The following is a 57,671-nucleotide window of genomic DNA, read 5'->3' as shown; positions in this document are numbered from 1 at the left end:
CGTATACATTGATGAAGCTTTTGAAAATGTAGGTGACAAAGCTCAGTTCCAGTACGGACTTCTTGATCTGTGGGAATTTTTCTGCGAACTTATAGAAGTTATCGAAGAAACAAAAGGTGTTAATTATCCAATTACAGTATATAGATTTGGAAATGTTCCATTGAAGGCACCAAGTAAAAGCGGAAACACAGGATCCAAAAAGAAATCAGCAACCCCTTTAATGGATGATGATTTTGGATTTGAAGATGATTTCGGAACAGGTGGTAATTTTTCAGATGAAGATGACAGCTTTGATGATGAGGAAGAAGAGGACTACAATGATGACGCTTTTGATGATGAAGATGACGATGACAACGAAAGATAGGAGATAAACAATACAATATAGGCCCTGGATTTGATCCGGGGCTTTTTGATGGAAGAGAAGTGGAAAAAATACGTAATATGCCACGTTTGAAATGTTAAGACTTATTCACATTCATTTGGCGCAAAACTGACCCATGAGTTCAATTGTCAATATTTCCAATAACTTTTCCACGGTTTTGCCTCCTGTTCCTTTTACTTTCCAAAATCATTACTTTTGTTAAAAATAGATTAATGAAAAAATTAATTTTCTTAACCTTAATTGGTCTGGGAATTGTTTCCTGTACCTCTCAGAAAAATACCCGGAAAATGACAGAGCTGCCAAAAAATTGGAAATATAACACCAATATCTACGAAGTAAACGTAAGACAATATACTAAAGAGGGAACTTTCAAAGCGTTTGCCAAAGAGATGCCCCGCCTGAAAGCAATGGGTATAAAAACACTTTGGATGATGCCTGTTACCCCAATTGCCCAGCAGAATAAGAAAGGAAGTTTGGGAAGCCCTTATGCCGCCGCCGACTATACTTCAGTGAATCCGGAATTCGGAACACTTGAGGATTTTAAAGATATGGTAAATGAAGCCCATAGATTAGGGTTCAAGGTAATCATAGACTGGGTGGCTAACCATACGGGCTGGGACCATGTATGGACCAAAACGCACCCTGAATTCTATTTAAAAGATCCTGACGGAGAATTTCATAGGGCCTCTGGAATGGATGATATTATCGAACTGGATTACAAAAATCAGGAAATGCGCCAGGAGATGATTGAGGCTATGAAATTTTGGGTAAGAGAAACAAATATTGACGGGTTCAGATGTGATCTTGCTTCGTGGGTAGAAGTAGATTTTTGGGAACAGGCCCGCCCGGAAGTTGAAAAACTAAAGCCTCTTTTTTGGCTGGGAGAATTTGATGAACTGGAAAGCCCCGAATATGGGAAAGTTTTTGATGCCAGCTATTCATGGAAATGGATGCATAAGTCAGCCGATTATTATAAGAAAAACGAACCACTTCAGGAACTGAAAGATTTATTGATTCAATATTCCAATATAGGAGACCAGTCTATGAGGGCTTGGTTTACGACCAATCATGATGAAAATTCATGGAATGGAACGGAGTATGAAAAATATGGTGTCATTACAAAACCTATGGCTGTATTTTCAGCCACATGGAATGGTATACCCTTATTATACTCAGGTCAGGAACTTCCCAATATGAAAAGGCTTGAGTTTTTTGAAAAAGATGCTATCAAATGGACCAATACTTACCAGGCTGCAGATTTTTATAAAACATTATTGGATTTAAAATCTTCCAATCCTGCTTTAAGAGGAGGAGATGCGAATGTGACCACTTATTTTCTGAATACAACAGCAAATGATAAGATTCTTGCGTATATAAGAAAAAATGGAAAAGATGAGGTGCTGGTAGTACTGAATATGTCAAAAGAACCTGTAGATTTTACCGTTGAAGACGATCATTTATCGGGAATCTTCAAAAACGTTTTTGATAAGACAAAAAGAGATTTCAGTAACGGCAAAGATTTCATTTTCAAAGTTTCAGATTATGCTGTTTTTGAAAAATAAATACTGAAGCCATTACAATTCTGGCTGAGATTGTGAAACCTTGAACATTAGTTTTCAAAGATACCGAGTTCCCTTCCGTTGGAGGTATCAAAATCAAAGATTTTGACGGGATAGTCTTACTCATCCATCATAAAAATAACCTGAATTACAATAATGAACAAACAGGAAATAATAAATACAATCAATACAAAAATTGCAGGAAAAATCCGGAATTTTGAAACCTTGATTGCTGAAACCCGGGCTTCCAATAATGATACAAAAAGCTCAATGGGTGATAAATATGAAACCGGACGTGAAATGCTTCAGCAGGAAATCAATAACCTTCAGAGACAGCTTAACGAAACCTTAAATCAACAGGCTGTTCTGCAGAAAATAACTTCCGATCCCTCTGAAAAAGTTCAGAACGGAGCTTTGGTAAAAACCGACAAAGGGCTTTTTTATATTGCAGCTTCGATAGGGGAAATTACCGTTGAAAATCAGAAAGTAATGACGGTTTCAGCAGAATCACCATTGGTAAAAGCCATGTTTGGCAAGAAAATGGGTGATGTATTTGCAATCAATACCATGAATCAGGTCATTGAAAATATCTGGTAAATAACTTATGAAATTAAAATATTTATTTTTCTTTACTTTTTTATGGAGCAGTATGGCTCTGGAAGCCCAAATCCGTGCTAACATCTCAGGAAAAACCTATGATCTGGAATCTGTAAACCTTAAAGTGGACGGTTTTATTATTACAATTGATGCTCAGGGAGAGATTACTGATTTTCATAATTCTGATTTGAATGGAGAACTTACCTATTATGATGATCAATATTTTGACCAGTACAAATATGGCAAGCTTAAAAGCATGGGTGATGTCAAAATAGACTACTGGGATGATTTAAATAAAGACAGTGCCCGGTATGGTAAACTGAAAAACATTGGAAATATTGATGTAGACTACTGGGACGACTCCATTTTTAATAAAGAAAAATGGGGCAAAATAAAGAAAATAGGAAACTTTACCATCGACTACTGGCCAAATGATGTCATTGATAACAGCAGAATGGGAAAATTGAAATCGGTAGGAGATATCTCTGTTGATTATGGAATAAAAGATATTATTGACGAAAGTAAATACCGGAAGCTTATAAAATTCGGGCCGGTAAGCCTGGAATACTGGAATGACAAATTCATTGAAAAAAATAAATACGGCCGGCTGAAATCAATGAAAGGAAACAGCGATGATATAAGTGTTTTTATTCTGTAGTTAATTAAAATAATTAATTTACAGAGATCAGATATACAGTTCTTTAATAGAAAACGAGTATCTGTCTTATAAAAAGCATTCATAAAAAGGGATGTTTTTTTTGATCATTTTTAGTAAATTTGAACCATAAAATTCCTTTTAAAATGCAAAACTACCTAGATCTTTTACAACATATTTTAGATAACGGAACAGATAAAACTGATCGAACAGGTACCGGAACAAGAAGCGTATTCGGGTATCAGCTAAGATATGACCTGTCGAAAGGTTTTCCTTTGGTAACCACTAAAAAGGTGCATTTGAAATCAATAATTTACGAATTACTCTGGTTTTTGAAAGGAGATACGAATGTGAAGTACCTTAATGATAACGGAGTGAGCATCTGGGACGAGTGGGCCGATGAAAATGGTGACCTTGGGCCGGTGTATGGTGCACAATGGAGAAGCTGGAACGGTGCCGACGGAAAAATTGTAGACCAGATCACAGAAGTAATTGATCAGATTAAAAAAAATCCGGATTCCAGAAGACTGATTGTCTCCGCATGGAATGTTGCGGAAATCCCTAATATGGCATTGGCACCTTGCCATGCTTTATTCCAGTTTTATGTAGCGGATGGAAAATTATCCCTGCAACTTTACCAGAGAAGTGCTGATGTATTTCTTGGAGTGCCGTTCAATATTGCCAGCTATGCTCTTTTATTAATGATGGTAGCGCAGGTTTGTGATCTGGAAGTAGGAGATTATGTGCACAGTTTCGGTGATGTTCACATTTATAACAATCATTTCGAACAGGTAAACAGACAGCTTTCAAGAGAAACAAGATCTCTTCCTACCATGAGGCTAAACCCGGAAATCAAAGATATTTTCGATTTTAATTTTGAAGATTTTACGCTTGAAAATTATGATCCGCATCCGGGAATCAAAGCTCCTGTAGCGGTATAATACTATTCTCCCGTATTTTTGTCATTGCCTTTACGTTTGTTATTCTCTTCAGCTGTACTATAGAAATAATGCAGTTGCTCTATGCAGCCGTAGGACTCTTAGAAATAAACCCTCAGTATATTACAGCGGTTTTTCAAAAAATTCCTCAATAGGAAAAGGAAGGTTCATACCCAGAACGGATGTATCATTGACTATGAATACCTTGCCGACAGTAGAATCATATTTCAGCTGGAAAATAACGGGATCTATCCTACAGCGTATTAAATATCTTCTCTCTTGCATCAGAAAGGTATGCCAATTCATCTTTTCAGAATCCTTCATTTCATTCTTAGATTTTTTTCAAGTGTAATAATAAATCCAGGTATCATTGTAACAAACTCCTGTTCCCATGAACTTATCATGCAGTGTCCGTAGGCTGCCCCAAAAGAAATTTGTAATTTTAAAGGAAATTATCTCTCATGAAATATTTAAAAGTAGATCTTGAAAAAACTGCTGATATAGAAATACTGAAAAATACATTACTTCAATTGAAAGGAGTGGCTTCCGTAGATATCATCGATGATGAAAATCCGGAAAGTGAGCTGAAAAAAGCTTTTGCCAAAACAAAAGAACAGTTGAAAACAGGTGACTACGAAACACTTGTTAATGATATTTTTGATATAATAATAAAAAAATAATTCTAAAAATAATAATAAAATAGAAGAATGAAAAAGGCCATTTTATCCATTGCAATACTTGGGATTTTATTTTCCGCTAATGTATCGGCACAAACTGAGGCTTCAGGAAGAGAAAAGGTGTACAGAGCCACTCATACTAAAGTAACGGAGCTTAAACATACTAAGCTGAAAGTAAACTTTGATTATCAGAAAGAACAGATGAACGGGGAGGAATGGCTTACTGCTTCACCCTATTTTTATCCTACCAATGAATTGTCTCTGGATGCTAAAGGAATGTTGATTCATGAAGTTGCCCTTGAGGCTAATGGCAAGAAATCTCCTTTGAAATACGAATACAAAGACGAAACACTAAAGGTTACGCTGGATAAAACGTATCAGAAGAACCAGGATTATACCATTTATATCAAATATACAGCCCGTCCGAATGAAGTAAAACAAAAAGGAAGCATGGCTATTAACGATGCAAAGGGGCTTTACTTTATTAATGCACAGGGAACAGAACCTGATATGCCTACACAGATCTGGACACAGGGAGAAACCGAATCATCTTCTGCATGGTTCCCAACAATTGATAAACCGAATCAAAAAACTACCCAGGAAATCTATATGACGGTTCCGGATAAATATGTAACTCTTTCAAATGGTATTCTAAAAGATTCTCAGAAAGAATCCAATAACCTGAGAACAGATCACTGGGTAATGGATAAAAGACATTCTACCTACCTTTTCTTTATGGGAGTAGGAGAATATGCTGTAGTTAAAGACAAATGGAAAAATATTGCGGTTGATTATTATATTGAGAAAGAATATGAACCTTATGTAAAACAGATCTATGGAAATACTCCGGAGATGATCGAGTTTTTCTCCAAAAAGATGAACTATGATTATCCATGGGCAAAATATGCACAGATTTCCGGAAGAAAATATGTAAGTGGGGCTATGGAGAATACTACGGCAACCCTTCACGGAAGTGATATCCTTCAAAAACCGGGGCAGCTGATTGATGAAAATAAATGGGAAGATACTATTGCCCACGAATTATTCCATCATTGGTTTGGAGATCTTGTGACCGCAGAAAGCTGGAGCAACCTTACCGTGAACGAATCCTTCGCCAATTATTCCGAATATCTCTGGAATGAATACAAGTATGGGAAAGATCAGGCAGATTATCACCAGATGAAGGATGTGAATATGTACATTCATAACCCTGCAGACTTTAAGAAAAACCTGGTAAGATTCAATTATGAATCCCGTGAAGATGTTTTTGACCTGGTAACCTACCAGAAAGGAGGTGGAATCCTTCATATGCTAAGAAATTATCTTGGGGATGATGCCTTTTTTGCCGGTATGAATGATTACCTGAAAACCAATGAATATCAGAATGCTGAAGCCCATCAGCTAAGGCTTTCTTTTGAAAAGGTTTCAGGGAAAGACCTGAACTGGTTCTTTAACCAATGGTATTTTGGAAGCGGAAACCCAAAATTGAATTATTCATTTACTTTTGAACCTGTAAAAAAGCAGATTGCTGTAACAGTTAATCAGACTCAGGATCAATTATTCGAGTTTCCTTTGGCTATTGATGTGTATGATAATGGTAAACCCAAAAGATACAATGTTTGGGTTAATGCTGAAAACAGGAATACATTTAATTTTGACGTATCCAAAACACCGGATCTTGTCAATATCAATGCAGACGGAATACTGGTAGCTGATATCACGGATACCAAAACACCGGAGCAGAACCTGCTGCAGTTTACCAATTCTAAAGAATTCAAAAGCAGATATACAGCGTTAGCCGGAATTAAAGATCAGACAGGAAAAAGTCCTGCGGCTATAAAATTATTGGCTGCCGCATTAAAAGATCCATTCTTTAGAATAAGAATTAAGGCGTTGGAATTAATGGATCTTACCAATTCCGATCAGATGAAATCCCTGGGAGCAGAAGTTGAAAAAATCGCTTCAAATGATCCTAAAACATTGGCTCAGGCTGCGGCTATTGGTGCGTTGGCTAAAATAAAAGATAAAAAATACCTGCCGATATTTGAAAAAGGGGTGAATGCAGTTTCCAATGCAGTTAAAGGAAACTCTTTAAGTGCTGTTCTTACCATTGATCCGTCACGGGCCAATGCTTTAGCTGATAAAATTGAGCTGGATGGTGCTTCAGATGAGTTGCTGGCCCTTTTGCTTCCGGTTATTGTGAAGAATAAGATAAGTTCTCAAATGGAACATATCGCTCCACTTGCTGCATTTTATCCGTTTGTGAAATTCCAGAATCCGGAATTGGGTAAAACAGCAGAAGAAGGATATAACTGGATCATGAACTCTGACAACCTAAAAGCAGTGGAAAACATCACAAAAATGTTGGATTATGCAAAAAGCGATATGGGAAATAACCCACAGGCTAAGATGATGATTGTTCAAATGCTGAAAGACGGACTAAGCAAAAAAATGGAATTGCTGAAAAAAAATCCGCAAAAATCCACAAGTATCAATAAACAGATCGACGCTCTGAATAAAGCTATTGAAAATTTTAGATAGACTCAACAGATCTGATTGAAAAAGCAGTATTACATTTTTGTGATGCTGCTTTTTTGTAATTGATAGTCAGAAATAAAAAGTTAAATTATAAATAATTAGTAAAAAGTCATGATATATTGACAGGTTATTCAGGTTACATTTTCTAAATTCGTATAAAAATTAGAATAAAATGACTTTTGGAATTGAAGCGGCGAGCTACTATATACCCGGTTTATATTTGGAAATTAAGGATTTAGCTGAAAAAAGAGGAATTGAACCTGCAAAGCTGGAAAAAGGATTGGGACTTCATAAAATGGGGCTTCCCGATGTTCACGAAGATGCAGCAACATTTGCGGCAGAAGCATTATTCAAACTTATTAATGATTATACCATTGATCCCAGAGAGATCTCAAGAGTTTACTTGGGTACGGAAAGTGCTCTGGATGCTGCAAAGCCTACTGCGTCATATGCAGTACAGATGGTAGAAAAAGTGCTGGAGGAGAAATACGGAACAAGAGCCTTCAAAAATTGTGATATTGTAGACATGACCTTTGCATGTGTGGGAGGGGTAGACGCCCTGCATAATGCCCTTGATTTTGTAAGGGTGAATCCCAATAAAAAAGCAGTGGTTATTGCCAGCGATTATGCAAAATATGAATTGGCTTCTTCAGGAGAATATACCCAGGGAGGGGGAGCCGTTGCTTTACTGATTTCTTCTAAGCCAGATCTGCTTGAAATAGAAAATAACTGGGGAGTAGCATCAGAAAGTGTTTTTGACTTTTTCAAACCAAGAAGACAATATAAAAAAGAAGACTTACATAATGCACCCGAAATGTTCCCGGATACCATTGAAATATTCACGGATGAACCTGTCTTTGACGGTCAGTATTCTAATCAGTGCTATCAGGACAGAATAAGAGAAGCCTATCAGCATTATAAAGAAGTTGCAGGACAGGAAAAGCCTTATGAAAACTGGAAATATATTATTTTTCATCTTCCTTATGCTTTTCATGGTAAAAGGGTATTTACAGAAATCTATAGTCTTGAAAACGGACTTCCTTATACCAATCCTGAGGAGCAAAAAGCAGTGGCGAAATCTGAAAATTATCTGAATTTAATCAGTGATAAAATAGAGAAAACACAGCGGGCTTCTTCTGAAATCGGAAATATGTATACCGCTTCTGTTTTCATGGCGTTCCTTTCTGCTTTACAGACTTCCTTTGATGAAAATGAAGAATTGTCAGGAACAGAGATCGGTTTCTTTGGCTATGGAAGCGGGTCAAAATCAAAAGTTTTTGTAGGTAAAGTTTCTGAAAACTGGAAAAAAGTGGTGGAAAAATGGAACGTATTTGAAAACCTGAACACCAGAACTCCTATTGATTTTGAAACCTATGAGAAACTGCATAGAAAACAATTACATCAATCTATACGCTCTGATTATAAGGGATTTGGACTTACCTCAATCGAATCAGAGGATCCTGTTCTTATGGGAGCAAGATATTATATGTATCAGAAATAAGATTATTTACTTAAAATTATATAAAGCATTTCAATTATTTGGAATGCTTTGCTTTTTTATAAGTTTTTGGCAATTCTTTTTATTCATTTTGTGCAGTTTTGTTGATTTTAATAAGAATATGTAATAATTGTTTTTTGGATTTTTTATGTTGAAACCTGTATTTGTATTAATTTTTTTTACTGTTTTTTATAATTAAGTGTAAGCTGGCAATATATTTAGTGGTTGTTAAAATTCTGTTAATGTACTCTTGTGCTAAAATTTTTTTATCATTTTTTATAATTCACTATTTTTTTTAATACTATCATTTGTTTATAATGAAATAAATATATAATAACACGTTGTTTTTCAGTGTTTTATAAGTTGATACTGTTAATGTTTATTGGGATATTTGTTTCTGAAAAATATTAAAATGTGTTAAATATGAATGTTAAACTAAGTGTATTGAGTGCAGGAGTTTTGTTCTTCTTGGGACAAACGGCTTTTGCGCAGAGAACAAAGAATGATACTGTTCCAAAAGAAAATAAGATTGAAGAGGTAGTAGTTACTGGTTCTTATGGTATTAAGCAAACGCCGGAACAAATTACTGGTTCAGTTGGGGTTATCAAAGGACAGATTTTAGAAAAGCCAACTGCTGTTTCATTAGATAATTTATTGCAAGGACAGTCGCCTGGCTTAATGTCAACAGCAAGTAGTGGGCAACCTGGTGCGAGTGCTATTACATTAATTAGAGGACTCACATCTCTTACGGGAGATAACAATCCTTTATATGTTATTGACGGTGTACCAATTCCATCAGGTGATATTTCCGGATTACTAGCTTCTCAAAATGCTTTATCAATGATCAATCCAAGTGATATTGCTGACATTAAAGTGTTGAAAGATGCAGTTGCAACAGCATTATATGGATCAAGAGGGGCTAATGGTGTAATTCTAATTACAACTAAATCCGGAAAAAAAGGGAGATCTCAGATAAACTATACCAGTGAGGTAGGAGGATCTGACGTAGCTTTTGAAAAAATGAAGATGCTGAATGCAGAAGAAAGTACTAAATTGTTCGGATTATCACTCTATAATTCTGGAGATGCTTCCTCACTTGCAGAAGGATATGATATAGCAAAATCAGAATTTGGATGGGATGGAAAATCAGATACAGACTGGAATAGTTTAGTAAGACGTAAAAATCCATTTTATACCAGACACAATTTAAGTTATACTGGTGGCTCTGAAAGTTTCAATATTTTTGCATCATTAGGATATTTGAAACAACAAGGCGTTGCCAGAGATGCATCATTTGATAGATATACAGGAAGCTTAAGAGCAGATTGGAAGGCAAATGATAAATTAAACCTTAAATTTAGTTCGACCTTTGGTAGGACAGTACAGAAAGGCCCAGCAGATGGGTCATCTTTTTCAAATCCAGTATTTGCAGGACGTATTATGTCTCCAACTCAAAATGCATTTAATGAAGATGGATCATATAAGGTATCTGATTTGTATTTTACAAATCCTACATTTAACCCTGCTGCACTTCAAGATGCAAATGTGAATAAAGGTACCTTCAATAAGGTATTATCTAGTGTTGACCTGGATTATAAATTCTTACCGAACTTTAGATTTAATTCAAATATTGGTATAGACTATACCACTTCTTCAGAAGTCACTTTCTGGAATCCTGACTTTGGAGATGGATTGAATACGGGAGATCCAAATGGAAATGGGAATTTATATAATTCCGTTCGAAATAGGTTAACTTGGAACTGGTATAACTTTGTACACTATAATAATGTTTTTGCAGAGAAACATGATATCAACTTATCAGTGGGGACAGAAAGTACACATAGAAATTATGAATTTATAGATATGGGGACTCAAGGTTTTGCCAGCGGTGTTCGTCTACCATACGCTGACTCTGGTGTAAACCCAGTATCAACAAGTTCTCGTGCGACAAATACTGCATTAACTGGATATATTGCAAGAGCGAGCTATACTTATGATAAATTCGTAACAGTATCTGGATCGCTTAGACGTGATGGTTATTCTGGTTTTACAAAAGAATGGGGAACATTTTATGGTGTGGGGGCAAGTGTAGATGTATCTAAGTTTTTAGGTAAAAGTATTGTTAAAAAACTTTCTATAAGAGGAAGTTATGGAGAAAATGGAAATCCGGCAGCTGGAGCTTATGACAAATTTCCCCAAGCAGCACTAAGTGGAGCATATTTATCTGCAAATGGCAGCTATTTATACAATGCAGTAGGAAAGGAAGGTGTAAATTGGGAAAAATCAGTTAAGAGCGATATAGGATTAGAATTTACATTAGGTGAAAAAAGTTTCTTAAGAGGTACTCTTGATATTTATAAAAATGAAAATAAAGATCTTGTGTATAGTGTCCCACTTCCAGGGAGTAATGGAACACCTAGTTATGTGTCAAATATTGCAAGTTTAGTTTCAAAAGGAGTTGAAGCATCATTAACCGCAAGAATTTTGAATAATGAAAGCTTAAACTGGAGTGTCACTGGTAACTATAGCTATAATGAAGGGGAAATTTCGAATTTGAACTCAAATTCTGTTATTCAGCCAGGTGGCCTAAAAGGATGGGCTGTTGGTCATAATGCTACAGAGTACTATACAAGATTGTGGGCAGGAGTTGACCCTTCAAATGGTGATCCACTATGGTATACTGATGAGACTAAGACTGCAACTACAAATAATTCTGGTCTTGCTAAACTTGTTTTTACAGATAAAAGAGCTCTTCCGAAACATATGGCAAGTTTTATAAATGATTTCAGTTATAAGAATTTTAAATTATCATTTATGTTTACTTATCAGGGGAATTACTATGTGTATGATAACTGGGCTTTTGTATATAACAGTGACGGGGCATATGCCTATTTGAATCAATTTAACAGCGCATTGTACGATTCTTGGACACCTGAAAATACAGACGCTTCCAGACCAAAATATATATATGGAGGAAATAAAAATTCAACGGCTGCATCCACCCGAGATTTATTTAAGGGAGATCATATTAGACTTAAAAGTGTAGAAGTTGGTTATAGATTTGACAGGGACTTTTTAGATATAAAAGGACTTAATGGTATATATATATATGCCAGAGGAGTGAATTTATGGACTTATGCATTTGATAAGAAATTATATTTTGATCCTGAATCAAACTCAAATGCGAATTCAAGTGTTGCTGCTAATTTGGGTATTTATGACCAGACGCAGCCAAACTTGAGACAATATATTTTCGGTATATCAGTAGACTTTTAAAAAATAAAAAATGAAAAACTTTAAAATAAAAATAGCTTTAGTGGGATGTGTTCTCTTTTTCACCTCGTGTAGCAATGAATTCTTAGATGAAAAGCCTACAACAACTCTTCCTTTAGATGTGGCTATTACTAATGAGCTTACACTTAAGACTGCTATTAATGGATTATATAATATGATGCAGACTACAGGAGCTTTGGATCTAAATGTTCCAGCTGATCCTATACAGACATCTTATGGGGGTGTTATCTTAACTTTTAATGAATTATTAGCTGATAATGCATTTGTAGGATTGAAAAACTCAAACAGATTTGCAACAACAAGAAATAAAGATCTTTCTTTTTATGTAGCAACAAATACAGACATTGGGAGTTTATGGAATTCATTATATAGAATTATTGCTAATGCAAATTTAGTTATTGCAAATGAAGGAAAGATTGCAGATGATTTGAACACTTCAATAAAGCCAGAAAATTACTTTGCACAAGCTCATGCTATTAGAGCCTTAGCATATCTTCAATTAGCTTCGTTTTTTTGTGATAATTATGGGGAAACAAATCAACAGCTAGGTTTGCCATTGACAGATCAATTTGATATTCAGGTGAAAAAAAATAGATCTACAGTACCACAAACATATGATTTTATCTTGGCTGACTTAACAAAAGCAGAACAAAATATTTTATCTACATATTCTGGGGATGAAAGAACAAAAAACATGACACTGCACGCTGTAAATATGATTTTTGCCAGATATTATTTGGCTATTAAAGATTATGCACAAGCTCAGCAATATGCAGATAAGGTGTTAAATGTATTTACTGGTTTATCTAAAAACGATGCAGCAAATTATTTTGAAGTAAGCTCTGAAGGAGAAACAGCAGAAACAATATTTCAGCTTGATAATAATTCCAAAGATTTGCCAAGTTCTAATGATGGTTTATTAGCTACTTGGTCATCACAAGGAACATACAAACATAATTTTGCAACAAGAGCTTTTTATAATAAGCTATCTAATACTGATGTCAGAAAAAATACATGGTATCAAAGTAATGCATTTGTACTTGCATTAGGAGATAATCCCAAGCCTATAGATGTTTTAAAATATAAATCTTTTGAAAGAGATATTGTTGTATTTAGAAGAAGTGAAGCTGTATTTATCAGATTAGAGTCTCTTTATCATACTAATCCTGCTCTTGCTCTTAGTGAACTTAATACTTGGGTTAGCACAAACAGAGATACTGCTTATAATTTTGCCGGCTCTGGTGCAGATTTGTTAAATGAAATCCTTTTCCAGAAAAATGCTGAATTATTTTTAGAAGGAACAAGAAGAAGTGATCTGAAAAGAAATAATATTGGATTTACAAATTCACAAACACAAGTTGTTTTAACTCCAGATAAAAGAGAATTTAGATTTTTACCAATTCCTCAAGGAGAGTTGAATAATAATCCTAATATAGTCCAAAATACTGGATATTAATCCATAAATTTTAATTTAATCCGAAGAGGTTGCTTTTTAAAGTAGCCTCTTTTATTTTTTCAGATAGCTAGTTTTAATCAAGAAAATACCATATCCTATCTCGAAAATGTAATCTTATTCTGATAATTCTTGGGAGTAGTGCCTTCGAGTTGTTTGAATACTCTTGTAAAGTAATTGGTGTCTGAGAATCCCGTCTGATAGGCGGTTTCTTTAATGCTGTTCTGATCTGCCAGTAATTCTTTAGCCCTGTTGATTCTCTCTTGCAAAATAAATTCATTGGGAGAAGTCCCCAGCTCATCTTTGAACATTCTAAAGAAATTGGATTTGCTTACATAAGCCAATCTTGCAATACTGTCAATAGAAAGTTTCTGATGGAGGTTTTTCTTAATATAATCTACCACGAAGCCTATCCTTGATTTATTTTTTACCATATTTTTTACCACCATGCTTCTTGCCTGGGTTTGCATAAGCCTGATCAGCAGTTCTTTCAGGGCAAAATCAGCCATGATGTCTTTTTGAGAATTATTATCCATAGCAATTCTCATAATATTATTGGTTGCTGAGGCCAGGGCCTGATTATTAAAAAGGAAATACTCATCCAGCTGAATGTTCCACTGTGAGGTTTCATCCACTTTTGGGAGACTATAGTTCAGGTAATTCAGCGAGTCCTCTATAAACTCGGGATTTAAGCTTAAAGAAATACATTGGGTAGGCGTTTCATCAGCTTCAGGAAAATCAATGACCATAGTTTCTCCCGGAGCAACCAGGATGCTTTCACCGGGGAAATAATCAAAATAGTTGGTCTTATTATCCAGTTTCATATGTTTTTTGCCTCTCAGCATTGCTGTAAATGCTATATTATCGAAGTGAAGTTTTACATCAAAAGCCGCTTTATGCGTTTCATAGATACTGAATTCACAATTGTTTAGATTGAATTTTGTCTGGTTTTCAACAATGTTCAATAGCTTATTTTCCTTGATTAATTCAGGAGTGTCTAATAAATATTTATTATTGTTATTCATTTCTAAACATTTTAAAGGCGCAGGTAACTCAAATATAGAGAATTTGCCTGTACGTTGCTGTTAATAAAATGATAAAATTGAACATCTGCACTATTCTGCACTTTTTTTATACGATTGTGCTATATGTTTTTATGGTTGTACATGTAATTTGGCATTACAGAAAAATGTAAAACATACTAATATGAGCACTATTACAGAACCAAGATCAGCGACTCTTTTACAGCGTCCTGAATTTAAAAACAGATATGATAATTATATTGACGGAAAATTTACACCCCCTGTTAACGGGCAGTATTTTGATGTAGTTTCTCCTGTAGACGGTAAAAATTTCACTCAGGTGGCCCATTCCTCTAAAGAAGATCTGGAACTGGCAGTAAATGCTGCAGACAAGGCTTTTCAGTCCTGGAAAAACACCTCATCTACAGAGAGAAGTATCATCCTGAATAAAATTGCAGACAGAATAGAACAAAACCTTGAATACCTTGCTATTGTAGAAACCATTGATAATGGAAAAGCAGTAAGGGAAACGTTGGCAGCAGATTTACCGCTGGCAATAGATCACTTCAGATATTTTGCTTCTGTGATCCGTGCAGAAGAAGGATCCCATAACGAATTGGATAAAGATACCGTATCCCTTATCGTACACGAACCTCTTGGTGTTATTGCCCAGATTATCCCATGGAACTTTCCTATACTGATGGCGGTATGGAAGCTGGCTCCGGCATTGGCCGCCGGAAACTGCGTGGTTTTAAAACCTGCAGAAAGCACTCCGGTTTCTATTATGGTCATGATGGAGCTTATCGGTGACCTTCTGCCTGCAGGAGTAATTAATATTGTGAATGGATTCGGAGCAGAATTGGGAAGAGCTTTAGTAACCCATCCTAAGGTTTCTAAGGCGGCCTTTACAGGTTCTACAGCTACAGGACGTCTGGTGATGCAGTACGCTACAGAGAACATTATTCCTGTCACGTTGGAGTTGGGAGGAAAATCACCCAACGTTTTCTTCAGTTCAGTAATGGATGCAGATGATGCATTTTTGGATAAAGCTATTGAGGGAGCTGTTCTTTTTGCCCTTAATCAGGGAGAAATCTGTACATGCCCTTCAAGGCTGCTGGTTCAGGAAGATATTGCAGATGCTTTCATCGAAAAGGTGATCGAGAGGGTAAAAGCAATCAAAGTGGGAAATCCATTGGATAAAACCGTGATGATGGGAGCTCAGGCCTCGCAGATTCAAAAAGATAAAATACTTTCCTATATCCAGTTAGGAAAAGAGGAGGGAGCAGAAGTACTGGTAGGAGGTCATGTTAATGATTTGGGAGAAGATCTTGAAAACGGATTTTATATTCAGCCAACCATTTTCAAAGGAAACAACAGGATGAGAATATTCCAGGAAGAGATTTTTGGTCCTGTTCTGGCGTTTACAACTTTTAAAGATGAAGAAGAAGCGGTAAAAATTGCTAATGATACTATTTACGGCCTTGGAGCCGGAGTTTGGACCAGGGATGCACACCAGCTGTACAATATTCCACGTCAGATTGAAGCAGGAAGAGTTTGGGTAAACCAATACCACTCTTATCCGGCAGGAGCACCTTTTGGGGGATATAAGCAGTCGGGAATCGGAAGGGAGAACCATAAAATGATGCTTGATCATTATCGTCAGACTAAAAACATGCTTATTTCTTATAACAAAAATAAGTTAGGCTTCTTTTAATATTTAAATTTAGGACGTGCCCGATTGCCTTGGCTTTTCCAGGGCAAAACGGTCGGGCTATCCAGGGCTTTACTTCGTTTCGGTGCTTCATTACATTCCGCACCGGCTCGTACCTCGCCGCCCTTACTATCCTTCACGCGGAGAAATAGGGTGTGTACCGGACTAGCAGTCTATTTATTCAGAAAATATAATAACCTCAAAGAAAACAATTCAAAACATAAAATATGATTCCAAAAACAATGAAAGCCGCCGTAGTTCAAGGCTACGGACAGCCACTGAAGATTGAAGAAGTGCCCGTAAGAGAACCCGGCAGATATGAAGTTCTGGTAAAGGTGATAGCCTGTGGAGTCTGTCATACAGATTTACATGCTGTAGATGGTGATTGGCCGGCAAAGCCTAAGATGCCGCTTATTCCGGGACATGAAGGAGTAGGAATTGTAGTAGCCTGCGGACCGGAAGCTTTTGTAAAAGAAGGAGATGCGGTAGGTGTTCCCTGGCTGTATAGTGCCTGTGGCTGCTGCGATTATTGTATAACGGGATGGGAAACACTTTGTGAAGCCCAGAAAAACGGAGGATACAGTGTAGATGGAGGCTTTGCAGAATATGTAATTGCAGATTCCAGGTATGTAGGACATTTAAAATCCAATGTTAACTTTCTGGAAATAGCGCCAATTTTATGTGCAGGAGTAACAGTTTATAAAGGATTAAAAGAAACAGAAACAAAGCCCGGAGAATGGGTAGCCATCTCAGGAATCGGAGGATTGGGACATGTAGCGGTTCAGTATGCTAAAGCAATGGGAATGCACGTTGCCGCCATTGATGTAGCAGATGATAAACTCGACCTGGCAAAAAAATTAGGGGCTGATCTGGTAGTCAATGCCAAGAATACGGACCCTGGAGAATATTTGCATAAAGAAGTTGGCGGGATGCACGGTGCATTGATTACAGCAGTATCTCCAATTGCCTTCAAACAGGGAATAGATGTTTTACGGAGAAAAGGGACTATTGCGCTTAACGGACTTCCTCCCGGATCTTTTGAACTTCCGATTTTTGAAACTGTTTTAAAGAGAATAACCGTGAGAGGCTCTATCGTGGGAACCAGAAAGGATATGCAGGAGGCACTGGATTTTGCCAATGAGGGGCTTGTAAAAGCTACAGTAACCCCCGCAAAGCTCGAAGATATTAATGATGTTTTTGATAAAATGAAGAAAGGGCAGATTGATGGCAGAGTCGTATTAGACATTGCCGGCTCAAATTAAAACATGATGAGTATTTTATGTCCGGCAGACTAATCTGCCGGACTTTTTTCAATATAAAAATAAAAAAATGGAAGGAAAAATAGCAAGACTTTCAGCAACGGAAAAGGCACTTGACGTCATTCGGGAGCTTGAAAATAAGTATGGTGCCCTGATGTTTTATCAGGCTGGAGGATGCTGTGAAGGAACGCAGCCCCAATGTTTTGAGAAAGGAGGGTTTTTCCCCAGAATGAACGATGCTATGATTGGAACCATCAATGGATATGAATTCTGGATAGACCGGGATTTATTCGAATATTGGAAATATTCGCACTTTACCCTCGATGTGGCAGAGGGCTTTGGACCGGGAGGTTTCTCTCTCGAAACACCTTTGGGGAAAACATTTAAAGTTCAGTACAGGCTTTTTACTCCCGAAGAATATGAAAACCTGGAGCCGGTAAAACGCAGTGAATAGAATCCTGATAGATATAGATTCATACAGAATGTAATGCTTTCAGTGCACTACAGAAGAATATTCTTGACTTATAGAGCTCAGCTCTCTTTCAAAATCGTATTTTCCTTTTATGATCTCTCTTTTTAATACGAAATATTGAGTTCCCGTCATGAGTGAAGAAACTGCAATAAAAGAAAGATGCTGACCTCCATTTTTTACATTGACAGCAACTGCAGCTATGAAGAAACATAACAAAAGTATAAAGGTGAAAATCTGAAAAGGGGAAGGAATATATGTTAAAGAAACAGTGGTTATAGTATTCTGATCATACAGACTTCCTTTAATCACCGGATAATTCAGGTTGATATCAAATAAATGTCTTCTCCTCTTAATAGTAAAGTTTTTTTCATTAACTATTCCCCGGTATTCAAATCTTGTGGGAATTGTTGAATCTGAAATCAAGGATATAAAAGTAGTATTGGTTGTATAAGTAATTTTCCTTAGTCCTTTATTAAGTTCAGCTATATTGATGTTAATTTCAATGTTTTTACTGGTGTATAAACCGATACTTTGAAAAAATGAATTCATGGAAAATAAATCTTAATCGGTTATTATAGAAGTTTTTATGTGGAAATTGATCGAAGGTCATTCTACAATCAGGTCTTCACAAACCGGTTTACAAACATTGCTGCAACTATATCACCTACAGCGTTCAGAACAGTGGCTAACGGGTCTACCAATGTTCCGATAATCATCACAGCAGGAATAGCTTCCTGGGGTAATTTATACACCGAAATCATCAGCATTTCACCGATATATCCACCATTGGGAATACCTCCGGCTACAATACTTACAAAAACAGTAATTCCCAGTGCCAGCAACAGATTCGCCGGATCAAAAAAATCTTTTCCAATAATTAAAAAAGCAACATAGATTTTTATAATGGAAGACATGGAAGATCCGTTTTTATGGAGTGTTGTCCCAATAGGAATAACCAGGTTGGCAATAGAGTTAGGTATTCCAATTTTAGAGGCTGCCTGTAAGTTGGCAGGCATGGTAGCAAAACTGCTGCAGGTACTTATGGCAGTAAGGCTGGGATAAATGGCGTTGGTCCAGAAATTTCTAACTCCTTTTTGCCCATTGGCCATAAAAGCATACATTGAAAAAAAGACAAAGAAATAAATAATTCCGGCAATATAGTACAAGCCTAAAGGCTTAGCATAAAATCCAAAGAGCTGAGGCCCTAAAGTAGCCACCTGAAAAGCAAAATAAGCTCCAAGACCAATAGGGGCCAGATTCATGATCAATAAAAGTAGCTCTTTCATGACTTCATATCCTGAAGCAATAAAAACTCTGAAAGGTTCTCCCTTTTCTCCTGCTTTCCGGGCAGCAAAACCCGTCATAAAAGCAAATATAAGAAGGGCCAGCATATTCTGCCTTGAAAAAAGAGCTGTAAATTCCCCTACGGTAAAAAATCCAACAATCCTGTCACCCCATGTATCATTATTAGCGGCCTCTGTAATAGCTTCAGAGCTTCCCGAAACCCCGGAAACAGGGAAGAGATAGACTGCACAGATGGTAAAAACGGCAGCCGTCAGGATGAAGAATAAAAAGGTAAGAGCCATAATAAGAATAATCTTTCCAAATTTTGACTGCTGCTCCAAAGAAGCAATAGAATTGGAAACAGCAAAGAATACCAGAGGTACTACACTTACAAAAAGAAGGTTAAGAAAAATATCTCCCAAAGGTTTTATATACCCTACAATACCGGGAGCAGCTATTCCTATAATGCTTCCAACACTAATTCCTAAGAGTAATAATATAATTCCGGAGTAGTTTTTTAGTACCTCTTTCATGTGAAGTTTTTTTTCAAATATAAGTCTTTTCCAAGTGTAAGCAGAAAATAGATCTATTATTTTAAAATCTGTTTTATCACCCAATTTTGAAATATTATTTAAAATTGGACTGCTTGTATTGTTAATCATGAAATTTTATACTACAAATATTTTAATTAATAAAATTATTTAAATTACATTTAATGTAATTATTTTTACATAATTACATTTTATTGTTAATTATTATTAGATTTTATTATTAAAAATGTTTTAAAATTAAATAATTATAATATATTTGTGAACTGTTTAATTTAAAAAACATTACAAATATGATGAGAAGTAACAAAATTTCGTTATTGCTGATTGCTGTAGCAATCACTGTAAGTTGTAACTCTGATAGACTCAGTGATACACCTGAATCTAATCCCAATTCGAATGCTGCTGTGAATTCTGATGAAGTAGCTTCTGCTGATTCCAAGCCTATTCCTGGACAGTACATTGTTGTTTTGAATGATGGTGTTCTTGATAAAAGTGGCCTTGCTGTTTCTAAAGGTGCACTCCAGAATAGAGAGGCTTATTTAAGACAAACAGGATCACTGTTGAATAAATTAAAAAGCAAAGATAATGGATTGAATTTGAGTATTAATAGTCAAAAGATTTCTAATGCTTTTGGATATGCCCTTGAAGGTTTTGTTGCAAAAAACCTTACTGATGCTGAGGTAGAAGCACTTAGGAAAGATTCTAAAATCAAAAGTGTTGAACAGGATTATCAGGTTTCGTTAGGGAAAACAACCGGGATCATTGCTAAAGCTTCTTCAACACAGGAGATTCCTTGGGGGATTACAAGAGTTGGAGGTGCAGGAGATGGAACTGGAAAAACAGCTTGGGTTATTGATTCCGGAATTGATTTGGATCATCCGGATCTTAATGTAGATACACAAAGAAGTGTTTCCTTTGCCGGAGATAACAATCCTGATGATGGAAACGGGCATGGAACCCATGTTGCCGGAACTATTGCTGCTATTAATAATAGTATTGGAGTTGTTGGAGTTGCTGCCGGAGCTAAAGTTGTCGCACTGAAAGTTTTAAAGAGTGATGGAACAGGAGATTTTTCATGGACTGTTTCTGCTTTAGATTACGTATATGCAAATGCCTCAGCAGAGGATGTTGTCAATATGAGTTTAGGTCCTAATTCACGATATAGAGATTCAGCTACAGAACAAGCTGTTTTAAAAGTAGCGGAAAAGGGTATTAGACTAGCAATAGCAGCAGGTAATTCTTATGATGATGCCAGTTATTATTCACCGGCTGCTGCTAATGCTACTAATGTTTATACTATTTCTGCTTCGGCTGAAGGAGATTATTGGGCTTATTTTTCTAATTATGGATCTCCTGTAGATTATGCAGCTCCGGGATTCCAGGTAAAATCAACATGGTTAAACGGCGGCTACAATACCATTAGCGGAACATCCATGGCATCTCCTCATGCTGCCGGAGTTCTTTTATTAGGTGCTCCAAGCACAGATGGTGCTACTCCAAAACCGGCTTATTGGGAATATTATAATGGATTTAGGAGTGATTTTACATATGGTCCAATTTTTACCGGAAGATATAGTCCTACAAATATTTATACGAAAGCTGACTACCGTTATGATAAAGACGGTGTGGCAGATAAAATTATTCATAGATAATTTATTTATAATTCTAATAAAAAGGGATGAGATTACTCATCTCTTTTTTTGTCTATAAGAATTTTTAATATTTTTTTTCATGTTTTTAAGGGTTTTCTTATGGGGTTTTCAAAGATAAATTTCATAAATTTGAGTAAACATCATTTCTATGGCTTATATAGATTACTATAAAATTTTAGGCGTAGATAAAAACGCAACACAGGATGATATCAAGAAAGCCTATCGAAAGCTGGCCAGAAAACTACATCCTGATCTTAATCCCGACGATAAAGAGGCAGAAAAAAAATTCAAAGAACTGAATGAAGCCAATGAAGTGCTCAGTAATACTGAAAACCGTGCTAAGTATGATAAATACGGAGAACATTGGAAACATGGTGAAGAATACGAAAAAGCCCAGCAACAGCAAAAACAATATCAACAGCAGCAGAATTATAGCAGAGGATATTCCGGAGCCGATTTTGGTGAAGAGGAAGATTTTTCAGATTTCTTCCAAAGTATGTTTGGCGGAGCTGGCGGCTTTAGTAAAAGCTCACGGGGAAGTGCCTCCGGAAAATTTAAAGGGAAGGATATTCAGGCAGAGCTTAATCTGAATTTAAGAGATGCCGCTACCACCCATGCGCAGACTTTTGAAATCAATGGTAAAAAAGTAAGAATTACTATTCCCGCAGGGGTTTACGACGGACAGCAGATTAAGTTGAAAGGACATGGAAATCCCGGTTTTAACGGTGGCCCTCACGGAGATCTGTATATTACATTTAATATCCCTGCTGATCCGGATTTTGAGAGAATAGGGGATGATCTGAAAACTAAGGTCGTTATCGATATGTACACCGCTGTTTTGGGAGGAGGCATAAAAGTAAATACCCTCGACAGCAGCGTCAATCTTAAAGTGAAACCGGAGACTCAAAACGGAACGACGGTAAGACTTAAAGGAAAAGGCTTTCCTGTTTACAAAAAAGAAGGTCAGTATGGTGATCTTTTTGTAACCTATGAAGTGAAATTGCCGGTAAACCTTACCGAAAAGCAGAAAGAACTTTTTGAACAACTAAAAAATTCCTAGGCTATGAGTGAAAGAATATCACGGGAGGAACTCGTAAAAATCTATAATATAGAAATCACTTTTTTTGATGATCTTGTAGAATATGGTTTGTTAAACATTCATATTGAAAATGATATCCATTATCTGATGTATGAAGACCTGCCGGAACTTGAAAAATTTTCCAACTGGCATTATGATCTTGAAATCAATCTTCCCGGTCTGGAAGTGATCCATAATATGCTGAAGAAACTGAATGCCTTAAAAAACAGAAACCGGGAACTGATGAACAAACTTAATGCTATAAGTGATCAATATGAAGATATTTAGCTAGCTTTGCAGCTTTATAAAGCAAACTATATATTTATATTATGAGTGAAGAAAAGGTGATCGTACTAAGGCCTGACAGAAAGACGTTTGAAGACATTTATTTTAGCGGAAACCAGGGAAATTTACTTTTCTCACCTACTACCAGAAGTAAGACCATCACAACAATTGTAGCTGCTGCTATTCTATTTATTGCATTTCTTTTGAAAGACAGCTTGAGTAAGGATAGCCGGGGAGTCTTATATTTTTTAAGTTTTATATTTCTCCTTTGTACGGTTTTTCTGTCTGTAAGCATTAATAAAGTGTCCAGATGGAAGAAACAGGTGAATCATTATCTGGGAGTACTTGAAAAATGTAAGCTTTACGAAATAAGATGTGATTCTCTTTTTTTTACGGTAAATATAGATGGAGAGAAAGAAACCAGTGAATGGAAAGACTTTGAATATTTTGATGCTAATAATGAATTTATTGCTCTGGAAGGTAAGTACAGTTATATGTTTCCAAAGAAGTCAATGACTGAAAGGGAGTATAATCTACTCAAAAAAATACTTAAAGAAAATATTAATAAAGAATAAAAAAAATCAGAACAATTGCTCTGATTTTTGTTTTATCGTGAAGTGATCGTTTATTAATCAAGCCAGCCCATTTCCTTCATCCATTCGTCATTGTAAATTTTTCCTACATATCTTGAACCGTGGTCATGAAGTAAAACAACAATGATATCATCTTTGGTGAACTGATCTTTCATCTGAATCAGGGAGGCAATAGCACTTCCTGCAGAATACCCACAGAAAATACCTTCTTCTTTAGCCAGCTTTCTAGCATAGATGGCCCCGTCTTTATCGGTTACTTTTTCAAAATGATCAATGACAGACATATCATAGTTCTCAGGAATGATATCTTCTCCAATTCCTTCTGTAATGTAAGTATAGGCATGGTCATAGTGAAGTTCTCCGGTTTCATGGAATTCTTTCAGGATAGAGCCATACGTATCTACTCCGATTATTTTAATGTCCTGGTTTTTTTCTTTGAAGAATGTTCCACATCCTGTAATCGTACCTCCTGTTCCTGCACCGGCTACAAAGTGAGTCAGCTTTCCTTCTGTCTGCTCCCAGATTTCAGGCGCTGTAGACTCATAATGAGCTGTTCTGTTTGATAAATTGTCATATTGGTTCACATACCATCCGTTCTCCGTTTCTTTGGCCAGTCTTTTGGAAACTGAATAATAAGAACGCGGGTCAGTAGGCTTTACATCAGTAGGACATACAATAACCTCAGCGCCTACAGCACGAAGAATGTCACATTTTTCTTTGGATTGTTTGGAATTCGTTACAAAGATACATTTGTATCCTTTGATGATAGCTGCAAGCGCTAATCCCATTCCTGTATTTCCTGAAGTTCCCTCAATGATGGTTCCTCCAGGTTTTAATCTGCCGTCTTTCTCAGCGTCTTCTATCATTTTAAGAGCCATTCTGTCCTTTACTGAATTTCCGGGATTGAAAGTCTCTACTTTTGCTAAAACTAATGCCGGAAAGTCTTCTCCTAATACATTGTTAAGTTTTACCAGCGGTGTATTACCTATAGTTTCAAGAATATTTTTTGCGTATTTCATAAATGTTTTATATGCGTGACAAAGATAAGGCTTTTAAATTATTTTTGTTGTGGATAAAATGTGGATAACGTGTGAGCAACATCGATATTCACATCCAAAAATGGTATCAGCTGCTTATGCTTCTTTCCGTTACTAATTATATTTAATTGCTTTTACCGGTGAAATTTTACTGATCAGATAACTTGGGATAATCAAAGCAAGCCCTGAGATGATTAAAATTCCCACTGAAATAGAAATAATGGCAATAGGATTAAGATCTACCGGAACGGTGCTTACGTAATAATTTTCAGGATTAAGTTTAATAATTCCGAAGAATTTTTGAATCAGAATAAGACCTAATCCAATGGCATTTCCATATAAAAGCCCGGGAATCATAATAATAAGTGTATAGTTGATAAAAGTGGCCCGGATCTGGGAATTGCTGGCTCCTAATGTTTTAAGAAGACCTATGGAATTGGTTCTTTCGATGATAAGGATCAGAAGAACCATAATAATATTAATAACCACTACAATGAGCATAATAATAATGATTAAAGCAATATTCGTATCGAAAATGCTTATCCAGTCATTGATTTGCGGAAACTTTTCTGTCGCTTTTTCTGCGTAATTTTTATATCCTATCAGTTTCTCAATATCGGGAAAATCTTTATCTATATCGTTGACATTTTTAAGGAAGATATCCAGTCCTCCGGCTTCATCGGGCTTCATATCCAGAATTCTTCTTACATGATTGATCCCTCCAAGAACGAATTGATCATCAATCATCTTAATATCGGTTCTATAAATTCCAAGTACACGGAACTTACGATAAATTGGCTTTTGATCTGCCTTTAAAAAAACAGTGACAATACTATCGTTGAGCTTTAGGTGAAGATCGTTAGCCACTTTCTGTGAAATGGCTACATCGTTGTTGAAGCCTACTTCTGTGACGTTGGGAGTAGTACCGGCAATTAAGAATTTCTTAAACCTGAGGCTGTCAAAATCTTTTCCAACTCCCTTAAATGTAATGCCTGCAAAGCTATGCTCATTCCGCATAATACCGGTAACTGTGGCATATTTCTGGATGCTTTCCACATCGGGAAGTTCTTTGATCTTAGGAATATTGAGCCCCTGGTTATCAAGGACTGAAGTATTATAGGAAGAATTGGAACGTGTAGACCTTACGGTAATATGTCCGCTGAAATCTGCCAGTCTTTCTTTAATAGCTTTTTTAGAACCAAAGCCTGTGGCCACGGTAATTAAGGAAACAATGATTCCCAAAGCCACAGAAAGTCTGCCAATGAAGATGATAACTCTTGAAAGGTTATTTTTGTTATCTTTGGAAAATGCTATTTTTCTAGAGAAATATAAAGGAAATTTCAAGCTTATGAATTTAGATTTCAAAATTAAAAATTTACTTCTTATTTGCCTAATTTTTTTAGGAGTATTCAACCAATATTATTCTCAGGCTCAAGTTCAACCGGATTTTAAAACCGGAGCCGATCAGCCTGAATTGTATTTACCCCTGTTAAAAAACAAAACGATTGGCATTGTGACCAATCAAACCGGGCTGATGAGTGATAAGAATCATCTGGTAGATTTTTTAGTAAAAAATAAGATTAACATTAAAGCTATTTTTGCTCCGGAACATGGGTTCAGAGGAGATGCTGATGCCGGTGCGAAAGTGAAAAATGGAGTAGATGTAAAAACAGGGTTGCCCATTGTTTCATTATATGGCAATAATAAAAAACCAAAACCTGAACAGCTAAAAGGTATTGACATTGTTCTTTTTGATATCCAGGATGTAGGCGTGAGGTTTTATACCTATATCTCTACATTAACTTATTTAATGGAAGCCGGTGCTGAAAATAATGTTGAAATCATGGTTCTTGACCGCCCGAATCCACATGACGGTTATACTGACGGCCCTGTTTTAAGAAAAAAATGGGCAAGCTTTGTAGGCATGCATGAAGTTCCTGTAGTATATGGGCTGACAATTGGAGAATATGGAAAAATGGTAAACGGAGAAAAGTGGCTGAAAAATGGTGTTCAGGCTAAATATACCCTTATTCCAATGAAAAATTACCATAAAAAACAACGGTATCCAATTTTAGATAAACCTTCTCCCAACTTACCGAATGATAAAGCCATTAATCTTTATCCTAGCTTATGCTTTTTTGAAGGAACTCAGGTTTCTGTAGGAAGAGGAACAGATATCCCTTTCCAGGTTTATGGTTCTCCGTGGACAGAGAAACTGCCATATGAGTTTACTCCCAAACCAAGCTATGGGGCTAAAGATCCTTTTCTGAACGGAAAGCTCTGCCATGGTGAAAATCTTTCGAAATACCCAAAAGATTTAAGAGAACTTAACCTTGAATGGGTTATAAAAGCATATCAGAATTATAAAAACCCCCAGCTGGATTTCTTCCTGAAGAATCTATGGTTTGATACATTATCCGGAACCGATGAATTCAGAAAGCAGATTATTGCCGGTAAAACCATTCCGGAAATTAAAGCTTCGTGGAAAAAAGACCTGGCTGATTTTGAAAAGATCAGAACCAGGTATGTGGTTTATGAAGACTGATTAATCAAAATGCTGAGGTGGGTTTTTGTCATTTTTACCTTTGTTTAAGATAAATAAACCCACAGTTAACCCAACAACTCCTGCAAAAGCAGTGAGCAAAGCTCTTTGTAATTTATCAGGAAGATCATTCCCAAGGTAGTTCATTAAAAAAAGGATCACAAAAGTGATCACTGAAATGATAATATGATTTCTTCCGAATGGTTTCATTGTATTATTTAAATTTGTAAGAGATCATGACTCCTCCTCTGTATGGGATAAATTCGCCACTTTTATTAAGACCGCTTGCCTGATCATATCTTTTTCCTGTTGTTTTATCATACCCTTTATAAAAACTCTGGGATGTTCCAACAGTACCATAGATGTCAAGATTCCAACGGTCAGATAACTGAAACTGATAGCCGGCAGTTAGCCCCAGCATAATAGAAAATCCTTTTTGGTAAAGATTGGAGTTGATATAAGTATCACCATTTTCCCTGACAATAACCCTATCATTCCAATAGTTCCATTTTTGAACATTATAGGCTGCAAAAGCAAGATTCGCTCCCAGATACCAGTGTTTAAAAGCCTCTTTGAAATAATACCTGCCTTCTACAGAAGCAGAATAATATTGAAGCTTATGTCCGGCAAAAGATTTCCATGGGGAAATAAAAACATCTCCCTGAATGGTATATTTAGGGCTTATCTGCTTTTCTACACCGGCGTTGATGATTCCTATGGGTAGAAAAAGAGCGTTCCCCTTTATGTATAAACTTTTATCCTGTCCTTGTTCCTGTTCCTGAGCGTTTAAAGTACCTATTGCTAGGAAGGCTAAAGCGCCTGTCAATAATTTATAATTCATCGGTGTGTTATTGTATTTGATTTAATAGCTCTTCGGCCAGTTTTGAATCTTTATGGGTTTGAGTGGCTATATTTTTAGACATTTCTGCATAATTCTTTGCCATTTCTTTATTGCCTGTAAGAAAATACAGCTTGGCGAGAATATAAGTGTTTTCAGAGGTTTCACTTCTCATCACAGACTTTTCTGCCCATTCTGTGGCCTTCTTTAATGAGGCTGGTGTTTTGATATGATCACTGAATATCCATGCAGCCCTTAATAGTTCATTGGGTTCAAAAGCATCAGCATTTTTATAATAGTCTAACGCAGCTTTCTCAAATTCCGGAAAATTAGCGTTCTGCTCGTAATAGCTAAGTTTGGTCTGATTAAGCTTTGTGATGGCTGCCTCTTTACCTACCAAAGGCTCGGCTGCTTTCATAAAGGTATCGTCATTGATTCTTTTATTTTTATCATCAATGGACTGTTCTACTATTTTGGATAATTTCAGCTGAGCATCAAATTCTTTATAGGTATCTTCAGGTAAAAACTTAATAATTTCAGCTTTTCTTGAAGTGAAAACAGTATAATTACGGTCTTCTGTTGACTTTACGAAATAGAGCAGGAGGCCGATTTCTTCTTTTGAAAGCTCTTCAGTCTTTTTTTTGTTTTCAAAATATCTTTCCGAAGCTTTTTTAGCGAAATCAAAATCACTGCTGGAGTTCAGTTTCATGACATTGATCAGAAATTCGGGATCTTTTTCACCATTGGCAAAACGTTCTTTCAAAGAACCTTTTTTATTGCCCGGAGAATTGATGTCCTGTGCCATAGTCACAAACATACCTGCCTCCATATATCCGGAGTTTTGAGAAACAAGTTCACCTTCGCCATTTAAAAAAAGATAGGTAGGATAAGACCGTACTCCATATTTAGCTGCAATTTCACGTCCTTCACCTTTTTCCATGTCGAATCTTGCATTAATGAAGCTGGTATTGAAATAATCTCCAACGGATTTTTGAGTGAAAACATTTTTTTCCATCATCTTACATGGGCCGCACCAGGAAGCATAGGCATCTAGAAAAACCAATTTCTTTTCCTTTTTTGCCTTTGCGATAATATCCTTGAATGGTAATTCCTGGAACTGGATAGACTCTTGAGCTGAGATAATGATAGAACAAAAAATAGATATCCCGGAGATGATCTTCTTCATTTTCAAATTAGATTTGTAGGCGAAGATAATTAATTTTCAAAACATAAAGAGCTGATTCCGCTTCCTGATAGAGTATATTAACTAATTTTAAGATTTATGACTGCTTTGGTTAACAGATCATATGAAAATAACAACCGGAATTTAAACTTACAGATTTTGAAAGCTAACTTCAATGTCACTTCACATTGGGGTGTACTTATTAAATATTAGTTTAAGCCGCTCATACTTTCAAAAATAGGGTAAAGCCTACAACAATCAATTACTAAATTTTCCGCTTATAGTTGATTTTTTAATAGGATGATCCATTATTTTGTTTATCATTTTTATGCTCCTTACCCCAGATTTCCAATTCATTCAGTATGGGAATTAATCTTTTACCAATCTCGGATAATTCATATTCTACTCTCGGAGGAACTTCTGCATAAATATTTTTGATAATCAAATTTTCATGTTCCATTTTTTTCAGCTGAAGGGTAAGCATTCTTTCGGAAATATTGGGAATATTGTTCTTTAATTCATAGAACCTCAGCTTTCCTTGTCTAAGATGATAACAAATAGAGAGGATCCAGCGCCCGCTGATCAGATTAACGGCATATATTTCTGAACAGCTGTGTTCCAGTGTTTTTTTATTTTCATTATTGGTGGATGATTCTTTAATACTCATACTTACATTTTTGTTCGTTTCATACAATCTAATACATACTTGGACAGCATATTACATGTAAGTTAAATTTACAAATAAAAAACAGCAAATATCTTCTTTGCAGATTTCATTTGTATTAAAAATATAACAGCATGGACTTTAACAGAATTGATGAAGATTTAAGAATAAGTATAGAGAATACTCCCTATTCATTAGAAATTGATGAAGATGTATTTTTAAATAATCCTGAGCTAATCCAGAAGGAAAGAAAAGAATTTATAAAAGCGCATCCTTTTAAGCATTCCGATTATATCCTTATAAAAGATATTTTTATAGAAAGTTCAGTGGATAGATATGAAATCAGGTTACATATTTATCAGCCTGAAAAATATAACATGGATAAAACGCTCTTATATTTTCATGGAGGAGGATATGTTTTCGGTTTACCCGAACAGGTGGACAATCAGATGTTCGAAATTGCAGATAAGCTCAATGCAACTATTGTGTCGGTAGATTACCGATTATCTCCTCAGTATCGGTTTCCAGTTCCAATTCTGGATGGTTTTGATGCTTTACAATGGGTGATTAGTGAAGGGGAAGCTCAGTTGGGAATTAATCCTGCTCATATCACGGTTTTAGGAGCCAGCGCTGGAGGTCACCTGGCAGCAGCAGTTACCCAGATGGCTGTAGATCATCATATTGAAAATATAAAGCATCAGTTTTTATTGTATCCGGTAATTCATAACCGGTTAGACACTTCTTCAATGGAAGAGTTTACAGATGCTCTTTTATGGAACAGGATATATGCTCAAACGGCATGGCTTCATTTTTTGGGGGAAGAGAATGTAAATAAACGTATCAGATATGCAGATTTAACTCATTACGATAATTTTACTAAGCTGCCTCCAACAACCATTGTTGCCTGTGAACTGGATCCTTTAAGGGATGAAGATATAGAATTTGCACAGTTGCTGTATAAGGCTGGTGTCAAGACTGAACTATGGGTTATTCCAGGTGCCTTACATGTTTTTGATCTGTTTGATTCTCCCATGAACAATCAATATAAAAAGTTTATGATGGGCAGGCTTTTTTGTAAAACAAATAAAAGGAAAAAATAATATTCAAAAACGTCTTCATGAAGATGGTTTTGAATATTATGAGATGATTTTTCTACGTATTCTGATTATATATATAATTCACTTTTTGGTCCTGAAATCTTTGTTATAATTTTGCAAACGAATAATTTACCTGTAGGAGGAAACAAGAATTTAGAATACATTGAATATTAATTTTAAACGTGCACTGTCTCAGAAATCTGTTTTTATAGCTGCTTTATCTGTTTCTTTAATTGCAGTTGTAGCACTTGCTATTTTGAGCTTTTTAATTACCCGTGACAGCCAGAAAAATACCGAAGATTTCGCAAGGAAAACTTTTGTCCGTAAATATGAATCCGTTGAAAAAGAATTTAGAAATATTGAGGATTATCAATATTTGCTTCGTGCCCTGATCCAAAAAGACGGGTTGAAAAACTATAAAGATTATTCTTCCGTTTTAAATAACCTGAACAAAAAACGTAATCTTTTAGCTTACAGCTGGTATTACTATTATAATGACGCCTCCGGAAAAACCGAGAGTAATACCCCATTGTCTGATGTTTTCAAAAAAACAGGGAATATAGAAAAGTCTGTCACCTTAAAAAATAATGCAGCCGGACATTTCAAAGACCTTCTAATTACCCGTAAAGACAGCTTGTATTGGGTGAGCTATGATTCTTTGCTGCTGCCGGATAAAAATAAACTGTATTATGGTTCTGCTGTAAGTCTGGATGACCTTCATCAATATTTTATCAATGTAGATAAAAGCTCTAATACCTACGCCTATGTTTTTACCAAAGAAGGTATTTGTATTACCCATCCTGAAAAGAAATACCTTGGTAAAAATATTTTTGATTTTACAGATATTAAGCCTAAAGATACATTGAGTAGTAAAACAAAATCAGGATATACCGAAGGCATTGCAATCTCTGAGTATCTGGGAGTTGAAGTCACCCGGTTCATAAAACCCTTAAAAACGGATAATTTTGAAGGATATACCGTGGTTAACCACGTCAATTTTATTATCGATGAAAATGTATACAAAGTAAAAACGTATACCACCTATATTTTTCTGGCAGCATTGTTTCTTATTGTAACGGTCTTTATATTGTTTCAGAGATCTGCTCATATTGCCTATAAGGAAAAAGAAAAAATACAGTCTGAAAAGAACTTATTGTTGGTAGAGAACGAAAAGATGCACAAAGCAGAAGTCATCAACCAGCTTCAGCAGCTTAAAAATAATATCAATCCGCATTTTCTGTTCAATTCTCTGAATTCCCTATATATGCTGATCGGGATTAATAAAGACAATGCGCAAAAGTTTACCATGAATCTTTCAAAGATCTACCGCTATCTTATTGTACCTCCCAAGGAAAATATTGTTTCCGTTGCCCAGGAGATTAATTTTATACAGCAGTATATGGAACTTTTGAAAAGCAGGTTTGATGAAGAGCTGAAGTTTAAATTAGTGATTAATAATCAGGAGAGTTTGGAAAATAAGATTCCTTATCTGTCTCTTCAAATCGTAACGGAAAATGCGATAAAACATAATATAGCAACCATAGATCAGCCTCTGGAAATTATCATTACCATTGAAAAAGAAGGGATCATTGTAAAAAATACCTGGCAGCTCAAAACAGAACCCGTACAGGGAGAGAAATTCGGAATTGATTATTTGAATCAAGTTTATGGATATTTTAAACATAATTTTGTTAATATTTCTGTAGATGGTGAATATTTCATATGTTTTTTGCCATTAATGAAGTGAAAATAAAAATCCATTCACTCCCGAAATATCCCCTCTCACTCCCTAACACTATATATATGATTCTCTTTACCTATAGCTTTGCCCGCTGAAACTAAGATATTTACTATTTGGAATGAATCGGACTATTTTAATGAAGAATTACAGGCTGGCACTGTATTTAGGACTTGCTGTGGCTTCGCCGGCAGTGCTGGCACAGAAAAAAGATTCTGTAAAAACGACTAAAGAAAAAACTGAAAAAGCTGACGTTTCTTCGAAGAAAACAAAAAAAATTGAAGACCTGATCAAAAAAGGAACTTATAAAAAAGGACTTTTTAATACGATCCAGGTAAAAACGGATGTTTATTTTGAAATTCCTGACAGCCTGATGGGACGTCAGTTTTTGGTGGTTAATAAACTGTCTCAGGTACCTATGCAGGTAAATGAAGCTGGTTTAAACAAAGGAATGAACTATGAAAATAAAATCATTTCATTTCACCGTGATACCGTAGCTAAAAAAGTTTGGGTCAGAACTTCAGAAGCGAAAGTTTCTTCCCCTAAAAATGATGCTATTACAAAATCTGTAAAAGATAATTTCTCAGAATCTATTATTGAAGTTTTTGATATTGAAGCTCAAAATTCAGATTCTACGGCGGTAGCCATTAAGGTAAACAAAGTTTTTGATGGAAATCAGAAAAGCTTTAATGATGTTTTGGCTAATGTAGGATTGGGGGGATCAGTGAAATCAAGCCTTTCTTACATTGAAGGCGTGAAGACATTTCCTCAGAACCTTGTGGTGAAATCCCAGTTGTCAACATCCGTGAATGAAGGAGGTGTTGATTTGCCGGTAACACTTGGTGTAACCACTAATCTTGTACTGCTTTCTAAAACTCCTATGAAACCCAGAGTTTCTGATCCAAGAGTGGGGTTTTTTACAGAAAAACACTGGGCATTTAATGATGGCCAACAGAAAATGGATGAGAAATTCTTTATTACCAAATGGAATTTGGAACCTAAAGATGAAGATAAAGAAAGGTATTTGAAAGGAGAATTGGTAGAACCTAAAAAACCGATTGTATATTATATTGATCCATCCACCCCAAAGCAGTGGCGTGAGAAAATTATTGCAGGAGTTCATGACTGGCAAGTGGCTTTTGAGCAGGCTGGTTTCAAAAATGCGGTCATTGCAAAAATGCCGGATGAGAAAGATGAGGATTTTGATATTGATGATGTAAGATATTCGGTGATTACCTATGCAGCTTCTCCTAAATCTAATGCAATGGGGCCTTCGGTAGTGGATCCTAGAAGTGGTGAGATTATAGAGGCGGATATTATCTGGTGGCATAATGTAATGACTTCGCTTCAGGAATGGATGAGAATTCAGATAGGGCCTATAGACCCTAAAGCCAGAGGAAATAAATTCAGTGATGAATATATGGGAGAAGCTATCCGGTTCGTTTCGTCCCATGAAGTAGGACATACTTTCGGATTGAAACATAATATGGGATCTTCCTTCGCCTTTCCTGTAGAGTCACTCCGTTCCAAAGAGTTTACCGATAAGATGGGCGGTACAGCACCTTCTATCATGGATTATGCCCGTTACAATTATGTAGCTCAGCCGCAAGATGGTGTTACTGCTATTACTCCAAAAATTGGAATTTACGATAAATATGCTATCGAATGGGGCTACCGTTGGTATCCTGAAGAATTTTCTGAGAAAAAAGCATTGAGAAATTTAATAGAGAAACATGAGGACGACCCTCTGTATTTTTATGGAGAACAGCAAAGTTATCTGGAAACTATAGATCCGCGTTCACAATCTGAAGATCTGGGTGATGATGCTATGAAGGCCAGTGAATACGGGATGAAAAACCTGAAAATTGTTGTAGATAATCTTTTAAAATGGAGCTATGCAGATGGTAAAGATTATACGGATGCAGGGAAATTGTATTTAGGGGCTATTGGGCAATGGGATCTGTATACCGGTCATGTCATGGCGAATGTAGGAGGAATTTATCTGAACCATACGAATTTCGGAAATAAGAAAAAAGCTTACGAAGCAGTACCTGCAGAAACCCAGAGAAGAGCTGTTGATTATCTTGTTAAGAATGCCATCAACCTTCCGGAATGGTTATTTTTCAATCCGATCTCAGAGAAAACATATCCTGTTAAAAATTCTCCAATGGGACCGTTTGAACAGACTCCTTATACGCTGGTAAGAGGAATGCAGTATGCAAATATTTATTCCCTGTTGATGGATGACAGACTGTTGAGATTATTGGAAAATGAGCTAAAGCATGAGGTTTCGGGGTCAAAAGGGGAAATATATACTGTTGAGAATTTATTTGATCAGATAAGAACTGCTATTTTCAATAAAAGAGGAAGTCTGACGATCCTTGAAAAGATGACGCAGAAGAACTATGTGGACGCTTTAATTGTTTCTGTGAATAAATTATTTGAAAAGACTGCGGTAAAGGCACTGAAGGTAGACAATACCCTGAAAATGCCAATGATCTGTACTTTCCATGAAGATGATAAGGAGCTTAGAAACATTAATTATTCCTCCATGAAAAGAGTATCTGAAGTAACTACCTATAAAAGGGCAGAACTACACAAGGTACTGGATTTACTGAACAGAACCAGATATAAAGGAGATGACGCTTCAAGAGCTCATTACACAGACTTAATTATTCGAATTGAAGAGGCTTTAAATAAATAATCGGCTATGAAAAAAACTCTAATACTTTTACCTCTTTTAGCAGCTAATATCGCGTTAGCGCAACAAAAGAAAACCATCACCGGAAAAATAGAAGATGGAAACACATCTCAAATAATTAGCGGTGCATCTATAAAAATAGAAACACAATCTGTTTCTACAAAAACCGAGCTGGAAGGAGTTATTGAAAGTGTATCTGTAGGTACAGTAACCGATAAGGACGGAAAATTCATATTAGAAATCCCGGCAGACACTAAGTCTGTATCCGTAAGTTATCCTGGCTATGAATCCAGGATTGTTCAGATCAATGAAGGACAGACTCATTATACAATAAGATTGGTCCCTGAGCTTTCTGACAAGAATAAAATACAGGAAGTCATCATTACAGGATATCAGAAAATTGAAAAACGCAAACAGACCTCAGCGGTTTCAACGGTTAAGATGGATAATATTAACCAGGCTGGTGTGGCAAGTATAGATCAGATGTTATCAGGACAAATTGCCGGAGTAGCTGTTACTCCGGAAACAGGAGCTCCGGGAAGTCCGGCAAAGATCAGAATCCGTGGAACAGCTTCACTTTCTGGTCCGCAGGATCCGCTATGGGTGATTGATGGTCTTCCATTGGAAGGAAATGATGTACCTAACTTCACCGATAAGGATAATATCGATCAGCTCCAGAACTTCTCTATTGCAGGGCTGAACCCGAATGATATTGAAGATATTACCATTTTAAAAGATGCTGCGGCTACCGCTATTTATGGAGCAAGAGCAGCTAACGGGGTAATTTCCATTACTACGAAAAAAGGAAAAAAAGGAACCATGAGAGTGAATTTTTCAGCGGATACCTTTATTACATCCCGTCCGGACTTTGGTAAACTTAATCTTTTAAATGCCTCTGAGAAAGTTGATCTTGAACTGATGCTTGCTCAGCGTGCCGATCTAACATATCGTGCTGATAAAGGAGAGGTAATGAGGATTTTAACCAAAAACGGGCAGCTTGATGCTTTCAGAAACGGCGGTTTAGATGCGTTGAATGCACTGACGATTCAGCAGATTAACGGCTTAAGGAACAGTAATACCGATTGGGGGAAATTACTATATAGAAATGCGATCAACAGACAGTATGGAGTAAGTATTTCCGGAGGTAGCGACCGTTCAGATTATTATTTTTCCCTGGGATATTATGACGAGCAGGGAACAACTATTGGTACAGGCTTTAAGCGTTATAACCTGACGTTAAAAAATAACTATAAATTAAGTGACAAATTAAATGCAGGAATCTCTATTTTCGGTACACAGAGTGAGCGTGAATCATTCATTACAGATGCTGATGCCAATATCAGCCCTGTCAACTATTCAAGAAATGCCAATCCTTATCTGACACCTTACAACGCAGATGGAAGCTACAGGTATGACAGGGATATCGATGGTTTTGATGACAGGTATATTCCTTTCAACTTCCTTGAAGAAAGAGAAAATACAAGTTACAACCTAAAAAACCATTCCCTAAAAGCGATATTGGATTTAGAGTATAAAGTATCCAAAAGCCTGAAATTTACTTCGCAGTTGGGAATTCAGTACGATACCAATGAAACGGAAAAATATGCAGCCCAGAATACTTACTTTACCAGAAAGATGAAAGAAGGAACCCGTTATTATAAAGATGGGGCATACCGTTATTTCTTGCCCGACGGAGCAGTAAAGCAAAACTGGGATAATGACTTTTTCCAATACAACTGGAAACTGCAGGGATCTTACAGCACGAAAATTAATTCCGTACATGAAATTGACTTGATGGCCGGAACGGAACTTCGCAAAACAGAAGATAATACAACCATTACAAGAGCATTTGGTTATGATCCTACCACAAGAAGAGCAACGGCAATTGTATTCCCAAGCTCCAGTTTCGCGGCAGAGAGAAAGTACGAAACCTATCGTGAAATGCCACCTGTAGAGAATGCTTATGCTTCAATGTTTGCTACAGCTTCATATACCTATGACCAGAAATATACTTTCTTTGGAAGTGTAAGATACGACGGTACCAACTTATTCGGGGTTAATAAAAAGTATAAATACCTTCCGATATGGGCTGTTTCAGGTTCATGGTTGGTATCAAAGGAGAACTTCATGAAGAATGTTAATGCCATCTCTAACTTCAGACTGAGAGCTTCCTATGGTCTGCAGGGAAATATTGACCGTAACACATCACCATTCTTTATTGGAGAATACAGTGATGCAACAATTCTTCCCGGATCAAAAGAAAATATCATAAATGTAATCAGTCCTCCGAATGATAAGCTTCGTTGGGAAAAAACAACCAATGTTAACTTCGGGCTTGATTTGGGCTTGTTCAAAAACCGTATCAACCTTACTGCTGATGTTTACAGCAGAAAAGGAACAGATATGATCAGTATGAAAGAAACACCGCTGGAAACAGGGTTCGAATATACGATGATGAACTGGGGAAGTCTGACGAATAAAGGTTTTGAATTGGCGCTATCTACCAGAAATATCGACAAAGAAAATTTCAAATGGAGTACCACGATTAACTTTGCCCACAACAAGAGCAGGGTACTGAGTGAGCAGCCTCGTGATAACGCTTTGCTTCCTTCAAGAGAAGGTCTTCCGGTGAATGCCGTTTTTGCTTTGAAAACAGCAGGAATGGATGAACAAGGAAACCCAATGTTCTGGAAAGGCAATGAAAAAATATCAGCTGCAGACTTCTTTAAATTATACGATGTCTACGCGGATTTCCTTCCGGGTCAGCTTGTAGATACCAAACTTTCCAATGCGGAATTAAGAAGTATGTTTACTTATATCGGAGACAGGGATCCGAAATTTACAGGAGGTATTATCAACACATTTAAAGTACATAATTTTGATCTTACTGTTTCTGCAACATTTAACCTGAAGCAGACCGTAATGAGAACGCCTTCTTACCGTGGATCTGAGTTTGACAGAGGTAGAAATTATACCAGAGATATCTATGAAGCAGGAGGTTCACTTCCGGGAATTACAAGCCCTGATATGGAGGCTAATCCGAATGGATGGATGGCAAATAAATGGTTTACCGGTAACCGTTCCAATGCGTACAGTTTATTGGATGTATGGGCAAAAGAAATCAGCTATATAAGAATCAGCAGCATCCGTTTGGGATATACACTTCCTAAAGAGTTTACAGCTCCTATGGGAATCAGTGCATTGAGGCTGAGTGTTGAAGGGCGTAATTTATTTGTATTCAGTAACGGATATAAGGGATATTTTGATCCGGAAACCTATGGGAATATTTATGCACAGCCTATTACAAAGTCAGTTACAGTAGGATTTAATGTTTCTTTTTAAAACTTGAAAAAAATGAGAAAAATAACAACATTTATAGCACTGGCGGTAATCAGTTTTACCAGTATCGGGTGTGATAGATTTTTAGATATTCAGCCGGAAGGAAAAGTAATTCCAACCACAGTTGATGATTACAGGAAAGTACTTACGTCAGCCTATTCAAAATACCCTTCTCACAGAGCTCTTACAGCACTCCGCACCGATGAGGTGAATATTGATGAGAATACCAGCGATTTCATCTCTTACCGTGAGATTGCTATGTGGAAGGACTCCAATACAGATCAGGCAACTACTGAGTTTCCATGGGTGAGTTTTTATTCCGTGGTATTTTACCTGAATCAGATCATCAATGAAGGGAGCAAGACTATGGCGGAGTCTCCTGAAAAACAGCAGATTTTAGCTGAAGCTTATGCATTGCGTGCCTATACCTATTTCGATATGGTTAATTTGTATGCTAAACCTTACAACAGTGCCACGGCTTCTACAGACAGAGGAATTCCTATCACCCTTGATATTGATCTTGAACAAGTATTGAAACCTTCTACTGTACAGGAAGTTTACAGTCAGGTTCATGCAGATATGGCAAAAGCTGAAGGCCTTATGGTAGAGCAGAAGCAGGCTACAGGCATCAATTACAGATTTTCTAAGGCTGCATTACTGGCACTTGAGGCAAGAACAGCTCTTTATGAAGGAGAATGGAATAAGGCTCTAAGTTATTCAGAGCAGGCATTGGCTATTAAAAGTGATATTAGCAATCTGAATACGGTAAATACGGCACCTAACCATTATGCTTCGCCGGAATCTATTCTGGCTCTGGATAATGCATTCAACAGCTCTGTGCAGAATTTATCCTTTGCATCAGCAGAACTTCTTTCAAAATATAACAGTACTACAGATAAAAGATTCGGACTATATTTTGAAAAGAGCGGAAATAAATATAAAGTGATCAAAGGAGGAAGCTCTGATTTCAGAGTATCTTTCAGAACATCCGAACTGTATTTTATAAAATCTGAAGCTTTGGTAAAGCTGAATAAACCTGATGAAGCCAAGCAAGAACTTCTTAAGGTTTTAAAAAACAGATACACCCCGGATGGATATGTTTCTGTTCAGAATCAAGTAGCACCAATGAACACTGCGGAATTCATGAATTTTATTCTGGATGAGAGATTCAGAGAATTTGCAGCAGAAGGACAGCGTTGGTTCGATTTAAGAAGAGCAAATCAGAAAAAAATAACCCATACAGTAAATGGGCAGGAATATATTCTTCAGCAGAATGATGTGAGATATACCATAGAATATCCGATGAGTGCGAAGAAAAATAATCCTAATTTATAATACATTCATATTAACACCCCTGAAACCGCCAGAGCTTAACCGTTCTAGCGGTTTTTTTGTACTTTTGTACCGTTATGAAAATTGCCATTATAGAAGATGAATTGCTGGCTGTTAATTATCTGAAAGACCTTTTGGATAAGCAGACTATAGTTCCTGTCACTGAGATAGTTATTCTTCGTTCCAAAAAACAGGCAATAGATTTCTTCGAACATAATGCTGCAGATCTTGTTTTTATGGATATTCATCTTGGTGACGGAATGAGCCTGGAAATCTTTGAACAGGTGGAACTTTTTACCCCGATTATCTTCATAACGGCATTTGATGAGTATGCGATAAGAGTATTCAGACATTTCACCATTGATTATCTTTTAAAGCCTTTTGAAGAAGATGACCTACACAAAGCATTACAGAAATTTATCTCCATCAGGAATAATTTTGACCCGGAATCTACTCTAAAATCCATTTCTACCTTACATCAGGGAGGCTCCGAAATGATGAAACGTCTTATGGTAAGAGAAGGGAATAAGCTTAAATCCATAGATGAGCATCATACGGCCTATTTTTTTGCGTCGGGGAAATATCTTTTCTTAACGACAAAGGACCATCAAACCTATATTTACGATGATACTATTAAAGATATTATTCAAAAATTAAATCCCAATGTTTTCTTTAAAGTAAACCGTAAATTTATCATCAATAAAGAAGCAGTCACTGAAATTATCAAACATTCAAGCCAGAAAGTAGAGCTTAAGCTTTCCCCCGAACCTGAAGTGAATACTGAGGTTTTTATCAGCAAAATGCAGATCGCTGAATGCCTGAACTGGCTGAACAGCTGACCTGCCTTATAAAGTATCTTCATCCATCTTAGATCCTTTCCATGATAAGGTGTCTTATTTTTTTGTATTTTCATCCTTCAATTAATTATTAACTATTGAATCATGAAAATATATCTATTAGCTACTCTATTATGTTCTTCTTTAGTACTCTCTCAAAAGATACAGCTGAAGAAAGACAAAATTCTGGTTAATGAAAAAGAAGCCGGAATTCTGAAGTCTCCTTACCCGGATCACTTTGAGTTTTATACCTTAGCTAATGAAAAAGTTTTTGATGCCGATCTCAAAGGGGTTACCCTGGCAAAGGACCAGTTTCTGTATTACCTGGATATGAAATCGGCAGACGGAAAGACCACCCAGATTCCGTATGAAGTATTAATCACCTCTTTTAAACCGGATAGAATTGTTGCCCATCAATTGGCTGTAAAATACCATCTCTTCGGTGAGAACGGTTTTGATAAAAATGAAGTGGAGAAATTCTTTGCTACACCGAGAGAAAATTTAGCGGATAAATACCTTACAGCAAAAACCAACAGCATTGCAGAAGATAATGAAAGAAAGAGCAGGCTTGACAATATCAGAAGTCTTTATAACCCAAGATTGGGATCAAAAGGTGAAATACTGATTAATAACGGAAATTATCCCGCTAAAATAATAGGCTATGCAAAAGGGTACAACTGTGCTGGATTTAATACTGCAGGCCCATGCCTGGAGGTAAGTGATCTGGATGGGATTAAAGTTGCCTCTATGTACCAGACACAGGGTATCAAAACATATACAGTAAGAACTTTTGATCATAATGAGTTTACTTTTACTGCGACAAGACCTTACGCCCAGTCGGATTATGCTTTTGTCAATGAGTTTATAGCCAATCTTTTTATCCAGGGCTATACACTGGAACATCAGGCGTATTATAAAAACCAGGAGCTTCAGCATGCAAAAGTGACAGATGCCGTCAACCGCAGTATCAATTTATATGATGTTCCGGGATACCTGGTGGAAAAATCAGGGAAGAAAACAGAAGGAGCGATCACCATCTGGTTTGAAATGCTGGATACCGAAAGAACCGGTCAAAAGCTTCCTGAAGGTGGTGCCGATCTCTTTGGGCAGCGGGTTACTTTAAAGAAACAACTGCCGGGAATGAGAAGTATGGCGACCAAAATCTATGATGCAGACTCCGGTGTACATTTTTGTGTGGCTGCCAATGGAAATGAAGAATGCTATTACGGACTGGATGTAAAAGGGGAGTTTATGAAGAAAATGCAGAACTACGGAAGCCTGCATGGTAATAATTCCTATTTCTACAGGCTGATAGCGAAGGAGAATAAAATCATGCTGCTTCAGGATCCTGTTGAAAGGCAGAAATATGTCATCAAAACAGACCTTCAGCCCAAAGGGCAGATGCTTGATAACAGATCAAACGATAAACTTTCAGAAAAGCTGGCTGATTATCTTAAAGATTGTAAAACAGTTTCTGATCAGTTGAAAAAAGAAAGCTTTGATCTTAAAAACGAACAAAACCTGATGCAGATTATTTCTGACTACAGTAAATGTAAGAAGTAACTGCATACCGATACCAAACAATTAAATCCGGCAATAGAATGAGAGCTCTATTGCCGGATTATTATTTATAGAGAAAGCCATAAGATTTTAATTTTTTTTCAGAAAAAATTTAATGCGTCAAGTTTTGACGTTGAGGGGCTATACTTTTGTTTCAGAAATAAACAACAAGCTATAATGATGATACCACTTTTTATGAAAATGATTCACATGTCCGAAAATCAAAGATCATAACAAAATTTTCACATTTTTTACCACAAAATATAACACGTCAGGTTTTGGCGTCAGCCTGAAATAGCTTTGCTTAATCAAACACCAAATCACAAAATAATAATCATCCATGGATAAACCAAGTGAAAACAGAATAAGAAATCTCCATCCATTGGTAAGGAAAGAAGTCACAGAAATTGTAAAAGAATGTGATGAAGCCCTTACCGGGAGAGCAAGAGTGAGGATTACCCAGGGGTTAAGATCCTTTAAAGACCAAGATGCATTGTATGCGCAGGGAAGAACAAAAGCCGGAAAAAAAGTCACCAATGCCAAAGCCGGACAAAGTATTCACAATTACGGATTAGCAGTAGATATCTGCCTGATTATCGACGGAAAAGTAGCAAGCTGGGACACTGCGAAAGACTGGGATAATGATGGCGTAGCCGACTGGTACGAATGTGTAAAGATCTTTGCAAGACACGGCTGGAGCTGGGGCGGAAACTGGAAAACCTTTAAAGACCTGCCGCATTTTGAACGAAGCTCCATCTGGAAAGGCGGGCGAAAGATCAAAGCATCCTGGAGAAACTTACAAAATTTACCAAAAGATAAAGACGGATATGTAATTTTCACCCAATAATCCCGGGATTATTTTACAGTGAAAATCAATATTACAATCAACCGGAATGATTGTACGGGAAGAGGTTTGTCTTTACCGGAAAAAAATAAACCTCTTCTTATTGAACAGTAGAAAAAATCTGAAAAAATCCTGAATAATAGAACTATTGAAGCAGCTAAGATACATGAAGAAAAATCATATTGCCTTTTTAAGGAAACACTCCTTAAAAAGCAACCAGGCTTAGTATTCTTAAAGCCTAATTGACCCTAATGGTTCAGAATGCTTTTCAGTTTTTATGAGGCTGATCATTACCACCGTCTTATCTTTTATTAACACCAAAAATCACAAAAATGCCACAAAATATTCCATCGGGAAGCTTATCAACAGCTCCCGACAGCAAAGGGCTTAACGTACGGCCAGATCTGTTGCCGGAGTCTTTCTTCTTCCTGGAGAAAGGAAAGACTTTCTCGCAAGACCAGGCCGGAAAATTTGGAGCTAATGGGACTGTATTCAGGACCACCTCCAAAGTAAGCGTTACCGGCAAAGTATATACAATTTGTCAGGGACAGGTATTTTTACAACCTTGTGGAACAGATGCCACTAAAGTAAATGCGATCCTGAAGCCTTTTAATCAGCCGATTAAGGGACTTGCGATCAAATATATCGTATACAGAGGCCTGAACAGGTCAGATTTCTTTGGATCTAACTTCGTTATTAATGACGGAACAGGAGTAACAGGCTTTGTAGACGTTATCAGAAAAGAATTTAAAGACCTGTATGCTATGCTGGGAATTACCCAGCCTGCGTTTACTGCTCAGTATATCGGGTATCCGTCAGGAACTTCTCAGTCAGCAGATGATCTTATTGATGATTATTTCCTTAAGATTTCTAAAGTTCAAACTACCGGAACTACCACCACTGAAGTAGAACCCAAAAAAGCTTTTGAACTGCCTATGATTCCAAGAGGAACCCATCTTGGAAATGCCACAGGAAGCATAGGAATTGATATCGTACTGAACGAAGGAGATTATACCGTAGCCAATGACCCAAATCCTTTTAAACTGAATCTGGCTTTTGCCCGCCATCCTGACCATGTTTTAGATCAGGCGGCAGGTGCTACAGTTTTTAAAAAGAAACTTATCAGGGAAACAGCCACTCAGTTCCTTGATATTGCAGCCTTTTATGGCTTACATACCCAGGGAAAAGGAAAGATTCATATGAGTGACAACTCTGTCCTGCAAACGGTAGAACAGATTGCCAGTCAGATTTCAGGCTTTAAAACAGCTGAGACTACCTATCTGTACATCCAGGGCAGCAGACAGAGATCTTATAATTTCTATGGAAATCAGAACCTGGAAGGAAGTACCAACAATATTAAAATCGGACCAACAGCTGGCAATCTTTCCTTAGAGCAGTTTGAAGCAGGCTGGCCGGTAAAAGAGCTGGTTGCACAGCCATCATTGGTACTGCAGCTTACAACTGATAATAATGATGCCGCTGCCATGTACGTAAAACAAGGTGTTTTACACGCAGATACTCCCAATGAGGATTATTTTATCAGAGGTAAAAACTTATTGCAGGAAGAGGGAAATGGAGTCAATACCAATTTCACGAAGCCCATTACTTTCAGTTTAAATAAAACAAGTGCCAATAAAACAGTTGCTTCATTTGTACAGTTGATTTACGAAGGGAAAACAGTGAAAGTCACTTCTGAAACCCCTGGTCCAAATCCGGGAGATCCTACCGTGAGTACTACTTATGATCTGAAGGACATTGATGACATCTTTGGATTGATTAATGTGACCCCTAAAGTTCAGTCTAAAGGAGGAAATGAGCTTGTCTATGTTATTGATCAGAATTTATTGTTGATTGATTTTGAAAATAAAGCAGGAGGAAAAGACATTGCAACGGTGACCACCAAGAAAGTGGAGGATCTGATCATGATCAATGATACGGAAAGTGTGAAAAGAGTTACTTATGAAACTTTACTACATAATATTCGACAGAATGTAGGAGGTTTTTTTGAAAGCAGAAGCGCCTATTTAGATAATTCTAACAGTGGAACGGTCTCCTATAGTGATAAAAGAAATAATTTCTATCAGCCTGAAACCCCTTATTATTTGAAATCACGAGTATTTATGGATTTAGAAGGGCAGACTATAACAGGATTATCAATTGATTCTGAAAAGGGATATTTACCAAGTAAAAAAATATTAGGAATAACTAAAATAGAGAATGATTCATGTTTTAACATTATTAACAGTCAGAATCTTAATAATCCTAAATTTTATTTTACAAACCTCAGAGAAGATGAAAACAGTTATTATAACTCTCAGGAAGGGCTAAAATATAAAAAATATTTTCTACTTATCATAGGTGAGACCAATCTTGGAGAACTTAAAATAGTGTCTCCAGCAGAAAAAATATTTATAACAACTATAGATAATATGGTCTTTACTTCTGATGAATATGCAAAATGGACTCCAAAATCATTTAATACACAAAAATTAATACCTAGTACATATTTATAATGAAAGCATCAATTTTATATGGAAGTTATGATATATTGGGGAATGCCCTTGTTGTCAGAATAAATAATTTAGAGAGCACGGTTTATACTCTAGGAGGTTATTTAGTAGGTTTTACAAAAAATAATATTGATTATTATCATTTTCTTAAAGCGGATTTTAAAGCAGATGATAATAATAAAGCAAGTGCCGGATATTATTCTTTGCAAGATTGGTTGAAGTACTGGGCTGATGAGTTGGAACTAAATAAAATAAGGAAATTTGAAGATAAAACCAGTTTTGAATATGTTCAAGAAGGAGATACAATTATCGTTGAAAAGCAAAAGATTGATAGCTCCATGGCTAATTATAATATTACTGAGACTTATTCATATACCTGGAATTCTAAAGAACGTTTAATCCCTTTTACGAATGAGATTTATATTCCTAAGAATACTATTCCTTCAACTCAAATATATACATCAGAATCTCTTGCTACAAATTTTTTTAATAATTCAAAATCCCTTATTAATTTAGTCACAGGTGCTGAAAACAAGAAAAAGGTAACACAGTTTTTAGTTTATTCAGCGTTTTGTCTTAATCATATTAGTAAATCAATTTTACCATTGTTTTCGGATGCCACTTACCAATCTTATATTAATGAACAAAGAAATTATTGGACAAACCCTTTTGTAAATGCATCAAATCAAAGTGAGGTAGAAATTATTAATTTGGTTGATAGTTTTTATCAAGAAGTTGTCAATTTTTATGCAGTAGGTTTTAGATGTAAAGTTAAAATTGAAAAGGCGCAAGGAAATAAAAAGTTTTTTTACTTAACATTGTTCATGGGGGTTAAGGCTCTTACAACCTTAACTTCACCTTTAAAGATACAGGTATTGCTTTCCGCAAAAGAAGAGCTAGAAGTTTTCTTTGAACAGGAAGCTGTAGAAAATTTAATTGTTCGAATCACAAAATCATTTGATATAAATACTGTTGATCGGATTGACGCTTTTTTTGAAGGTTTATTAAGTTCAAATAATCAATCAGTAGATAGTGGGAAAACAAAAACACTCTATCAGTATATTTATGATAAGATGAGTACAAGCTTACTATTCACAAAAGGAGTGATTACTCTTTCTAATTGGGTAATGTCGACAAATTTCACTCCTACTGATACTAAAGGACAATTTGTACAGACCATATATTTATTATGGCAGTTTAGTAAATATTGTCCATATAATGAAGATGGCAGTATCAAACCAAATGTATTAGGTTTTAATAAAGTTGCGACAGAGGTGGTGACATTTGATAATAATATTCAGGGAATTTTTAAATACACACACAACTGTGCATACACTGCAAAAATAGATGTTGAAAATTCTAATAGCGAAAGGACTTTTTATAAATATTCAATATTGAATGAAAATTCTGCTCCTATTGTTATGCCTTATACCTCTGAAAAATATGTCAATGTTTTTTTTGATAATTTTAAGTTTGAATTCCAGAAAGATAAAATATTAGCAAAAGAATTATTAATAACATACGGAAAACAAGTCACATCAATGATTGGAACTTCATCAGGTCCTATTGGAACTGAGGTTCTATATGGTAAGTATGATATACTTCAACCAGTTACACTTTTAAATTCTGATGTAGATTCGGCAGTACCTGTATATTCTACTCAGGGACAAATCTTTGATGTAAGTGGTAAGAAAATTAATTCTTTTATTCCGCTTTTTGTTTTACTTTATATTGCAGAAACTAATGAGAGAAATAATTCTGAAACATTGATTGGCTATGCCTTAGATGTTCCTTTAACTATAACTGGAGTTGGTGGTCTAACAAAACTAAGACACTTACGATGGGCAGCAGCAGGTGCAGATACCATTGGATTAGTGAGCTTACAGGGATTAAGTTTAGTAATTGATGGGCTTACCTTTACATCACAAGTACTTACCTATATTAGCCTTATTGTTGGAGACTGTAATAATCAAGATGAATTCTGTAAAACATTTAAGATTTTTTCAGATAGGCTTAATATTGTGTGTTTATCACTTAATGGAGGTAGAATGGCAGGAATTGGTATGACAAGCCTTACAAGGCAGGCATCAAGAGTAATTTCGAAGGTTGCTGCAGGAGCTACAGACGAAACGATTATCAGGGCAAATTTACGAGCCAAACTGATTTTAATGAACGCTACTGCTACTGCAGAAACAGTTGATAAAACAGTTGATAATATTTATAATTTATATGTAAGAAGTAATAATCTGTATACGAATCCTCTAGGGCCTGCATTATCTCTTACTTTTGTTACATATAAATTTGCTAAACTGATATTTGATAAAATTGTAAATGTTCTGATAAAACAACAAAACAATTTATATAATATATCTGATACTATTCCTATAGGAGGGGTTGTGAAATATCCACCTAGATTTTCAATATATAAATATGAAGAATTAGCAACTGGCGGATGGAAGAAACTATCGCAAACAGTTCATACAGAGGCAGAAATTTGTGAAATAATTCGTATAGGAAAACAGTATGGATTTAGTGATGAATTAACCACCCATTTTTTATTAAAAAGTTTAAGGGTTCAGAAAAATAAGACCTGGGTGCAAGTTACTGGATTTATGGAGAGATATGAGAATTTTAGAACAACCAGAAATTTTGTACCTTATTCATTTACTTCTGCAATTCATCTTGAAAGTTTTAATAATCATCTTCGTAGTATATTAACAAAATATGGGCTAGAAAAATATCTAGATGAATATCAAATATCAGGTTCCTCATTATATCAGAATCAAGTTCCAGATTTAGATTTGTGTTCTTATATTAAAAAGTCTAAGTTTTGGGATGCCTATGCAGAAAGTGCAGAGTTATTTTATAAAAATATGGGTAGAGCCAATGGTCCTAATGCCTTGAAAAAACAAGATATACTGTATGCATATTTTAAAAAGTATGTTGAAGCAAGAAAAGAATTTGCAAAAACAAACCCAAATATAACTCCAAGACAAATTGTTGAAAATTTAGAAAATCTAGATCAACTGTCAGCAAAGGGTATTATAAGAATTGAAAATGGTAAAATAATTTCTTTAGCTGATGAGTTATATGATATGAAATTCTTATCTGAAGACATAAAACCTAAACTATATAAACCAGACAAAGTTGATAATTGGGGTGGAATAGATTTTAATATATTTATAAATGCAAATAATGGAAGAAGATTAAATCCGGATTTAACAATTAAAATAAATTGATTATGAGTATAGAATATAAGAATGATAATTTCAAAATTATAACAGAACAACAATTTAAGCAGAATTTTTCTGGATATAAAGATAATATTGTTAACAATATTATTAAAACCAGAGAGAGATATTTAGATGGTAATATTTTTGCCTTGCATTATTACAAAAATATAAATGAAATTGATAGTCAAATTGTAGAGCAACATAAAAACCTTCCTAATTTAGAAGTGCTAAGTATTCGAGAAAGAGAAGCATATGGTGAATTTTGGATTGATAAAATAAAATATTTTGATTTAGAAGCAAATCAATTTTCGCAATTAATAGTTAGAGAGTTATATAATAATAATGGCCAAATTATTGCTTGGGAATGTACAGATCCTTCTTTGCCATCAAGTAATGAACACCATTATGAACTGACAAAATCATACTATAAAACAACTGATGGATTTTATGGAGAATATTTTGATTCTCATTATAAATCAGGTGTTTTTTCAGATATTGAATATTTTTCTAATGGTATAAATACTGATGACCAAGATGTTGAAAGAGGAATTTATGGTGTTTATGCCGAACAATTGATGATTAGAATGAATATCCCACAGAAGATGAGAGCTTGGTATGTAAATAATCAATTCTTACCAGAACTATAATTATTTAGGAAAAACAGTTTCGTCATACTATAAACTACTTTATGCCAATATTTAATTGACATAGAGTATTACGGAGCCTATCCTTCTTATTTTATAGGGGATAAAAAATAAATAATTATAGTGTTCTGATAAGTTGGCAGATTGTCAATACACATGAAACATTACACCACCACGGGAAATTAAGTAAACCCTACTTGATAAGGCTTTTGTTTGCCTAAAACGGAAGCCTTCCACTCACCCAAACACAAAATTATTTTTATGTCAAATCAAACACCGGTAACACACAGGTATTACCCGAGGTTATCCTCTGTGATTACAAAAGACGACATCCCGGATATTCTGGGATTCATAAAAGATGGGGTGACCAACCTCCTCGACAAAATCTACTATAAAGATTTACAGTATAGTAAAGGGCCGAAAGGAGATTCGGCTTTTTACAGCTTATCTATCGTTTCGAAAAGAATCGATATCGAAATTCCCGGAACAGGAATCGCTTTGGTTCTGAATCCGGATCTTGAAAACAATGATTCCAAAATTTCTGCATTTCCTATCACGGTTGAATACCAATGGAAGATTCTGGCGTATTTACGCTATTTCAGCTTAGGAAATTTTTCCTTTGAACCTCAACAGATCTTCGAGGTAGCGCTTAGAGTGCTCAACGTAACGGAAGAACAGGCGATTGCCCATTTCGTCAATACCTTTGTAAGTCCTACGGATCAGAATATTACTCCCCTGATGCAGTTTGTGAAGGATATTAATGCTTCGCAGAATTTGGGGCTTACATTACCATCGGATGCTACGACGGTTACAGAAGTCGTACAGGATATTTTTAATAAATCGGCCGGAAAATATGCCTCATTAGTTGGTTTTGCAACGTATCTTTTAACCAATGACCTTCAGGAAACAGGAAATAAAGTAAAAATATTCTTTAAATCCCTGCTTCCGCAAGATATTGATGAGTTCATTAAAGAAGTAGTGCTTCCGAAATTTAAAGCAACACTGATGTTGTCTGCAGCAATTGAATTTCCAAGAAATATTTTAACACCCGTTTATCCACGTGGTCATGCCAATGAATTAGATCCTATTCCGGAAAATACCCCCGGATATGCGAACAAAGTAACCTTGAAATTCGGGGAAGCTGTATTTTATGCGGATACGGAAAGAGGTTTCGGATATAATATGGACCTGGCATTGAGTACCAGTACGCCTGCACAGATTGGAAATACTGGTTTTGCCATCGATATTCACAACCTGAAAATCGACCTTAGTAAAAAGGAAAATATTGCAGAAGCAGATGCTGACGGAAGACCGAAAGAATTCATGGGAGTTTACATGGAATACACAGAAATTTTCCTTCCTAAAAAATGGTTTGAAAAACAGCAGACCGGACAGACCATCGGGATCTCTGCCAACCATTTACTGATTGGAACAGGAGGATTATCCGGAAATATTGCCATCCGTCCTACGTACAGTACAAAGACTGTAGGAAATACCACTGAAGTAGTTGATTATTTCGGAGATTTCTTCTCTTTGGATTATAATGGTCTATCCGTAAAATCCATGGATGGAACCTCAACCCAGCAGATTAGTGGTAAGCCTCAGTTGCTTGCTTATATTAATGGACTAAGTTCTCCTTCAGAGCTGAAATTTGTGTATCCTCTCAAATTGACGACTATCACCGGAGAACACAGAACTTTTAATAAAGAAGAGGAATATTATCAGTTTATCAGCACCCTGAAAATCCAGGATCTTGCTGATATTAAAAAACAGACATTATGGTTTAAATTAGGGAAAGATCCCGAAAAAGCATGGGAATTAGGATTCAGTAACTTTGATATTGACTTCCATCAGGGACAGGTAGTACATTCCTCCTTGAAGGCCGCCTTAAAGATCAAAAAGTTTAAAGGCTATGATGGAGAGTCTGACTTAATCATTGCAGTAGACGGAGAATGGGAAAGTAAAGAAAACTTTAAGCTTTCTGCAGCATTCCTTCCAAGTGGCCTGAAAATGAACCTGTTTAAGCTGCTTATCTTTAATCTGCAAAGAATAGAAATTGGTAAGAAAGATGATAACTTCTATATTGAAGCGGATACTAAGATTACTTTCCCTCAAGGTTCATTTGGAGAAAAGCTGTTAGGAGAAGAAGGAATTGATCTGCCGGCTATCCGTTATTACGCCAATGGTAAATTTGAAATTGCCGGCGGAAGTTCTATTATTCCAATCAATATCCATCTGAATTTAGGGCCGGTACGTATGGCCGTTACAGCCATCCATATGGGGACCATACAGCGAATGTATAAGGACAAAATGCGTACCTATAATTATATTGGATTTGATGGAGGTATCAATATCAACCCATTAGGCCTTGATGTAAGAGGAAATGGTGTTAAATATTATTATACTGCCGATAATGATGAAATGGTTGAAAAATACGGAGGAACAGAAGAATCATATAAAGATTCTTATTTCCATATTTCAACCCTTGAAGTAGACCTTGTAATTCCGGGATCGGCAAGTGCAAGTGCTGCAGTAGCTATTATCAAGGGGGCGCTTACCATTCCTGAGCCGGGTGTTTCTACAGAATACAGAGGAAAGGTTTCTCTTCAGCTGCCAAAAATGAATATTTCCGGTTCCGCAGAAATGGCTTTTGACCCTAAATATCCGGGATTCCTGGTAGACGCAAGTGTTGAACTGCCGTTTGTCATTCCATTAGGTTCATTTGGTATTTTCGGATTCAGAGGATTAATAGGATACCGATATATTGCCCATAAGGAGGCGATCGGAATGACAGAAAATGATACCTGGTACGATTATTATGTACATCCGCAGCGAGGAATCAACACGGATAAATTTATCGGACCACAGCATACTCAGCAATATAGTGCGCCATTCTCCTTTGGTGCAGGGGCTTCCCTGGCTACCTTAGACGGACGTCTTGCCTCGCTACGTGCAATGGTATTGCTTTCAGTACCAAGTATGTTCGCTATTGATGCCGGATTAACGATCATCAGTGAACGTCTCGGTCTTACCGAAGATGACCCTAAAGTTCCGCCATTCTATGCATTCGTTATCGTAGGGGACAATTCACTGGAAATTGGAGCGGGAGGTAACTTCCAGCTTAACAAAAATAACGGATCATTTATTGACATTAAGGCTGAAGTTCAGATGGGCTTCTTCTTTAAGAATCAAAGACCATGGTATGTCAATTTCGGAACAAGGGATAAACCGATCAGAGCCAGCCTGTTTAAAGATTCAGTGAATATCAAGGCAGAATCTTATCTGATGATTGCTGCCAAAGGAATTGAAGCCGGTGCAAGGGTAGATTTTAACCTGAACCTGATCATTGTAAAAGTTTTTGCGGCTATTGAAGTAGGAGCTCATATCAGTTTTGAAAGACCTCAGGTAGGAGGATATATTTATGTGGAAGGCGGAGCAGAGATCAACCTTTACATTATAAGTGTTGCCCTATTTATTTCGATCTATTTCAGAGTAGAACTTATACTTCCATTCCTGATCCTGGCCGAACTTAAATTCGAACTCAAGATCAAGCTGGCGATCTTTAAAATTAAGCTTAAAGTTCATTTAAGCATCAAATGGGAGAAAGATAAAAATGTAGATACCAGCGCAGTACCCCCTCTTACTTACAAATCAGATAATCCGGAAATTGATTATCCGAAAGAAGAGCGATTGAAAAATGCTGTGAAAGGGGTTCATATGTTGACCAACGAGACATTTGACCTTCCTGTCGTTCAGATTTTCAATGCACCGGAACCATCCATTAAAGATGATGATAAGCTGCCAACAATCCCATTGGATACCTATATTGATATTAAAATTGAAAAAGGGCTTATTCCAACGCCGGTTGCAGGTGAGAAAATTGGAGGCCACACCAGCGGAGCAACTGAATTTACAGATCTTATTCCCCCTCAGAAAACCCAGCCGGGAGGGCATGTACTGCGCCAGGTGAAACACCAGTATTCCATTGAAGATGTAGAGATTAAGATTCTAAATACACAAGGGAATGGATGGAATAAATATAATCCTTACAGAGCAGTGCTTACTGATGCTGAAGCAAACAGCATCGCTAATATTGATAAATTCAAATTAGGATTCTGGCAGAAAACCAATGATAAGTATGACACGATCAGAATTTTGGCGTCTACACCATTCTCATTCTTAGATTCTGCACAACCGGGATGGTTTATTCCTGAACAGTACGGAATTACGGCTTCTTCATTATTCTGTACACAAACTGAAGATGTATGGCATGAGTCTAATGTATTGGATAAAACAGTAGGAACGGTGTATTACCAGCCGGCAGGATCGCCGTATAACTTCATTAATGGAGCTTATTATAATCTCTTAGGAACCGTATCAGACGCTACGGATTATATGATGGTTTCTAATGCTTCCAATCCTCATAATCATCCGAAGTCATTGAAGATCACCAATGGAAATACAATGGTTGTTCTTCTTCCGGAAGCCTCTGCTAAAGTAAAATTACTACTTTCTACAATGGCAAGTACGGTTACGATCAGGTATTATAAAGACGTATTCTCTAATGCCATTTACCAGAACTATGCTATAATTGATGAGGTAACGAAGACAAAAGCAGAATTAGGAGCAGAGCTGATGTACGATGCCGCTAATTTCGGGGGACAGTATGTAAGCAAGATTGAAATTATTCCATACAATGCCAATCAGCAGGAAATTGATGATATCAATGCACAAATAGATCTTATTTGGGCTAATGCCACAGCAAATACTACAGGTGAAGTATCCACAGTAGTTCTTTCTCCAACGCAACAGGCTGAATATGATGAGCTTATTGAGATACTGAAAGAATTGAAAGCCGGAGGATGTACCACTGGTCAATGCAATGAGCTTGACTTTGATGTGATGCATGTAGAAGATGGCTATAATGGAGCTTTCGGGAATGGACTTGTGAATTTTAGCATGTCCAATATATCAAATGGCTGGGCAGATTATGATACACAGTATAGAACGATAACATCAGGAAATGCTCCACCATTTGTTGACTTCAATACCCATTCTGTGATCTTCCTGTATTTACCGGATAGCCCTGTTGCTCAATTTATCAAACATAATAGTGTTGTCTCAAAAATTACAGACAAGGCCGATGGTATTGATGTCTGCTATTCAAGTGAGTATCCGAAAGAAAAAATCAATAAAGCAGTCATTATCAAGGTTAATAAGACTACTCAGAAGCCTCTTAATCTGAAGTTTACTCCTGATTGCGGATGTGATGAAAAACCGGAGCCTTGTACAAAAGATGTGAAACTTTGTGATTTCCTTACCGGGCTTATGTATAATCTTAACCAATGTATTGTTTATTATGGGGTTGATGATGTTACTCAATTGAGATATAACCTGAAGTGTTTTCAAATATATATGGAAGCCATCTACAGCTTTGATAAAGAGTTCCCACAATATAACCTGGTTCAGGGTATTGGATATGTAAGAGAACTTTTAAAGAAACTGGCCGACTATCTGAATACTGAAGGATCCACAATATTCGGAGCACTGCAGTTAACAAAAGAAATTAATGATGTCATCTTTAAACTTGGAAATTGCGGATGTAATGATGATAGTGATGGAAATGGAAATGCAGTTACCCAGTGCTATACTTTATTCCACAGAGTAAACTGGATGACCGTTACAGACTACGAATATCAGCAGACGATTCCATCACAAGATGCTGTAACAGGTGACATGCAGCTGATGCAGGAAGCGATGAGTAAAGTGATACAGCCGGTTTGGAGACCCAACAGTGTTTACTATATCAATCTTAAACTGAAAGATAATGTGAATGGAGATACACCACACATCATTGATTATTATTTTGCCTTTAAAACGGCCGGGCCTATCGGGCACTTTGAAAAGAAAAATGAAAAATATATCGAATACCTTAAAGATGACAATGGTAATCTGACCGATAAGAAGAAAAATATAGATGAATATCCGATTACCTCTCTGAAGTCATATATCGATATGAAGAAGTCATATCCGAATGCAGACGGAGATCTTTTAATGTCAAAACCATTATTCTATGGTAATGAGCAGTGTAAAATAGAATTCTTCTTTACCAAGCCTTATATCTATCATATGCTTAAGACATGGGAAGCTCATAATGTAATGGATGTTAAAAAGATCACAGGAAGTATTAATATTGCGATTAAAGATCCTGTAACTAATGTTAGTATTCCATATCCTTTACCTCAGGACTGGGTGTCTCAGGAAACAATACCGGTAACTCAGGAAAGCTGGGCTGAAGATGATCCAAATTTACCATTGGGAATTCAGCAGATGCTTAATTATGTGAATCATGTTAACCAAGGGAATACGGGCATGGCCTGTAGTATTGATCTTGGAGACCCTGTTGTGCCAAAATCATATAAATACTCGGTTGAGCTCACGAATCTGAATCCGGAAAAATTATATACCGCTATTGTATACAATGCCTTTGACGATGACGGAGATGGACATTATAAACCACAGATTACACCGGTTCCGGGAAAACCTGATAAAGTATATGAAGAAAACCAAAAGATCCATGAGTTTGTATTTAGAACTTCAAGATATAAAGACTTTAAAGAACAGGTGGAAAGTTATAAGCTGAAAGAATATGATGATAAAGGACTTGTCGTAATAGGACAGAAGGATGCAATATATGAAGTGAAAGCAGATCTTAAGCAACAGCAGCTTAATGACCTCTATATTTTGGCTTCAGAAGGTGTTGAAAATCCTTATTTAAAGGGGCTTGCCAATACCTATTCAGAAGTGTTTGACCGTGCTTTTGAAGGAGTGATGGGATTAAAACCATTAAATCCTCCTACCCATACAGAATTTGTTAAGATCATCAACACCAATAATGAGGTGGCCGCCTTGCTGATCAGAAACCCGGAACCGTTCAATGATCCGAAAATTCCATTGGGTGATATGGCAGACTGCTTTAAGGTTCTTAATGCTGTAGGTGAACATAATAAAGATTTCCAAATCATATATGCTAAAGACTATTCTCAGATTTTAGTTATGCATAAGAGCAATAAGATCAAAGATTCAAAATTAAAACTGGAATTCACTTATAAATCTTGGGACGGATCAGCATATGCTAAAAGATCTACAGTAACAATCAACGAATTACAACTAAACAACTAATTAAATCTAAAATGAGTTTTTTTAAATATCATAATTATTTCAATTCCAGTGCCGATTCAGGAATCAGTTCTTCTACAAAGAACCAGGGAAATGTAATGCAGGTGGGAGCAATGGAAACATCAGGATTGATTACAGTTCTGGACGAAAGCGGTAACCTGAAATGGAACAAAGTGTATCAATCTTCACAGGGAGGAAGCACCAAATTTATCAAGGTAATGCCATTCTCAAACGGTGAGTTTGCAGTTCTGGGAATGCAATCTTATAAAACTCCTTTTGTAATGAGAATCAGAGCAAACGGAGAAGTGGTATGGTGTAGAAGTTTTCCATCCATTGAAACCGATGAAAGACGTATTTATGCTGAAATATTTGTCGATTCAATGGTTTATATTACTTTTCATAATATAAACACAAAGACCAGCGGAACTCTTCTATTAGGTTGGGATGGAAAAGTAGAGTCAAGAACAGATATTATTAATAACGGAACTCCAGGGGCAACCCTGGAAGTTACCGGAATCAGTACCTACAGTGAAATAGTTTACATAAGCGCCAACGAAACCCTTAATGGAGTAAAACGTGGAGTATCTTTATATGGACAGGTAAGTGCACCAGTACTTAGTGCTGACTATTTATCAGTAGATGGAACTCCTATTGTTTTGAATGGAGTGTATTGCCGCCCGGTTCAGCATGGGTACCAACTGTATCTGTCAGGTAAATTAAACACTATTCCTGTTTTGTTAGGAGAAGAATCAATTGCAAGGTTGTATAACGGATGGGACCGTCAGCTGGTGACATTTACCTATGGAAAAGACTTTTTCTATGGCCAAACAGGAGCAGGTCATAATTTTTGTTTTTCTCTCTATGATGACATTCCTCAATGGACCAGAGAAGCGAAA

Annotated in this window: 41 protein-coding genes (2 of these 41 only partly in view); 31 read left to right on the top strand and 10 right to left on the bottom strand. The window is 36.4% G+C overall.

Translation table 11 applies throughout. The annotated features are described in order from the left end of the window. The 5 genes from MP477_RS12975 to MP477_RS12955 all read left to right on the top strand — a co-directional run. Positions 1 to 364, top strand: partial view of a plasmid pRiA4b ORF-3 family protein gene (locus MP477_RS12975; protein ID WP_230037082.1) — the 3' portion only. Its footprint begins 230 nt before the window's first position; 364 of the gene's 594 nt are visible here — the last part of the coding sequence; its start codon lies beyond the left edge, outside the window; the stop codon is at positions 362 to 364. A gap of 230 nt (positions 365 to 594) precedes the next feature. Continuing rightward, positions 595 to 1,944 carry an alpha-amylase family glycosyl hydrolase gene (locus tag MP477_RS12970; RefSeq protein ID WP_257190763.1) on the top strand — a complete coding sequence of 450 codons (1,350 nt, stop codon included), beginning with the start codon at positions 595 to 597 and terminating at the stop codon, positions 1,942 to 1,944. 153 nt (positions 1,945 to 2,097) lie between these two features. Continuing rightward, positions 2,098 to 2,538: a GreA/GreB family elongation factor gene (locus MP477_RS12965; RefSeq protein ID WP_230037078.1), complete on the top strand. Its 441-nt coding sequence runs from the start codon at positions 2,098 to 2,100 to the stop codon at positions 2,536 to 2,538. Positions 2,539 to 2,545: 7 nt separating this feature from the next. Further along, positions 2,546 to 3,196, top strand: a complete 651-nt coding sequence (locus tag MP477_RS12960) for a hypothetical protein (protein WP_257190762.1) — start codon at positions 2,546 to 2,548, stop codon at positions 3,194 to 3,196. A gap of 143 nt (positions 3,197 to 3,339) precedes the next feature. Then, positions 3,340 to 4,134 carry a thymidylate synthase gene (locus tag MP477_RS12955; RefSeq protein WP_230037074.1) on the top strand — a complete coding sequence of 265 codons (795 nt, stop codon included), beginning with the start codon at positions 3,340 to 3,342 and terminating at the stop codon, positions 4,132 to 4,134. A 120-nt stretch (positions 4,135 to 4,254) separates the two neighbouring features. On the opposite strand, the gene MP477_RS12950 is transcribed toward MP477_RS12955, so the two are convergent. After that, positions 4,255 to 4,455, bottom strand: coding sequence for a hypothetical protein (locus tag MP477_RS12950; RefSeq protein ID WP_257190761.1), 201 nt, complete (start codon positions 4,453 to 4,455; stop codon positions 4,255 to 4,257). Positions 4,456 to 4,592: 137 nt separating this feature from the next. Here MP477_RS12950 and MP477_RS12945 point away from each other — a divergent pair, with 137 nt between their 5' ends. The 5 genes from MP477_RS12945 (at position 4,593) to MP477_RS12925 (ending at position 13,594) form a co-directional block, all read left to right on the top strand. After that, positions 4,593 to 4,811: a hypothetical protein gene (locus tag MP477_RS12945; RefSeq protein WP_257190760.1), complete on the top strand. Its 219-nt coding sequence runs from the start codon at positions 4,593 to 4,595 to the stop codon at positions 4,809 to 4,811. A 27-nt stretch (positions 4,812 to 4,838) separates the two neighbouring features. Further along, complete coding sequence (locus MP477_RS12940; protein ID WP_257190759.1) at positions 4,839 to 7,349, top strand: M1 family metallopeptidase; 2,511 nt, start codon at positions 4,839 to 4,841, stop codon at positions 7,347 to 7,349. Positions 7,350 to 7,518: 169 nt separating this feature from the next. Continuing rightward, positions 7,519 to 8,847, top strand: coding sequence for a hydroxymethylglutaryl-CoA synthase family protein (locus MP477_RS12935; RefSeq protein WP_257190758.1), 1,329 nt, complete (start codon positions 7,519 to 7,521; stop codon positions 8,845 to 8,847). Positions 8,848 to 9,267: 420 nt separating this feature from the next. After that, positions 9,268 to 12,120 (top strand): SusC/RagA family TonB-linked outer membrane protein, encoded by a 2,853-nt coding sequence (locus MP477_RS12930; RefSeq protein ID WP_257190757.1) that lies wholly within the window; start codon positions 9,268 to 9,270, stop codon positions 12,118 to 12,120. Positions 12,121 to 12,130: 10 nt separating this feature from the next. After that, positions 12,131 to 13,594: a RagB/SusD family nutrient uptake outer membrane protein gene (locus MP477_RS12925; protein WP_257190756.1), complete on the top strand. Its 1,464-nt coding sequence runs from the start codon at positions 12,131 to 12,133 to the stop codon at positions 13,592 to 13,594. 95 nt (positions 13,595 to 13,689) lie between these two features. Here MP477_RS12925 and MP477_RS12920 read toward each other — a convergent pair whose 3' ends face one another. Beyond that, the gene (locus MP477_RS12920) at positions 13,690 to 14,616 is read right to left on the bottom strand and encodes an AraC family transcriptional regulator (protein WP_257190755.1); all 927 of its coding nucleotides are present in this window, start codon (positions 14,614 to 14,616) and stop codon (positions 13,690 to 13,692) included. Between the two features lie 181 nt (positions 14,617 to 14,797). Between MP477_RS12920 and MP477_RS12915 the strand changes: the two genes are divergently transcribed. The 3 genes from MP477_RS12915 to MP477_RS12905 all read left to right on the top strand — a co-directional run bounded on the left by MP477_RS12915 (position 14,798) and on the right by MP477_RS12905 (position 18,037). Beyond that, positions 14,798 to 16,327 (top strand): aldehyde dehydrogenase family protein, encoded by a 1,530-nt coding sequence (locus MP477_RS12915; protein ID WP_257190754.1) that lies wholly within the window; start codon positions 14,798 to 14,800, stop codon positions 16,325 to 16,327. 224 nt (positions 16,328 to 16,551) lie between these two features. Then, positions 16,552 to 17,586, top strand: a complete 1,035-nt coding sequence (gene adhP / locus MP477_RS12910; protein WP_257190753.1) for an alcohol dehydrogenase AdhP — start codon at positions 16,552 to 16,554, stop codon at positions 17,584 to 17,586. A 67-nt stretch (positions 17,587 to 17,653) separates the two neighbouring features. Further along, positions 17,654 to 18,037, top strand: a complete 384-nt coding sequence (locus MP477_RS12905; RefSeq protein WP_230037055.1) for a DUF779 domain-containing protein — start codon at positions 17,654 to 17,656, stop codon at positions 18,035 to 18,037. A gap of 39 nt (positions 18,038 to 18,076) precedes the next feature. Here MP477_RS12905 and MP477_RS12900 read toward each other — a convergent pair whose 3' ends face one another. Both MP477_RS12900 and MP477_RS12895 read right to left on the bottom strand, forming a co-directional pair. After that, positions 18,077 to 18,604, bottom strand: a complete 528-nt coding sequence (locus tag MP477_RS12900; RefSeq protein ID WP_257190752.1) for a hypothetical protein — start codon at positions 18,602 to 18,604, stop codon at positions 18,077 to 18,079. A gap of 68 nt (positions 18,605 to 18,672) precedes the next feature. Further along, positions 18,673 to 19,872 carry a dicarboxylate/amino acid:cation symporter gene (locus MP477_RS12895; protein ID WP_257190751.1) on the bottom strand — a complete coding sequence of 400 codons (1,200 nt, stop codon included), beginning with the start codon at positions 19,870 to 19,872 and terminating at the stop codon, positions 18,673 to 18,675. Between the two features lie 308 nt (positions 19,873 to 20,180). On the opposite strand from MP477_RS12895, the gene MP477_RS12890 reads away from it, so the two are divergent. The 4 genes from MP477_RS12890 to MP477_RS12875 all read left to right on the top strand — a co-directional run bounded on the left by MP477_RS12890 (position 20,181) and on the right by MP477_RS12875 (position 23,480). Further along, positions 20,181 to 21,542 (top strand): S8 family serine peptidase, encoded by a 1,362-nt coding sequence (locus tag MP477_RS12890; RefSeq protein WP_257190750.1) that lies wholly within the window; start codon positions 20,181 to 20,183, stop codon positions 21,540 to 21,542. A gap of 148 nt (positions 21,543 to 21,690) precedes the next feature. Then, entirely contained in the window at positions 21,691 to 22,602 is a 912-nt protein-coding gene (locus MP477_RS12885) for a J domain-containing protein (RefSeq protein WP_257190749.1), read from the top strand. Positions 22,603 to 22,605: 3 nt separating this feature from the next. Then, positions 22,606 to 22,908, top strand: coding sequence for a chaperone modulator CbpM (locus tag MP477_RS12880; RefSeq protein WP_230037048.1), 303 nt, complete (start codon positions 22,606 to 22,608; stop codon positions 22,906 to 22,908). A gap of 41 nt (positions 22,909 to 22,949) precedes the next feature. Then, positions 22,950 to 23,480 (top strand): hypothetical protein, encoded by a 531-nt coding sequence (locus tag MP477_RS12875; RefSeq protein WP_257190748.1) that lies wholly within the window; start codon positions 22,950 to 22,952, stop codon positions 23,478 to 23,480. A gap of 53 nt (positions 23,481 to 23,533) precedes the next feature. Here MP477_RS12875 and MP477_RS12870 read toward each other — a convergent pair whose 3' ends face one another. Together MP477_RS12870 and MP477_RS12865 are read right to left on the bottom strand one after the other, a co-directional pair. Further along, positions 23,534 to 24,517: a PLP-dependent cysteine synthase family protein gene (locus MP477_RS12870; RefSeq protein WP_047495013.1), complete on the bottom strand. Its 984-nt coding sequence runs from the start codon at positions 24,515 to 24,517 to the stop codon at positions 23,534 to 23,536. A 132-nt stretch (positions 24,518 to 24,649) separates the two neighbouring features. Then, complete coding sequence (locus tag MP477_RS12865) at positions 24,650 to 25,879, bottom strand: FtsX-like permease family protein (protein WP_230037044.1); 1,230 nt, start codon at positions 25,877 to 25,879, stop codon at positions 24,650 to 24,652. Positions 25,880 to 25,883: 4 nt separating this feature from the next. Here MP477_RS12865 and MP477_RS12860 point away from each other — a divergent pair, with 4 nt between their 5' ends. Next, complete coding sequence (locus tag MP477_RS12860; RefSeq protein ID WP_257190747.1) at positions 25,884 to 27,080, top strand: DUF1343 domain-containing protein; 1,197 nt, start codon at positions 25,884 to 25,886, stop codon at positions 27,078 to 27,080. Here the strand turns inward: MP477_RS12860 and MP477_RS12855 are convergent, their stop codons facing one another. From MP477_RS12855 to MP477_RS12840, 4 genes are all read right to left on the bottom strand, one after another. Further along, positions 27,081 to 27,287, bottom strand: a complete 207-nt coding sequence (locus MP477_RS12855) for a hypothetical protein (protein ID WP_047495019.1) — start codon at positions 27,285 to 27,287, stop codon at positions 27,081 to 27,083. It lies immediately after the preceding gene. A gap of 4 nt (positions 27,288 to 27,291) precedes the next feature. Further along, positions 27,292 to 27,918 (bottom strand): DUF3575 domain-containing protein, encoded by a 627-nt coding sequence (locus MP477_RS12850; protein WP_230037040.1) that lies wholly within the window; start codon positions 27,916 to 27,918, stop codon positions 27,292 to 27,294. 7 nt (positions 27,919 to 27,925) lie between these two features. Continuing rightward, the gene (locus MP477_RS12845; RefSeq protein WP_257190746.1) at positions 27,926 to 29,101 is read right to left on the bottom strand and encodes a thioredoxin fold domain-containing protein; all 1,176 of its coding nucleotides are present in this window, start codon (positions 29,099 to 29,101) and stop codon (positions 27,926 to 27,928) included. A gap of 289 nt (positions 29,102 to 29,390) precedes the next feature. Further along, positions 29,391 to 29,765, bottom strand: a complete 375-nt coding sequence (locus tag MP477_RS12840) for a helix-turn-helix domain-containing protein (RefSeq protein ID WP_257190745.1) — start codon at positions 29,763 to 29,765, stop codon at positions 29,391 to 29,393. Positions 29,766 to 29,896: 131 nt separating this feature from the next. On the opposite strand from MP477_RS12840, the gene MP477_RS12835 reads away from it, so the two are divergent. From MP477_RS12835 to MP477_RS12775, 13 genes are all read left to right on the top strand, one after another. Further along, complete coding sequence (locus tag MP477_RS12835) at positions 29,897 to 30,862, top strand: alpha/beta hydrolase (RefSeq protein ID WP_230037035.1); 966 nt, start codon at positions 29,897 to 29,899, stop codon at positions 30,860 to 30,862. A 160-nt stretch (positions 30,863 to 31,022) separates the two neighbouring features. Further along, a complete protein-coding gene (locus MP477_RS12830) occupies positions 31,023 to 32,606 on the top strand; it encodes a histidine kinase (RefSeq protein WP_257190744.1) in 1,584 nt (527 codons plus the stop codon). Positions 32,607 to 32,718: 112 nt separating this feature from the next. Further along, positions 32,719 to 35,301, top strand: coding sequence for a zinc-dependent metalloprotease (locus MP477_RS12825; protein WP_373567426.1), 2,583 nt, complete (start codon positions 32,719 to 32,721; stop codon positions 35,299 to 35,301). A 6-nt stretch (positions 35,302 to 35,307) separates the two neighbouring features. Then, the gene (locus MP477_RS12820; RefSeq protein ID WP_257190743.1) at positions 35,308 to 38,640 is read left to right on the top strand and encodes a SusC/RagA family TonB-linked outer membrane protein; all 3,333 of its coding nucleotides are present in this window, start codon (positions 35,308 to 35,310) and stop codon (positions 38,638 to 38,640) included. Positions 38,641 to 38,652: 12 nt separating this feature from the next. Beyond that, positions 38,653 to 39,972 carry a RagB/SusD family nutrient uptake outer membrane protein gene (locus MP477_RS12815; protein ID WP_257190742.1) on the top strand — a complete coding sequence of 440 codons (1,320 nt, stop codon included), beginning with the start codon at positions 38,653 to 38,655 and terminating at the stop codon, positions 39,970 to 39,972. Positions 39,973 to 40,046: 74 nt separating this feature from the next. Continuing rightward, positions 40,047 to 40,808 (top strand): LytTR family DNA-binding domain-containing protein, encoded by a 762-nt coding sequence (locus tag MP477_RS12810; protein ID WP_257190741.1) that lies wholly within the window; start codon positions 40,047 to 40,049, stop codon positions 40,806 to 40,808. Between the two features lie 102 nt (positions 40,809 to 40,910). Next, positions 40,911 to 42,368: a hypothetical protein gene (locus tag MP477_RS12805; protein WP_257190740.1), complete on the top strand. Its 1,458-nt coding sequence runs from the start codon at positions 40,911 to 40,913 to the stop codon at positions 42,366 to 42,368. 337 nt (positions 42,369 to 42,705) lie between these two features. Continuing rightward, positions 42,706 to 43,212, top strand: a complete 507-nt coding sequence (locus MP477_RS12800; protein WP_257190739.1) for a M15 family metallopeptidase — start codon at positions 42,706 to 42,708, stop codon at positions 43,210 to 43,212. A gap of 329 nt (positions 43,213 to 43,541) precedes the next feature. After that, on the top strand, positions 43,542 to 45,722 hold the full coding sequence (locus MP477_RS12795; RefSeq protein ID WP_257190738.1) for a hypothetical protein: 2,181 nt from the start codon (positions 43,542 to 43,544) through the stop codon (positions 45,720 to 45,722). Then, a complete protein-coding gene (locus tag MP477_RS12790) occupies positions 45,722 to 48,958 on the top strand; it encodes a hypothetical protein (protein ID WP_257190737.1) in 3,237 nt (1,078 codons plus the stop codon). Before MP477_RS12795 ends, MP477_RS12790 begins: the two co-directional genes overlap by 1 nt. Before the next feature lie 2 nt (positions 48,959 to 48,960). Continuing rightward, a complete protein-coding gene (locus tag MP477_RS12785) occupies positions 48,961 to 49,599 on the top strand; it encodes a hypothetical protein (RefSeq protein WP_230037017.1) in 639 nt (212 codons plus the stop codon). Positions 49,600 to 49,857: 258 nt separating this feature from the next. Further along, positions 49,858 to 56,778, top strand: a complete 6,921-nt coding sequence (locus MP477_RS12780; RefSeq protein WP_257190736.1) for a hypothetical protein — start codon at positions 49,858 to 49,860, stop codon at positions 56,776 to 56,778. Positions 56,779 to 56,789: 11 nt separating this feature from the next. Further along, positions 56,790 to 57,671, top strand: the 5' end (the start) of a protein-coding gene (locus MP477_RS12775; protein WP_257190735.1) for a hypothetical protein. It continues 5,367 nt past the right edge of the window; only the first 882 of its 6,249 coding nucleotides appear in the window; it begins with the start codon at positions 56,790 to 56,792; its stop codon lies beyond the right edge, outside the window.

It is taken from the genome of Chryseobacterium sp. WG23 (assembly GCF_024586575.1).
Classification (GTDB): domain Bacteria; phylum Bacteroidota; class Bacteroidia; order Flavobacteriales; family Weeksellaceae; genus Chryseobacterium.
This window is presented reverse-complemented; position numbering and strand designations above follow the sequence as displayed.

Coding starts and splice junctions, on each gene's coding strand:
- MP477_RS12970 (WP_257190763.1), top strand. CDS start 595: ATGAAAAAATTAATTTTCTTAACCTTAATTGGTCTGGGAATTGTTTCC.
- MP477_RS12965 (WP_230037078.1), top strand. CDS start 2,098: ATGAACAAACAGGAAATAATAAATACAATCAATACAAAAATTGCAGGA.
- MP477_RS12960 (WP_257190762.1), top strand. CDS start 2,546: ATGAAATTAAAATATTTATTTTTCTTTACTTTTTTATGGAGCAGTATG.
- MP477_RS12955 (WP_230037074.1), top strand. CDS start 3,340: ATGCAAAACTACCTAGATCTTTTACAACATATTTTAGATAACGGAACA.
- MP477_RS12950 (WP_257190761.1), bottom strand. CDS start 4,455: ATGAAGGATTCTGAAAAGATGAATTGGCATACCTTTCTGATGCAAGAG.
- MP477_RS12945 (WP_257190760.1), top strand. CDS start 4,593: ATGAAATATTTAAAAGTAGATCTTGAAAAAACTGCTGATATAGAAATA.
- MP477_RS12940 (WP_257190759.1), top strand. CDS start 4,839: ATGAAAAAGGCCATTTTATCCATTGCAATACTTGGGATTTTATTTTCC.
- MP477_RS12935 (WP_257190758.1), top strand. CDS start 7,519: ATGACTTTTGGAATTGAAGCGGCGAGCTACTATATACCCGGTTTATAT.
- MP477_RS12930 (WP_257190757.1), top strand. CDS start 9,268: ATGAATGTTAAACTAAGTGTATTGAGTGCAGGAGTTTTGTTCTTCTTG.
- MP477_RS12925 (WP_257190756.1), top strand. CDS start 12,131: ATGAAAAACTTTAAAATAAAAATAGCTTTAGTGGGATGTGTTCTCTTT.
- MP477_RS12920 (WP_257190755.1), bottom strand. CDS start 14,616: ATGAATAACAATAATAAATATTTATTAGACACTCCTGAATTAATCAAG.
- MP477_RS12915 (WP_257190754.1), top strand. CDS start 14,798: ATGAGCACTATTACAGAACCAAGATCAGCGACTCTTTTACAGCGTCCT.
- adhP (WP_257190753.1), top strand. CDS start 16,552: ATGATTCCAAAAACAATGAAAGCCGCCGTAGTTCAAGGCTACGGACAG.
- MP477_RS12905 (WP_230037055.1), top strand. CDS start 17,654: ATGGAAGGAAAAATAGCAAGACTTTCAGCAACGGAAAAGGCACTTGAC.
- MP477_RS12900 (WP_257190752.1), bottom strand. CDS start 18,604: ATGAATTCATTTTTTCAAAGTATCGGTTTATACACCAGTAAAAACATT.
- MP477_RS12895 (WP_257190751.1), bottom strand. CDS start 19,872: ATGAAAGAGGTACTAAAAAACTACTCCGGAATTATATTATTACTCTTA.
- MP477_RS12890 (WP_257190750.1), top strand. CDS start 20,181: ATGATGAGAAGTAACAAAATTTCGTTATTGCTGATTGCTGTAGCAATC.
- MP477_RS12885 (WP_257190749.1), top strand. CDS start 21,691: ATGGCTTATATAGATTACTATAAAATTTTAGGCGTAGATAAAAACGCA.
- MP477_RS12880 (WP_230037048.1), top strand. CDS start 22,606: ATGAGTGAAAGAATATCACGGGAGGAACTCGTAAAAATCTATAATATA.
- MP477_RS12875 (WP_257190748.1), top strand. CDS start 22,950: ATGAGTGAAGAAAAGGTGATCGTACTAAGGCCTGACAGAAAGACGTTT.
- MP477_RS12870 (WP_047495013.1), bottom strand. CDS start 24,517: ATGAAATACGCAAAAAATATTCTTGAAACTATAGGTAATACACCGCTG.
- MP477_RS12860 (WP_257190747.1), top strand. CDS start 25,884: ATGAATTTAGATTTCAAAATTAAAAATTTACTTCTTATTTGCCTAATT.
- MP477_RS12855 (WP_047495019.1), bottom strand. CDS start 27,287: ATGAAACCATTCGGAAGAAATCATATTATCATTTCAGTGATCACTTTT.
- MP477_RS12850 (WP_230037040.1), bottom strand. CDS start 27,918: ATGAATTATAAATTATTGACAGGCGCTTTAGCCTTCCTAGCAATAGGT.
- MP477_RS12845 (WP_257190746.1), bottom strand. CDS start 29,101: ATGAAGAAGATCATCTCCGGGATATCTATTTTTTGTTCTATCATTATC.
- MP477_RS12840 (WP_257190745.1), bottom strand. CDS start 29,765: ATGAGTATTAAAGAATCATCCACCAATAATGAAAATAAAAAAACACTG.
- MP477_RS12835 (WP_230037035.1), top strand. CDS start 29,897: ATGGACTTTAACAGAATTGATGAAGATTTAAGAATAAGTATAGAGAAT.
- MP477_RS12825 (WP_373567426.1), top strand. CDS start 32,719: ATGAATCGGACTATTTTAATGAAGAATTACAGGCTGGCACTGTATTTA.
- MP477_RS12820 (WP_257190743.1), top strand. CDS start 35,308: ATGAAAAAAACTCTAATACTTTTACCTCTTTTAGCAGCTAATATCGCG.
- MP477_RS12815 (WP_257190742.1), top strand. CDS start 38,653: ATGAGAAAAATAACAACATTTATAGCACTGGCGGTAATCAGTTTTACC.
- MP477_RS12810 (WP_257190741.1), top strand. CDS start 40,047: ATGAAAATTGCCATTATAGAAGATGAATTGCTGGCTGTTAATTATCTG.
- MP477_RS12805 (WP_257190740.1), top strand. CDS start 40,911: ATGAAAATATATCTATTAGCTACTCTATTATGTTCTTCTTTAGTACTC.
- MP477_RS12800 (WP_257190739.1), top strand. CDS start 42,706: ATGGATAAACCAAGTGAAAACAGAATAAGAAATCTCCATCCATTGGTA.
- MP477_RS12795 (WP_257190738.1), top strand. CDS start 43,542: ATGCCACAAAATATTCCATCGGGAAGCTTATCAACAGCTCCCGACAGC.
- MP477_RS12790 (WP_257190737.1), top strand. CDS start 45,722: ATGAAAGCATCAATTTTATATGGAAGTTATGATATATTGGGGAATGCC.
- MP477_RS12785 (WP_230037017.1), top strand. CDS start 48,961: ATGAGTATAGAATATAAGAATGATAATTTCAAAATTATAACAGAACAA.
- MP477_RS12780 (WP_257190736.1), top strand. CDS start 49,858: ATGTCAAATCAAACACCGGTAACACACAGGTATTACCCGAGGTTATCC.